Origin of the sequence: Candidatus Hinthialibacter antarcticus (assembly GCA_030765645.1) — a bacterium.
In the GTDB taxonomy this organism is placed as follows: domain Bacteria; phylum Hinthialibacterota; class Hinthialibacteria; order Hinthialibacterales; family Hinthialibacteraceae; genus Hinthialibacter; species Hinthialibacter antarcticus.
In genome coordinates this window covers 1-50,123 of the sequence record JAVCCE010000055.1, presented here as the reverse complement: position 1 = coordinate 50,123, position 50,123 = coordinate 1, and the positions used below count along the sequence as shown (strand labels likewise).

Here is a 50,123-nt window from a genome sequence, read left to right as displayed (position 1 = left end):
TTTCGCGGCTCGGCGGGAGCCTCGCCCTCCCCAAAACATCAATTCGCCTGAGTGCCGAACCAAGGCTGCGAACTCGCCGAAGCGATCAGCCCTTGAAGGCTGTAATTATACGCGCCCCCGTAGGGTCGGATGAATGGAATGAATCCCACCGTTGTATTTCGCTGTGTTTTTATTGGTGGGTATCGCTGCGCTCAACGCCACCCTACTTGAAATGCATCATTCATCCGCAGTAGGGGGGGGGGCTCGCGGTGGCCTGCCTGCGGCAGGCAGGCCACCGCGAAAAATTGATTCCTTTGCTTGGCGGGCTAAACTGCTTTGCCGTTTGAGCGCACCCTACCGTGCTTGCCGCACATATTTTCGACAAACGCTCTAACTATGCCGATATATGTTTTTGAAATCAAAAATCAGTATTCGTTATTCTGTATCCGTATGTGTGCGTTTATAGGGCGCGTTGTGATAGTGGTCCCACACCTGCAACGCCGGGCGCGGGACGCCGCGTTCGTCTTCCATGCCGGTGTCGCGCCACACCTTAAACGCTTCCGGCGCAAACGACTGGATCGAGTTCCATAGCGCGTCGTAGTCGCGGGTTAAAAACTGCACGACGAAGAGATAGTCGTCATTCTGCGCCGCATCTAAAAGCGTCTCGATATACGCCAACTGCTTCGCCTGCGAACCGGGAATTTTCAGATTATACGAATCAAGCGTCAGCGTCTCAGCCAGATAACCTGTTTCTGAAATCGCAATCGGCTTGTCAGTAAATTCACGCAGCCACTGTAATTGTTCGACCGGGCGCTCGTTATATCCAGCCATGAAGGGATAAAAACTGATGCCCAGAATGTCGATAGATTCCAGCAGTTCTTTAATTTCTTTCTGTTGAAATTCGAGGTCTTTCCAGCCTTTGTTCGTCAAATTATGCAGCGAGACCGTCGCCATCAACGGCAAATCGGGATACGCGGCTTTGAGTTCCTGATAAATAAATAAGTACAACTCTTTGTACGCAGGCCATTGGTCAGGCGCATTGTGAATCAGTTCGTTGACTTCGATACCGATGGCGAAATAATCGGGCTTGAAGGTCTCAATGGCGCGTCGGCAAAAATTCAGATACGCGGTTTTCACATCGGGGTCATTGAGCGCCTTGCCGACAAACGCCTCCGGCAGCGGCATGTTGTCTTTTTCGCCGCGATACATTGCCAGTCCATTGCGGCCGTCGTTGAGCGCATTGAGCGACAGAAATATCTTTTTCCCTTTGGAATACTCAACCCGGCTATTCCACTCATTGATTAATTTTTCATGGTAGGGCTGATTGCTGAGCGCTTCCGTCCAGGGCACGCCCTGCTCGAGATGGTGAGAGATCAAGTCGCCGTGTTGAACGGCAAACTGCTGCGCGGCGACAACGGCGTCAATCGTGATATCAGACGGAAACGGCGTGAAGCCCATATAGAATGAGCGGGATTCGATCGGCTGCAGCGGCCCGACCTCGACCGATTTCTCAGAAGAACACCCCATCCAAACGATGAGGCAAGGCAGGCAAGCCAAAAGAAGCCGTTGCGATTTCATCACGATCTCCCCAGTTCACGTTTCATCTAAGCCATCGTTAGCATTTCAGCGGAACAAAATCAAACCGCAACAAGTCCGTCTGCGGGTCCCATTCCATCATGCAGACGGATGATTGCATCTTTAAACGCGGACGCGACGCCGAGCCGGGATTGACGAGGAAAATATTATTGCTGAATTCCAAATGCTGTTGATGGCTGTGTCCAGTGAGGATCACGCGCACGTCGTCGCCTTTGAATTCCGTTAGCATCTGGCGGTAACGCTGTATTTTGTCGGCTGAATACAGGTGCCCGTGCGCAATGCCAATTCGTCCAAAGGGAGCGTCTACTACGCGCGATAGGGGAAGCCCATCGCCGAGCGAATCGCAGTTGCCCGCAACCGCGAAGGTAGGCGCAATGGCATTGAGCGCATCCAAGACTTGAGCGCCGACCACGTCGCCGCCATGATAAATCGCTTGTACGCCCGCGAACAATTCGGTGAGAGCCGGATGGACTTCGCCGTGGGTGTCGCTGATGAATCCAAACCGTTGAATCGGCATATCAGATCATTTCATTTGATTCAAATTTTGTCTATTCAAAACACATTTCATATCGTATTTTGGCGATAGGCCGCGAACCAATCAAGCAGATGGAGCATTCTTTTCGATATGAGTAAAAGAAAATGGATATTCATCGGCTGCGGCGTCAGCGGCGTTGTTCGTCGATATGTGGACCAACCAGTTTTGAGTGAGCACGGAATCAAGACGCGCCCATCAACGCTTCGTAGCGGTCTTTCACGTCTTTGAATTTAATGTCATACGTGTAAATCTGGCCGTAAGCTTCGCGTGCGCCTTTTTTGTCGCCCAACTGGTCGAGCGAGACGCCCAGATAATAGTAGACCTCTTTGAGTTCCTGGGTGGGGACGTGAGAGTAGCCCCGGTTTTTGAAAAACTCCAACGACTTTTCATATTGCTGCACCGCCAGCGGCAGGTCTTTTTGAGCGCGGAAGCATTGCCCCAACAAAAAGAACCCCTTGCCCGCCCACGAGGGTTCATGGATCAATCGTTGCAGGTTAGTGATGGCGTCTTGCGTCCGTCCAAACTTCAATAAGAGTTCGCTCAACTCGGCGCGTTCGGGATGCCGCTCGGGGTGATCCAGCAGAATGGCTTCCAGCAGTTTAATCCGCACTTTTTGGCGCTCGAGTTTCAACATCTCGATGCGGTTAAAATCCTCTTTGCTCCATTGCGGCGCATTGCGGCGCGACTCCATGTGGGCGATTTGCGCATCCAGGCGCTCGTCCGCCAGCGCCAGGTCATCCGGGTGGAGTTGGAACAGGTCATCATACAACCCCACGCAAATATCCAACTCGCCGGTGCGGCGCCATACGCGGGCTTGTTCGCGCTTGGCGGGTTCGAATTCTGAATTTTTATCTAGGATCAACGCCAATACTTTTGACGCCTGCTTGAGGTGGTTTCCGCTGAGATAATGCGCGGCGACTTCGACGCCGATGTGGTGATTGTCGGGGCTGGCCTTGTAAGCCTCCATTAACTTGTTGAGTTTTCCCATAAACTCATCGGTGTCGAGCGCGTCGAGTTTTTCTTTTTCCATCTCGCGGCGCCGCGCTTTGAGGTCTTCGGGGATGCCGACCTTGGTGTAGTCCATCGCCGAGACGTCGCGCATCCGGTGGGCGAGTTTATCGTCGTTGGGGCGCAGCGTGGTCAATTTTTGCAGCAACTTTGACGCCTCGCCGTGGCGCCCTAACACCACCAAGACTTCCGCCGCTTCACGCAGCGCGGCCTGATGGTTGGAGTCTTGTTTGAGCACAACGCGATAGGCGCTGTACGCCTCTTCGTGTTTATCGAGCGCTGCGGCGCATCGCGCCAACCCCAACGCGGCCTTGGCGTCAGTGGGTTTGACCTGGTGTTGGAATTTTAATTTATCGTAGGCTTTTTCGGTCTTACCCAGGGCTTTCATCACAAGGCCGCCCGCCAACCCTGCATACCAACTGATGGGATTTTTATGTCGCCGCGCCCGCTCAACGCTGATCGAATCAAGCCCGGTCTGCGCCTCAGCGTTTTCAGGAAACTGTTCGAGAACCTGGCTGAAGTAACGCTCGGCCAATTCAAACTCGCCGTCTTTCACTGCCTGACTACCACGCCGTAAATACCCTGACACATCTATCGTCGCCACAACCGTTCCCCTTCGATCACACGCTCTATACAGAAGAAATAGTGTGTCAGCCCCGGCGCGTCAACGCGCGGCCCCAATATTCGCCGAATTTCTTGCTTCCCGCCCGGGAATGCGCAACGATAGATTCTTCAACCAAGGCGATTGAAAATCTTGCGTCAGCGTAGAGAAACGGGCGCGATACTGAATGTAATCGCCCTTGCCGCTGAGCGTGAGTTTTCCTTTACTGGCCTCGGTGCGTTTCGCCCAAGGCAAATATTGTAGCGAGCCGTCTTGGTTTTGATTGACCCATCGCGCCCAGATTGTGATTGACGAACCTTCGGGTTCGCCGGCCTCCCAAGCGAGAGTCGCCGGGCGTCCGGTGGCGCCGTCGGACGGGAACAAGGGAGAAATATAATCCGTGCTAACCGGTTCGCCGTTCTGAACGCGCTCGAAACGCACATCGGAGACATTGGATGAGAACAAGCCCGGCATGGTTTTGAAATCAATCAAAAACGAGTTATCGATAATCGTTTTTTCACCCAGCAACACGTAGCCGTCATCCGCGCCATAGGCGCCATATTCAATGGTGACATAATCGGTTTCGCCGCCGGTTTTGATTTGCATACCTGGCGGCGGGCTGCCGCTGATCGCGGCGTCGTTCGCGTCCCGCTTTTCATACTCCGGGCAGGCCAATTTAACAAACACGCGAAACGTCCCCATCGCGGAAGGCAGGCGCACAGGCAGAATCCTGGCTTCTTGTAATGCGCTGACGAACACATTGAAACGCGAGAACCATAACCAATCTTTACTCGCGTTGCGATAGTTAAAGGCCGATTCGTCCATCACAAACGAAGGCGCGACCCGAAACGTAAATTCGTTGACCGCCGGGATCATTTCCAGGCGCTGTTCTAATTCATTGAAACTAAAAAATTCCATCCAGCCTGCGGTGAACTGGTCTTCGCTGGTCACTGAATAAACGCGCTCTCCACTGGTCAACGCAGCAAGCGGCATTTGCAGATCAAAATCGTAGCGTTTTTCCAGAGACGCATTATTGTCGTCTGCGGTTTCTTCGCCTTTTTCGCCAATCAAATCATATTGGTCGGCCACAATCCGCAAGGTGTTTTTGCTCGAAACCAAAGGGACCTCAAATCGGGTTTCGGCTATACCTTTCTTCGCGATTGTATCAAAGAAACGGGTCAGTTCCTTGCCGCTGTGATGAATTGACAACCGCACGTATTCAGCGCTCGAGTCGCCAATGTTACGAATACGGGCTTGGATCTCGAGCGGTTCTCCCCAAATGGGGATTTTCGTGTTTTTCTTACGCTTCAACTCATGATCGGACCAAGATTCAATTTTCAAATCAGGCAAATCGGCCAATGTGACAACCGTTCCCGCCTGGTTGTTTGATTCATCCAGTTCTTGAATGCGGTCGTTGGGGTCTGCCACGATGAACACTTTATTCGACCCGGCGCCTTCATAGCCTTTCGGGTCCCACCGCAGTTCAATCGACGCGAGTTCGCCCGGCTCGATCCGGTCGATGGTGGTGCGCTGCGCCCGGTTGAAAGGCAGCAGGCGTTGCTTCTCGGCGGGGTCGCCTAAGTAGGCTTCGATTCTGACATCATTGGCGGGGCCGTCTCCGACGTTATAAACCGTGGTCTTGAAGAAGACGGTTTTGCCGACGATTGGCTGTTTGGGTTCGAAGGTCAGCCCGCCTTCGGCCATCGCCAGATCGGGCTTGCCAAAGATTTCCAGCGACAGAGGGAATTCATTGGAATAGGCGCCGTCCGACACGTACAGTATATAATCCGCCGTTCCGGCCTCGGGCAAATCAACGCGAAAGTCCACCGTGCGGTCACGGCCCGCGTCGAGGGTGACGCCGATAATATTTGCGTCAGCGCCGGGGCCGACGAGTTTGGCGTTGAGCGCTTCACGCGTGGCGCCAGCGATATTCTCAAAGGGAATGCGGAGGCGCACCGAATCGCCGCTAATGAGATCAGGCGCGCTGGTTCGCATCTCGCTCAAGATCGGCGCGATGGGATGCTCAAGTTCAACGGGCAAATCAAGCAGCAGTTCGCCGCCGCCCTGCTTCGCGGTGATGTTCAGATAGGGGTCTTCGACCAGTTTCACATTGGCCCGCACCGCGCCTTGCGGCAACGCGCCCCGCCAGGATGCGGTAATGGCGCTATGCGGCTCGATTGGCTCTAACGAAATCCGTTCAGGCGTCGCGCCAAAATACAACTGGTATTCGGCGCCGTCCACCAGAAACGGCGATGTGTTTTCGACCGAAAATTCTACGACGGCTTCGTCGTTCTCCATCGTGACCGAGCCGTTCGACAACGACAGCGTCGATTCATATTTAGAGACTTCAGTCCCGCCCCAGGCGTCGAGGTTACGTTCTTTGTTCCAGGCGTACACCCGCACCGCCGCCGTGGCGAAATCTGCGTCAACCGCCGCCGTGAATGCATGTTGAATGGTCGAGTTGGAAAACGAAAACGGCTTGCTTTCATAAATCGATTCACGCCCGGCGGACATGGAAACAATGGCGACCCCCGAATCAAACCCTGCCGTTTGCGCCGTCACTTGATAGCCCATGTCTTCGCCCTGGTAATAAAAATCATTACCCGCCGCAACGTCGAGTTGTTCGCCAGGAGTATTTAATTCAATCGCGGGATCGCCAAATAATATGTATTGGTCAATCAGGTCTGAATTGGTGTAGGTGTGCATGAATTCCGTCTTTGTGAAAGAGGTTGCCTCGCCCAATCGCGTCAGTCCGTTTTCATACAGCAGCCGCATGATTAAGTGAGACATGACCATGTGCTGGTCGGTGGTGCCGCCGCCGCTCGGCCCCCAGACGGCGATGCCGCCGCGGTCGGGGTAGCGGATAAATTCTTCGGACAAACAAATGTGAAACGGCGGGCGGTTGTAATTGAGATAGCCCGTCAAACACGACCAACTCATAATAAACGGAAAACGCTGGTTCGGCTGTAATTCAATGATATTGCTGGTGGGGCGCGCGGTGCCGTAAAAAATACGCTCATGCGACCACAGTTGGTTGCCGCCGTGGCCAATATATTGAAACACCGAGGTGCCTTGATTGAGGTTATCTAAAATCGCCAAGGTGGTTTCCGGGCTGTATTTTTTATTGAGATACTCTTGTGCGCTGGCGCTTTCGTCACCGTAAAAACGGTGATACAGATACGGGTTCGTCACATGAGGATAATCAATCTGGTCAATAAAAACAGACTTTAAAAACGGCGGCGCGCTGGTTTCTGACTGCCGCGCCGCATAGCGCTCGAAGGTGTCGTCCGACACCCAGACATTGCGCGCTTTCCAGGGGCCGACCGGGGCCTTGTCTTCGTAGGTTTCAACTTTTGTGACGTAGTTACTTACCTCTTGCGGCGTACGCAATGAAATCCGTCCGGGCAGTACGTCCAGGTAGTAATCACTCTCGCCGCCCCAGAGATAGGCGTAATGTTCATCCGACGCAAAACGCTGCGGGTTGTTGAGCGGCGCGTAGGTTGGAACCTGGTCGATCATTCCCGAGCCTTCGTTGTCGCGGTGGTCCCACGACGAGTCGCCCACCAGCAGCACGAACTCCGGCGAGGCGCCAGTCCAAACCGACTGCCCATACCGCAAAAAGCGCTTGACCGCTTCGATGTCGGGGTAGCCAAAATTGAACTCGTCATAAATGTCTTGAATATCAACCAGCAGAACCTTGAAGCCGCCTTTCGTACGGCGCTCCGCCAGAGGCAGGACGCTGTCCATTAATGTGTTGTACGAAATGATGATGTAGTCATAGCCCTGATCGGCGTTGTGTAAGGTCGAGGCGTAATCAAGCGCGATTTCTTGCGGCGGCGGTAGGCGCTTGTCTTGTTCAATGACGAGAAATTGCCAATCGCTTTGCGGCGTTTCAAAGGCGGGGCTGTCGCCCATCGCAGAGAAATCATAATGTCCGGTGAGTTTGCCTTCGTTGACGGACCATAACCCCCAGGCCGCGCTGGCGTCATAGGACGCCGAAGCCAATTGTACCGCCGCCGGGACCGAATCGGTTTTCTCCATCGCGATGGGCGCATCGTTCAAATCAATTGTTCGTGAATACAAAACACGGATAGAGTCGATAAACAGGTATTGCAGTTCGTTAATTTTGTCGCTCAGCCCCGCAGGCCCGGCGTTGATCGACGGCTTTTTATCGAGAGTGATCGCGAATGTCGGGTTTTCGATGATTCCAGAGGCGGAAACGACAAAGACCGCTGCGGTGGCTTCGTCAGGCCGGGTGCGAAAATGTTTCTGCGCATCGCCAAGCGAAAGTGAGAAGCCCGGCAAATCGCGCATGTTGTTATAATAATCGACTTCAATCATGATCTCGCCCTGCGGCGCCAAACCTCGAAGCGGCAGGACCATTTCCTCTTCGAGATGGTCCATTTGAAGATAGTACCAATCAAAAGTACGAAGGCCTTTTTTGACCAACACTTTCTCTTGGTTAAAAAGAACTTCCGCCGTTAAGACCGAACCGCCGTCCTCTTTCGGCGTTAAGTTTTTCGACTCGATCCGCATCGGCGCGGAATCGAACTCTGACCACGTAATGAAATAATGGCCGAGTTTTGTGTAGTCGGAATCTGACGCGCGTCCATAAAAACAGATCGCGTCTTCGCCGCGAAAGGCGCCGTCGTCATCGAGAATGGCGGCGGGTTGCTCTTCGCCGCGATGCCACACGCGCACCTGGTCTAACGCGACCGCGTTCAGATCAACGCCCAGTTTACGCAGTTGCCCGGGGCGAACGGCATACACAGCGTCGCTCTCGACTTGAACGCGGATACCGTCTTTTCGCGGTTGAAGTTGCCCCACCGCCGCATTGGTCACGGGCGCCCCGGTCGCGTATCCAATGGAGACAGGGTGAAACCCCTGGTTGATTTCGTCTTCAACCGGCGGGCGTTTGCGTCGCATCGCCTCGGCCTGATCGTGATTAATAAAGAGCGTACGGAACATGCGCCGATAGCCCGCATCCAGTTCGCTGTCGCGCTTAGGGATTTGAGCGGCGCCGCCCGACCATTGCACCTTGACGTCCAAATGGTCTAAGTGAACTTTATCGCGTTTATACGCCGCCATGGTGGCGGACAACGGAGAATCAGAGGTCGGCGAAAAAGTCAGTTCGATGACATCGAGTTCCTGATACATTCGGCGTTTCGCGGTAAATGCGTTGCCTAGCATCGCAACCGGGTCCGATGCGGAACGGGTCAAATCCGCCAGAGAACCTTCAATCGGCTCTTCGAATTTCCGCTCATGTTCCAAACGGAAATTCCAGGCGATTGGCTCGACGGTAAACTCCGCCCCCGGCGGGACTGCGATAAAAGTTTCGGTTTTCAGTTGCGACGTCGCGCTGTCATCGGGGCGCGTATAGCGCACCACCAAAGACTCGGCGCCCAATTCAAGCAGAGTGAATTCCGGCGAAGACGCGGGCGGATCATTCGGCCGGTTTCGGTTCGCAAAAGAGAATGAAGCGAACGAGGCAATCAGTAGAATGGCTACAGCGGCGCGGCATCGAAAAGAATTCATAATTTTCCCCAACGAGAAATCCCCGTTTTAATGTGAAACCGTTAAAGCAGAAGAAGGCAGCAAACCAGTCGCTTCCGGCAGGCCCATGCGCAAGTTCATGTTTTGCACGGCCTGGCCTGCGGCCCCTTTGGTCAGATTGTCTTCGGCGGACACGATGATGATCTCGCCCGTGGTTGCGTCTTCTTGCAACGAAAGGTCTAAGAAATTTGTTTCGCGCACCGCATGTAACGTCGGCGCTTCGCCGAGAGGATACAAACGGATGAACGGCTCATCGCGATACGCTTGATCGTAAACCGCCCACAGGTCTTGCAACGAGACGGCATTGGTTTTCTGGCAAAAAATGGTGGACAGAATACCGCGCTGCAACGGCAGCAGGTGCGGCACGAAAGAAAGCGAAACCGGCTTGCCGGTCGAACGGTTCAACACGCCGATAATTTCCGGCGCGTGTTGATGTTTGCCGATTCGGTACGCCAGAAAATTCTGGTCGAGTTCGGGGTGGTGGAGATGCGGCTTGGGCTTTTTACCGGCGCCAGTCACGCCCGAGGCCGCGCTGACATGGATGCCCGTCGGCGACAACAGGCCGGATTGAATGCCTGGATGCAGCGCGAGAATCGACCCGGTCGGGTAACAGCCCGGGTTCGCAATCAACTGGGCGCCGCGAATCTCCTCGCGGAACAGTTCCGGCATCCCATAGACTGCCGTTGCGCACAATTCGGGGGCGGTGTGTTCGCCCTCATACCAGCCTGCGCGATCAGCCGGGTCCTTAAATCGAAAATCGGCGGACAAGTCAATCACGACGTTGCCGTTTTCAATATATGCCGGGACAATCGCCATCGCGGCGCCGTGCGGCGTACAGACAAACACCAGGTCCACGTCAGTCGCGTCGCCAGGAACTTCTTTAATCACAGGAACTTGGAGCATTCCGCGCAATGCAGGCCAGAAGGCGTGAATCGGCTCAGGGCCGGTTACGCTCGAGGCGGTAATCGCCGCAATCTCAACCTGGGGGTGGTTGAGCAATAGGCGAATTAATTCCCCGCCTGAATATCCAGTGGCTCCAACAATTTTAACGCGTATCATTTTCGTTGACATAGTTTGACCTTTACCACGCATAGAAGTAACGGTCAGTATATCGAGGCTGCTCTAGCCTGTCAAAATTCAGGCGCTTAGCGAATTTTCCCGCCAAACGCAACCTCTTGTAAAATTATCTATAAGAGCACGAGGTCTCCTTTCGCTTACGCCGATGGATCATGGAGCCGAATGGCCCACCGGAGACGTGTATAGAACAACGACTAAATCACTCTCGACTAAAGGTTAGCGGATAAATCCGCCTTAAAATTCACAGGTTCTCCCCCCGAAGTTCGGGGGGAGTTAGAGGGGGGGTGGTTGATTTTTGAATTGCTGCCGGCTACGCCGCCAGTCAACCCCCACCTAACCGCCCCCAATCTTTGGGGGCGGAACTTTAACCGATCATCACCCTTTACCGCATCAGCGTCATTGCGAGAAAGCATATACGACCGAAGCAATCTCATGGATCAAAAAGCGAGACCAGCCTGCCGCAGGCTGGTCGTTTCGCTACGCTCGCGATGACACAACATAGATTCTCAAACTAAAGTCATCGCCTAAAGGCGAGGGGGTTTCTCCCAGAAACTGACACTAAGAATATATCATAAAAAAAATTCATGCGGCGATAGAAATCCGCCTCGCCTATTGACCAACCTTATACACATTCTCTATGCTCATGGCGAGCCATCACCGCAACTTTCAATCGTTAGGAGAATAAAACTATGTATCGCACACTGTTTAGCCTGTTGATTGCCGCTCTTTTGATCGCCCCTGCGTTTAGCGCCGAGGATGAATTCACCAGCAAAGTCATTCAAATTGGTATGATCGTCAGCGATCTCGACGCGTCTGTGAAGTTTTATACCGAAGTCGTTGGCCTTACCGAGCAAGCCGGTTTTGAAGTTGACGCCGACTTTGGCAAGCGCTCCGGCCTCACCGACTCGCTGCCCGTCAAAGTGCGCGTATTGAAAGTGGGCGCAGGAGAAGACGCCACTCAACTCAAGCTCATGACCTTCGGCAACAAAGCCAAAAAGCAAACCAACGAATTTATTCACACCAACACCGGCATCCAATACATCACCATCAACGTCAAAGAACTGGCGCCAATTGTTGAGCGTATCAAAAAGCACAAAGTGAAATTTCTGGGCGAAACGCCCATCCCCCTGGGAAAACGCCATTTTGTTATGGTCAAAGACCCAGACGGCACCTTCGTCGAACTCATCGGCCCGATGACTCAACAAAAACGCTTCGATTCGGTGTTTGAATAAAATATCGAGAGTTTGTGATTACAGAATGTTTATCCGAGGGGTGCAGTTTGCTGCACCCCTCCTTGTTTAGAATGCTATTAATTGCATCCTGTTTTTTTTCTAAAAAAATGGTTCTTGCGTAAAATTGGATACTTTTTTATTTCGCTGCATGTGGCATGGGCGCAACTCTGCTCGCTTCAGTGCGGGCTTTCAGGCCCTTATGCACAGGCGCTCACAGAGTTGCGCCCATGCCGGAATACGTTTTCGGAATCAAAATCATACTCATCTAATAATGTAGGGATTCACTTACCGGATGAACCTGAAAAATGTATTTACATTGTAAAGACGCGTAGGTATACTGATGATAGAAAATCAGCATAGAGGATGAATTGCCATGCCTAATATGGAGCCATCCAGAGAATCCGCCAAGACGGCTTTTCTGAATATACGGATAAACGAACAGCAAAAAGACCTGATCGGTCAAGCAGCCGCCTTGAGCAAGCGCAGCCTGAGCGAGTTTGTGGTTGAGAACGCCTATGACGCGGCATCCCAGGTTTTGGCTGACAAAACCCACTTCACATTGTCACCAGATAAGTGGGAAGAGTTTTGCGACGCCCTCGACGCCCCGCCAAAATCAGTGCCCGCGTTGAAAGAGTTGTTCAGCAAACCGAGCCCATTTCATGAGCGATAGCCGTAAGCCCAACCCGCCTGTTCCGATCGAAAAATTTCATGTATTGGATGATTTCGACTGCGGCGTTCCCGCCTTAAATAAATACCTAAAGTCTTATGCGTTCCAAAACCATCGCGCGGGTGGAGCGCGAACCTATGTAACGACGCGAGATCATCAGGTGGTTGGGTTTTATTCCTTGGCCTATGGTTCAACCAAAGTCGATGATTCGCCGCCGCGCATACGCGAAGGCCTGGGCCGCTATCCAATCCCGGTTATTGTTTTAACCCGCCTGGCTGTTGATCTCAATGAAAAAGGGAAAGGGTTGGGCGCTGGTTTGTTGCGTGATGCGCTCATCCGAACGCTGCAAGCAGCCGATATCGCCGGTTTGCGAGCAGTCTTGGTACATGCCAAAGATGAACAAGCCAAGGCATTCTATCAGCGGTTCGGCTTTGTCTCTTCGCCAGTAAATGAATTTCATTTGTTTATGATGGTGAAAGATATTCGAAAAACAATGATAGACCAGACCTGATAGCAAACAATAACACTGAAATACACACAGACGCAGCAACAACACCCCGACAGCATTCAAACTAAAATTGATACTATACAGACGTTCGCACCGATTCGACGGTGATGCGGTGTTTGGTTGAAACGTTGATGATGCGCATGAAACCCACCACGCGGTTGTTTGACGTATAGAGAATGCGGTCCGCCAATAAGACGTGCTCGCCTTCATCGCGCTTGAGCAGTTCCGACTCGCGCTCATCCAAAGTCGTTACTTCATACGAATCCGCCGCGCGTACAATGGGGATGCCGTATTTTTGGGTGATGATATCCAACAGCGACTGCCCGCGCAGGTCTTCCAACGGCAGGCCGGGGCATAAATCGTGCGACACATACGCCAGTTCCAGCGCAACCGGCTCGCTTTCAATCGAACGCAGACGCAATACCTTAAACACCTGATGCCCGGTCTCTTGGGCGAACAAGTCGGTCAGGTCTGACGGCGAAATGGTCAGCATTTTCTGCACGACTTCGGTATCCCACTGGGCGCCGAAATCGAGCATGTTTTCGGTGATGGCGGTCGAAAGCCAGACGCCTTTTTGGCTGGGCGGCGTTTCGACGAAAGTCCCCTTGCCGGGAATCTTACGAACGTAGCCTTTACGGGCCAGTTCTTGCATCGCCGAACGCACCACGGCTTTGCTCACGCCTTGTTGAGTACAAAGTTGGTCTTCAGTCGGTAGCTGCGAACCAACGCTGAGTTCTCCGCTTTCCATCCCGGATAACAAAACGTCAACCAACTGAAGATATAATTTACGTGGACTCTGTCGATCTATGATTTTCATAACATTATGATATTTGCCCCAAGTATAGATTTTTGTAAAGGCGCCGAACGAGAATTAACCAAGATTTCACAAAAAATCTTCGCGCAATTCTTCTATCCGAGCCGGAATTTCTCCTGTAGTATGGATAAAACTTTTGCCGATTTTTCACACAATCATTAGGAGGAATATCTCATGTCACAAGCAATTAACCGGCGCGACGCCGTAACCGCAATCGCCGCTGGAGCCGCAGTGGTCAGTACGCTGGGCGCGTCCGCCAAAGAAGGGGAAGCCATGAAAGGAAATATCAAACAATCCGTATCCCGCTGGTGTTTTGGCAACACCGTGCCCGACCTCAAAGAGTTTTGCAAAATCTGCGCCGATATGGGCCTGCACGGCATTGACCTGGTCGGTGAAAATGACGCCAAGGTGATGAAAGATTTCGGTCTGGTTCCGACGATGTATTCTCCCGGCTCCGGCTCGATTCGCGATGGGCTGAACAACCCTAAATTGCACGCCGAACAGATGAAGACGTTTGAAACAAACATCCCCCTCGCCGCCAAATACAAAGCGCGCAACCTCATCACTTTTTCGGGTGAGCGCCACGGCATGAACGACTATGACGGTATGCGCAACTGCGCGGACATTTTAGAGAAAGCCTGCAAGATCGCCGCCAACGAAGGCGTCATCATTTGTATGGAGTTGCTTAACAGCAAGGTCGATCACAAAGACTATATGTGCGACCACACCGACTGGGGCGTGACCCTGGTAAAGATGGTCAATCATCCCAATTTTAAATTACTCAACGACCTCTATCACATGCAGATCATGGAAGGCGACCTGATGCGCAACATCCGCGACCATAACCATGCGTTTGGTCACTACCACACGGGCGGCAACCCGGGCCGCAACGATCTCGACGAGACCCAGGAAGTCTACTGGCCCGCCGTCATGAAAGCGATTGTCGATACGGGATACGACGGATACGTCGCTCATGAGTTTGTCCCGCGCGCGAAGGACAAAGACGGCGCCGTCAAAGCCCTGCAACACGCCGTCGGCGTCTGCGACGTGTAAAGATAATTCACTCCGCCCTCCCCCCTCTCCCACTGGGAGAGGGCTGGGGTGAGGGTTGAGTAATCCACAGGAAATACCCTGTTGATTTAGGCCATCAAACTGAGGATAAGTAAGATGATTACCAAAGACGACGTCGCGGCGAAAATGTCCGCCTTTCTCAGACATGAGATTACAGAGGCGAAAGTCGTTGATTGGGCGGAAACGGCGATGCGCAACGCCGAATTTCATCAGGACAAACATGATGCGATTCGAGACGCGGTTGCGCGAATCGGCGCGATTGACGTGCGCCAATTCGGTCTTACTGTCGCCGATTGCGAAGCAATTTTGGATACACTTGGTTACCAGTTAAACCTGGAAATCACCGCTCGCTAATCAATTTCCAAATCCCAAAAAAGAAAAAGCCCCGGACGCTCTCGCCCGGGGCTTCATTGTTCATACGAGGTTTTGCGACAGTTCAGTTTATTGCAACGCCCAGTCAGGAACGGACGAGCCGCCAACCAATACCAATGCAGACAGGCTTTCGCTGCTGTTCCAGTTGCCAGCGACTCCTGTTGTATTGGTCTGGTGTTCACGGGTCGGAGCGTCCGACCAAATATCAGCGTCATTCATTTGCGAAGAGAACCCGACTACAGAATTAACTTCGAGGTCTTTCACAATGTGAAACTCATCTGCGAAGAAACTTTCCCAACCTGCGGCGACGTTATCTGGATTATCAATTTCATAATCGAGATCAGCGGCCGGCCACAACTCATCAAAGACAACCACTTTGATTTCGTAGTTATATTCAACCGGGGCTTCAATCCACTCAGAGGCGCCTGGGTCTGTAACGCGAATCATCGCAGCAGACTCCAGGTATGAATCATTCACATTCCATGGCGCGTGGGCATTGGTCACATCCAGAGCGCCTTCAATGCGCTCAAATATTGGAATGCTGACGAAACTTGACGAAACAGGAATTCCGCCGTCCGCCGTGTTGAACAACCCGATTTCCTGGTCGAAGAACACGCCGTTTTCGATGTCGTTGTCTGAGGCCCAGGGGTCCCAGGTGTTTGGCATATCGAATACATACTGATGGTGGAACGGCGTTGTGTTTGCAGAAGCCGCATCGCCAGTATTCAAGCCGTCGAGAATGATTTCCAAGCGCTCATTCGCCCAACCGCCGTCGCCAGCCGATGAGCCGCGGCCTCGTGTTGAAACCAACGCATCATCAATGACGTTGATGTGAAAATACAGCGCGTTGGTTTCATCATCCCAAGCTACTTTGAGAGTGATGTCCAAATCGCCCGTTCCCGCTTCCGCCGCATCATTGTCGCCGTTTTGATCCATCGGAATGACTGGGACGTTGTCCCACGCGGCATCCGACAGATCGCCGTCGATCACTGGAACCGTCGCGAGTTCAGGAATCTGAAACTCGTTCACGTTCACCGATGTGTCTTGGGCGAATGCTGCACAGACAAAAACAGGCGCACACAACAATACCGCACTTCTTTGAATCCATTTTTTCATAAAACTGACCTCCCCAAAAAGTGATTGAATCATCATTCCGACAATCCTAGCACAGTCATTCATATAATCGAATTAATTTTTTATTTAATATTAATTTACCTCTCATTCGAAAATAGAATCCATCCACTCCCTCAAAAGCGCTGAACTTCGACTTGAAACCAGCATATTTTGTTGCTATTATCGCACCAAGCACAATATATTGGGTTTCATCAAAGGATTTACTATGAATGATTTGCCAATTCACCAGCCGCACGAAGGCTCGGAACTCTCTGCCGCATTGAGCGAAAACCGCCCCTCGTGGGACGAATACTTCATGCTGCTGGCGAAGTTGGCGGCGACGCGCTCGACCTGTTTTTCGCGTCCAGTAGGCGCGGTCATCGCCCGCGACAAGCGTATGCTCGCGACCGGTTACAACGGAGCGCCTCCCGGCACATGGCACTGCATCGACAAAAAACAGTGCTACTGGCGCCAACCCGAAAATCACGTCGAGGGCATCGAACCCCGCGAACTCTCCCGCGCCGTCCACGCCGAAATGAACGCCATCGCACACGCCGCCCGCGCGGGCATCTCCATCGAAGGCAGCACCATTTACTGCACCATGTCGCCCTGCGTGAATTGCTTTAAGGTGCTGCTCAGCGCGGGAATCAAGCGGGTTTTCTTTGAGCATATTTATGATTTCAACAACAAAGGCGGCGACTCGTTTTTACTCGACTACTACAAACAATACGAAGAAATAGTTGAAGTGAGCCAGCTGAAAGTTTCCGCGTCGGCGGTGAACATCGCCAATGAATTCACCAACGAAATCACCTCTCAACGCCGCCACGAACACTATTGATTTGATATTTAGCGACGTTTTCTTATTCATACCTTTTCTGAATCTATCGCTGAGCCGTTCCGGCGCGCTGACACTCTGCTTATCAATTCTCTAGGCTGTACGAATTCTTATCTATCGCTGAGCCGTTCCGGCGCGCTGATACTCTGCTCGTCAACTTTCCAGGTTGTACGAATTCGTATTTACCGCTGAGCCCTGCGGACGCACTGATACACTGCTTATCAATTCTCTAGGCTGTACGAATTCGTATTTACCGCTGGTATTCAACGAAGCCTGCAACCTGCCCCTTCTCCCTCTGGGAGAAGGTTGGGATGAGGGAGGGCGGCCTCGCCGCCTTTTGTATTGATTGAGTCATTTTCAAACGGCAAATCCCCCCGGCGCTTTCAGCGCCACCCCCCCTTATAAAAGGGGGCAGAAAAACAGCATTTTTTCATTTGAACCTTTTCTTCTTCTCCTGCGTCTTGTCAAATGAAGGCGGAGACCAAAATGACACGCACCCGGCGCGATATCGAAAACGAACTGCTTTGGCTGCATCTACGAAACGGGGCGCCCAACGCCGCGCGACGTATGGTCAGTCAGTGGGAACAACCGCTGTTCTATTACCTGCGGCGCTTGTTGGATAGCGAAGCCGACTGTTGGGACGTTCTGCAGGACGTCTGGATGAAAGCGCTGGGCGGCGCTGGCCAGTTGCGCGATCCGAAAGCGTTGCCCGCCTGGCTCTACCAAATTGCCCGCAACGCCGCTGTCAGCCACTGGCGAAAACAAAAGCGCTATGTACCGCTTGATGATGAAAACGAGGCCGAAGTCGACGCGGCGCTCGAAAATGATTCAGGCTTTTCCGCCGATGACGCCATTGATCTTCATCACGCCTTACAGCAGTTGACGTTGCCGCACCGCGAAGTGATTACGTTGCATGTATTAGAAAATTTTTCGCTGGAAGAAATCGCCGTCATTGTCGGAGCGCCGACCGGCACGGTGAAATCACGCCTTCACTACGCCAAACGAGAACTACGAAAGCTGCTCAACGAAAGGGGCCAGACCCATGAATGATTCCAATCTTCGCGAACGGCTCCTGGCAGCGGAAACCGTCACCCCGTCACTCAAAGAACGCTACGAAAAGGAACTCAAAACCATGACTGAACAACCGCTGAGCAACAAGAACCGCATCTGGCATTATGTCGTGTCCGTCGTCGGGGCCGTCATTTGTATCCACTTTGTTGTTATCTTCTTTATTGCCCCGGATGAACTCCCGCTATTGGCGCGCTTGTTGTTTCTGGTCGGCGCCGCTGGTTCCGCCGTTTGGGCGGTGATCTGCTTCCGTATGGCGCGGCGCGGGTCAATGAATCTCAAGCGCGACCCCGATATCATGATCGGGTCTATCTGGGGCATGGTGGTGTTTTCCACCGTTGTCAGTTTGATGTTGGGAATGCAAATGGAGCCCGCAGCCGGCGGGCGCATGATCGCGTACGCGACCGTGTTTCTCATCATGGGGGCGCTGTTTATGATTCAACGCATGATCGAACGCACTGAACTTAAACTGCGAGAGAAATTGCTCGAACTTGAATTGCAGATCAGCGAGATGAAAGAGAAAATATGATGTATCAGCCTGCCTAGCCTACGGTTAGCAGGCTGCCGCAGGATGGCTGCTGGTGGGCCGCGATAAAATAAAAACGCATTGATACTGCGCGGCTCGGCGGGAGCCTCGCCCTCCCCATTTCTTACTTTTCGTTGAGATCAATTGAAACCTTTTATGGATCAACAATAAAAAATCGGCTGGCAGGTTTCCCCGTCAGATACTGCGCGGCTCGGCGGGAGCCTCGCTCTCCCCATTTCTTGCTTTTCGTTGAGATCAATTGAAACCTTTTATGGATCAACAATAAAAAATCGGCTGGCAGGTTTCCCCGTCAGCCGATTCGATTATATCTCAATGTTGCATGTAGTGTGGGTTCTTTATACTTACCCCACCAGCCGATTACAGCTCTTTAATCATGATGTTCTTATACGAAACGGCCTTTTTGTAGTCGTTGCGTTGAATCGCGATGTGGCCTTTGTCGTTCAGTTTCAGGTTGTCGAACTGAGTCATGTCGAGATCGGTATGAACCGCTTCGCCGTTGATGGTCAGCGAAAGTTTTTTGCCTTGATATTTGATCTCAACGCTGTTCCATTCGCCAAGCGCTTTGGTCGGGTTCTTTTCGGCGGTTTTGAATTCACCTTTGCTGGTAAAAAGTGAACCGGTGCATTTTTTGCCCACTTCGCCCGCGTCTGCATCCAATTGGATTTCAAACGATTGCTTTTTGAATACGTCTTTTTTGGGGACGTGAACGCAAATGCCGCTGTTGCCTTTTTTGTCGAACATACAGTCAAACTTCAAAATGAAGTCGCCGTATTCTTTTTCAGAAATCACGGCCCAATAATCCCAGCCGCCGACAACCATGGCGCCGTCTTTCACTTTTGGAACGGCTTTTTCGAGTCCTTGCACGGTCCAGCCCGTCAGGTCTTTGCCATTAAAAATTGAGACAAAGCCGTCATCCGCCGCAGTTGCCGTCAGCGCAAAACTGAACGCCATTGCAGCGGAAAATAAAATCATTGATCGTTTGCCAATACCTTTGAACATAACATCCTCCGATGGTGGTTTGTGAGCAACTATTGTCACCGTGGAACGCCTTTTGGTAAAGGGTTCGCATCGACGAAATACGTTCTCTTATTTGACGTAACCTAAATCGCGTAGATTTTCCATCTCCTGGCGACTCAGGTTGATTCCCTGCCCGTCTCCGCCTGGCGTCGAAAATCGTTCAGCCAACTGATGTTGGATGTTGTTGACGCGCATCAGGCTTTCTTGCATAGATGATATCGCACCCGAAGCCGATTTGGCTAAGTCATTCGCCTCTTGGGGGTCTTGATCGAGCTGATAGTGCTCCCAGGCGTTGGTTTGCGTCCACCAGACCCACTTTTCGCCGTCGTGTAAAATCGCTTGCTTATCAGACGGATGCGCATCGGCTTTTGTTCCACCGCCATGATGTAAAAAGACAGGCCGCTGAATAAAATCGGCGAGGACGGCTGTTTTCTGCGATTGTAAAAACGGCTTCAGGCTCAACCCGGCGGAAAGAAACCCAGCCGACTGTTGATAAAAATCTTGCAGCGTAGGCAACACATCAGCGTGCATGACCGGCGTTTCGATTGTCTGACCGGGCGGCGTGTATGGCGGGCTGTTCACAATCGAAACGGTACGCACTGATTCTTCGTAGAGATTGGCGCCGTGTCCGTTCCAACCGTGTTCCCAAAATTCTTCGCCGTGGTCAGACAGCGTCCAGATGAGGGTGCGGTCGAGCAGGCCTTGCCGCGCCAATTCAGACAGAATACGCCCGACGCGGCGGTCATCCTGGGTCACTTCCGCCAAATAGGCGTCCATTTCGGGGTATGGCGTCCGGCCTTCGTACAAGCCGTTGTAGAGCCCGGCAGGTTCATACGGCTGATGGGGCGCGATGTAATGGAGATAGAGAAAAAACGGCTCGCTGAGGCGCTGCAATTCCTTCATGCCCATTTCGGTCACTTCATGGTCGCGAATGGGGCAGTGATAGCGTTGGAACCCGCGCTCGAAGCCATACGCAGACGTTATCTGCGCGTTACTGACGGCGCCTGCGGTTTCAAAGCCCATGCTCGACATATATTCCGCGATCACCGGGAACCCCGGGCGCAACCGGGCGCCAGTCAGCGCATGGCGTTCTGCGCCGTGCGCGATGGGGTGCAAGCCGCTGAAAAAGGTCCCAATGCTGGGCCGCGTTGACGACGAAGCCGCGTACGCGTTCGTAAATGTGGTTCCCATTGACGCCAACAGGTCGAGATGGGGCGCAATCACGAAGGGGTGCCCATAAGGCGGGGTGCAATCGTCCCGCAAGGTATCAATCATCAAGAGGACCAGGTTTTGCGGCCCTTCGCTGCCCTCGCGCCGTTTCGGGGCCGCCCGCCCCCAGGACGGGCTGGGCGCTTTGGGTTTGTAGGTGATTCCACTCGTCGGCAAGAACAACACAACCGGCTTACAAGCGTGCAACTGCGCCGCGCTCAATGAAACCTCGCCCGTATATTCGATGACGCACTGGATGCGAGACGTCAAATCGGTTGAATTTTCAATTTCGCGGGTGGACGTAACCGTCCAATTGTTGAATTGGATCAATTCTGGATAAAAACCGCCCTCATCTGGTGCAACAGTGGAAGTGAGTTCCGGCGACTCATACAGCAACTCGCCGTTCTCCGAATTCACGGGAAACAAGGGAACCACGGCGTCGGGCGAATTCGCGTAGAGCAAACCCGGCGCGATCAAAACGAAAAATAGAAATACGGTTTTCATCAATGAACAACTCACTTTTTCTTCGATCATTCTTATTATAGTAAGTCGCTGCCAAACTTCGACCGGCTAGGCCGATAAACAGTGGGAACCGTGCAACGATTTATTCAACTTTCAAGGCTCCTCTCTCAAGCCATTTATGAGAGAGGAGCCTTTTTTTATGGTTCTTCCGGTATTTGGATACTTTTTCACAAAGTGAGAAGATTCCTTGAAGCCATTTCATAGGCATGGGTACAACTCTGCTTGCTTCAGTGCGGGCTTTCAGGCCCTTTTGCACAGGCGCTCCCAGAGTTGCACCCATGCCTGATTGGTTCGTCAATTTTCAATATGCCCGAATACGTTTTCTTAAACAAAATTCTGGCCATCCATCAATGTAAGTACTCACTGACGGGATCAACCTTTTTTAAACTTTCTACTTTACATTCCCACCCAAGTGTGTTATTTTTCCTAATTAAGAACAATTCTTATTAAGCGCGTATTGCGACCACGGAATACCGGGTTACGCATCCACTCGTTTTATGAGAGCAAACTGTAAAATACTGTTGCATCACAAATGAGTCCGACAACGATAGGTAGATTGGAAAAAAGAAATGAACGACAAGAAAAAACTCACAACGATGGCGGGAGCGCCTGTTCCTGACAATCAGAACGCAATGACCGCAGGGCCGCGTGGGCCGATGCTTTTGCAGGATGTATGGTTTCTGGAAAAACTCGCCCATTTTGACCGGGAAGTGATTCCAGAACGGCGGATGCATGCGAAAGGGTCTGGCGCGTATGGCGCGTTTACGGTAACGCATGACATAAGCAAGTACACAAAAGCAAACATATTTTCTGAGATCGGAAAAAAAACCGATTTATTCGTACGCTTTTCAACCGTCGCAGGCGAACGCGGCGCCGCTGACGCAGAGCGTGATATTCGCGGATTCGCCATTAAATTTTATACCGAAGAAGGAAACTGGGACCTGGTTGGAAACAACACGCCGGTCTTTTTTCTACGCGATCCGCTTAAATTTCCTGATTTGAATCACGCCGTGAAGCGCGACCCAAAAACCAATTTAAGAAGCGCCCGCAACAATTGGGACTTTTGGACATCGCTGCCCGAAGCGTTGCATCAGGTAACCATCACCATGAGCGAACGGGGCATTCCCTCCTCATACCGCCACATGAACGGCTATGGGAGCCATACATTTAGTATGATTAACGCCAACGGGGAGCGCAATTGGGTGAAGTTTCATTTGAAAACCCAGCAAGGAATTCAAACCCTCACTGACGCCGAAGCCCAAACCTTGATTGGTCAATGCCGAGAAAGCCACCAACGCGACTTGTTTGACAACATCGAAAAAGGCGAGTATCCAAAATGGAACATGAAGATTCAGATCATGTCAGAGAGCGATGCGGCGAAATGCCCATTTAATCCATTTGACCTGACCAAAGTATGGTCGCATAAAGACTTCCCCCTGATTGACGTTGGCGTGTTGGAATTAAATAAAAACCCGGAAAATTATTTCGCTGAGGTTGAACAATCGGCTTTCAATCCCGCCAACATCGTTCCCGGGATCGGGTTTTCTCCCGATAAAATGCTTCAAGGAAGATTATTTTCTTATGGAGACGCGCAACGCTACCGCCTTGGAGTCAATCATCAATTGATTCCGGTTAATAAGGCGCGTTGTCCATTTCATAGTTACCACCGCGACGGCTCCATGCGCGTAGACGATAACTACGGCGGCACGTTGGGCTATGAGCCGAACAGTTATGGTGAGTGGCAGGAACAACCAGAATCAAAGGAACCGCCTCTCAACCTCGAAGGCGCGGCGGACCATTGGAGCCATCGTGAAGATGACGACGATTACTTCTCGCAACCTGGCGCATTGTTCCGTATGTTTAAACCGGAGCAGCAAAAAGCGCTATTCGAGAATACGGCGCGCGCAATGGGTGATGCTCCGAAAGAGATTAAGGTTCGCCATATTGGAAACTGCCTGAAAGCAGACCCCGCCTATGGTGAAGGGGTCGCAAACGCCTTAGGGATTCCACTGAGCGAAGTCTCATAAAGACGCACCGTAGCCGTATTCGTGCAACGATTTATTCAACTTTTAAGGCTCCTCTCTCAAGCCATTTTTGAGGGAGGAGTTTTTTTTATAGTTCTTCCGTTATTTGGATACTTTTTCACAAAGTGAGAAGATTCCTTGAAGCCATTTCATAGGCATGGGTACAACTCTGCTCGCTTCAGTGCGGGCTTTCAGGCCCTTATGCACAGGCGCTCCCAGAGTTGCACCCATGCCTGATTGGTTCGTCAATTTTCAATATGCCCGAATACTGTGCGGGTTGAGTTTACGTAACGGTATCTATCGCTGATCCCCTGCCTGCGGCAGGCAGGCTACGGGCGCGCTTTACGCACATATTTATGACAAACGCTCTAAATAAAAAAGCGGACGCATTGTACGCCCGCTTTGAGTTTTCATTCACTTGTCTCGCGTTTAGCGACCGTCAGAACGCACTGTCCCGCCGCCGGATTTCATCATAATATCGCCAATGCTATGAGTGCCGTTCGACACGTCATAAGGGATGCCGAAGCGGATGCCGTTTGTCGCATACACCTCCGCCGACGCCGGCCCAAACGCCATCAAAATGTAATCGCCTTTTTTGAAGGGCGGGTTATATTGAGTTCCGCCGTAGCCGCCGCTATCAGATTGCATATCAAAATCAGCGTAGTAATACACATCATTGCCTGAGATTCCAAAGCGTTCAGAGTGTCCGCCGGATGCGCTTTCAAGAGAGTTGGGCGCGAATGGATCTTGCGGGACGGAACTCATATACGAAATCGGACTGGTGAGCGGCGCCAACACATGAACCTGACGGCGATTTGCTTCTCCCACGTCGCCCACGCCGCCAAAATCTTCAGCCATTCGCTTTTTGCCCCAGTCGGTGTCGTCGTCCCAGAAGTCAACGAGCATCAAGCCGCGCTCGAGGCGCATCTGTTCAACGGCGGTCAGCGTTGACCGCATATCGGCCTGAGACCGGGCGACCTTGGCGCGGATTTGGGCGTTTAAAAAGTTGGGGACGGCAATCGCAGCCAAAATTCCAATAATGGCGACGACAATGAGTAATTCAATCAATGTAAAACCCGATTTACGCATTTGATTCGACCTCCCAATTGTGTAAAGCAATCTAAAAAATGAGTCATCCGATTGATTGTCTCACAAATAATCGTACAAGTAAATCGAAAATTTAGAAAAATGTTTTGTAACAAGTCGTAAAAAAGCGCTAGTCGATTTGTTCTGAGTAGGGAGTGACGACGTTGTAGGTGTCGCTGATGGACTGGATTTCTTGCAAAATTTGCGGCGTTTCGCCTTCTTCGACCATGCGCCCGATCAGGTCATAAATTTTATGCAGCGCCCATTGGCGGGCGACTTCAAAGGTGGCGTTGTCGATCTCTGGCACCGGCAGGCGCAGGATGGTTTCTTTCTGTTCGTCAAACGCTTCGCCGGTGATGCGAACGGTGATGTAATCCTGCTGCTGCAAGCGCCCCCAGATTCGCAACTCGCCTTTGAGAAATAAGTCCGGCAGCCGTTTGGGGAACACTTCGCTTTTATCGAGGAAGCCAAAGTCCGCCTCGACCCGCAACAAGACAGGGTCTTCCACATATCCATAAACCGATTGAATGACTTGCGGCAGGCCCTCGCGCTCGGGTTCAAACGCGACCAGGCCGCGGTTGCGAAACGCTAGCATGTCGAGCAGGTAGCGGTTGATCTGCATCCCGCTGCCTACGCAAAATATCGACGTACTCGGCCCGCGATATTGAGTCAGGTTGTTGATGATCTTGCGGCTATTGACCACGCCCACCGACGGGCGGCCGTCGCTGAACAATAATAGAATCAACGGGCGGGCGCGCTCGACGCCGAGTTTGACCAGCGGCTCCATCGAGCGATAAATATCGGTGTGGCCTGACGAGTCGAGATCAATGAGAAACTCTTTTGCTTGCTGAATCGAATCGGGGCTGACCGGCGCCAGGGTTTCGGTAAACAAATCGACCCGGCCTTTGAAACCGACCACGTTAAAGCGGTCGCCCTCGCGCATCCGCCCCAGCATGTCGTTCACTTCACCCTTGATCGTACGCAAGCGGCGGCTGCCCATACTGCGTGAGGCGTCGAGCACAAACACCACGTCTTTGGGCAAGACGCGCAAGCGGTCGTCGGCGCCTTTGGGACGCAACCGCAGCATGAAATACCCGTCGCCGCCGATGTGATGATAGGTTTTCAACTCCACGTCGAGCAGGTCGTCTAATTTCACAAAGCGTTCTTCGATCGCCTGTTTGGCGGCTTCTTCAGACGGCAGCGTTGACTTGAAGTCGCTGGGTTTTATGAGATCAGGCGATGGCAGCAGTTCCGTCACCGGCGGCAGGATGATGGGCGGGTCTTCGGCTTCCACATCGGGGACGGGCGGCGCGGTTTGCGCCAGGATGTCGTTTTCCATCGAGCGCTGCACGGCAGGCTGGTCGTCCAACACGGGCGGCGGCAGGTTCGCCAGCAGGCTGCGTCCTGAACCGGTGCCGCGTCCCAACAGCGCCATCTTCGGGATGGGCGCGACGTTGTCCATGATCGAGTTAACGCCTGCGTCATCTTCAAAATCCATTACCGAGGCTTTGCCCAGCTCGGAGGTGACCAGGTTTTGCGCCGAGCGGTCGTCAATAAATAAATCAGACGATGATCCCTGGCTGGAGGGCACGTCGCCGTCAAATGGAACCCCCATCTGTGAGATGGCGCCTTCAACGGCCCGTTGCCGCGCTTCGGCCCGTTCAATCACTTCTTGCTCTAATACGCGCTCGCGTTCTTCGATCAATTGACGTTGGTTGGGCCGCGAAACGAAGTTACTCGACGTCAGCTGGTCGAGGTTCACTTTGAACAAGGTTTCGAGGTCGTCTTGCGCCTGTTGGGCGACATTGACGATTTTGAAATACGACCACAATACAAACCCGCCATGCAGCGCCAACGATGCAACCAACGCAACAACCAAAAAACGGTCAGCGGTTGAGCGTCGCGATGCGGCGGCGTTCCATGTGGGCGAATAAGCGGCTTGAGACATCAGTCTTCCGTTTTAGGGCGCCGGTTGCGCCAGCGATTGAAATTCTTCGCGCGCGCGGCGGCCCCATTGCGAGTCAGGATATTTTTCGACCAGTTCATCCATCAACGTCGCGGCTTCACTGGTCTGTTCGTCAGCGAGGTGGCAGCGAATGGCGCGGTACATCGCTTCCGGCGTCAGGCGGGGATGGTCAAACAAGATGGCGACGCGCAGAAAAGCGTCCAGCGCTTCTTTGCGTTTGTTTTGCGAGTCCAACACTCGGCCCATATCGACGTAAATCTTGGCTTCAAAATCGGGGTCGGGATTGGCCATCGCCTGCAACTGCAACAGGCTTTCTTCAAAATATTGGGCGGCCTTATCGCTCTCGCCGAGGCCTTCAAGCGCCTTGGCCAGCACCCAGTGAATTTCCGGCTTGAATAAACTATCGGGAAATGTCTTCAAGAATGCTTCGGCGCTTAGTTTCGCTTGCGCCCATTTTTGCAGGGCGATCAGTTGATTGCCTTGGGCGATTCGGGCGCGTTCTTGCACGTCATCTTTCTGGTGGATTTTCAACAGCGCCTCCGCCACTTGCAGCGCGTCTTCATGGCGTTCGGCTTCGTCGGCGTAAACGATCATCCAGAAGCCGATCTCGACGGGGACGTCTTTCTGTTTGGGACTATCGAGCAACAAGCGAAAGCCGTCGTAGGCTTCGTCGAATTTTTCGTCCTGATAGTCGCAGAACGCCTTGCGCAACCGCACCTCGTCGTTATTGCCGAATTGCGGGTAGCGCTCCAACAACTCGCCGTAGACGCTGGACGCCCGCGTCAGGTTTTGTTTCATCTCATAGATGTACGCCTGCCAGTAGAGCGCTTCGGGCTTACGTTCTTCGCTGCGGTCGGATTGCGACAGCATGAGCAGCGTATCGAGCGCGTCGTCTAATTGTTTGAGATGGTATTGCGCCAGCGCTTTGCGATAGAGCAAATCGTGCAGCGACGGGATATCAGGATAGGTGCGCATTAATTGCTCGGCGAGATCAATCGCGTTCGCATAATCTTTGGCGGCGAAGGCGGCGTTGGTCGCCCAAACCAAAGACTGCCGGGTGCGTTCTGAATCCGGGTATTTCTTGTAATACCGCGCAAACTCATGGCTGGCGCGGCTGTATTGCTCTGCGCGGTAGAGCAAGTCCGCCAACAGATAGAGCGCGTCTTCGCAGAAGTCGCTGGCCGGGTCGAGCAACTCGACCTTCATCAATTCCTCGGCGGCGGTTTCGTATTTTTCTTGCTGCGCGTACGCCTGTCCTAAAAGAAAATGCAACTTGGCGGCGACATCCGGCGTGGAGCCAATGCGCAGTAGGTTGCGGCACTCGACTTCCGTCTGCGAATAATCGCCCGCCAGATAATACGACCACGCCAGTTGATACCAGGCGCGGTCGCGGTATTCGCCCGCGTCGGGGTTGGCAATCGTCTCGCGAAAATAGCTGATGGCGTCCTGGTAGGTTTTTTTCTGATACGAACAGGCGCCCTGCAAAAACAAGATGCCGGGCACCATATCGGCGGGCAGAAACTGGCGCTTCAATTGCGCGGCGATGGTCAGCGCGGCGGGGTAGTTTTGTTGTTGATATTCGGCCCAGGCGGCGCCGTATTGCGCCCGCGCTTTTTGGGAGCCGTCCGGGCTGGATTCAGCGAAGGCGCGGTAGGCGTTTGCGGCTTCGGTATAGCGGTCTTGTTTGTACAGCAATTGCGCCGCGAGCAATTGCGCGTCGCCAATGAGGCCGGAGCCTTCGGGAATTTGATAGTCGTTTTGATTTTGCCAGAGGTGATTGAGTACGGGGACGGCTTCGTCTAAGCGGTCTTGTTTTGACAGCAATTCACCCAGCAGAAACGAAGCGAACGCTCCAAATGCGCCTTTGCGGTATTGCTCGCGAATGCGTTTGTAATTGGTTTCCGCTTTGGGATTTTGCCCCAGGCGGTCATAGCAACGCGCCGCATAAAACAGCGCCGACTCGATCACCGTCGGTTCCTTCGCTTCTTTAACGACGTATTCCAAGTGCGGCAGGCCGCCTTCGGCGTCGCCGATCTTGTAGCCGATCTCGCCCAGCCTCATGCGGGCGTCGAAGCGTTTGGCGCCGTTTGGGAACTCTTCAATCAGCGCCTGCAAGATGCTGCGGGCGTCAATATAAAACAGGTTGCCGTTGAGCGGGTCGCCGTCGAGAATTTTGGTCGCATGTTGATAGAGCGACTCGGCCTGGCGAAACATAGCCAGTTCACGGTTGCTCGATTGTGAGTGCTTGTCGATGAACTCCTCATAATGACGCGCCGCGCTCTCGAACATACCGCGTTGATATAAGCCGTCGGCGAAATCGAGGTCTTGCTGCTCGATCCGCGCTTGTTGCGACGCCGACAGTACCGCCTCGCCTGCGGCGTTTTGCGCAGAGGCAACCGCACACATCGCCAGCGCCGCCAACAGCGCCGCGCAGCAATGAAGAGCCATTCGATGAATATGCCTTGGAGTTGATTTCATAACGTCGATCCAGCAACCGGGGCGAATGTTCAGCCGCCGACGGCTTCACCTTCTTCGGGCGGCAGCGCCGCAAACGATACGTTCCATACGCCGGATTTCGCGCACACGTCTAAGATTGATACCGCGTCTTCAAACCGGGTTCCCCGGTCGCCGCGAATGATGACTGACTGGTCGGGAAACTGTTTGGCGATGCGCGAAACCAGCAAACCGAGTTGGTCGATGGTAATTTGTTTTTGATTAACGATGATCGAGCCGTCGTCTTTGACGTTGACGATCAATTCGCCCAGGTCGCGCTTGGGCGGGACCGATGATTCCGCCGTCGGCACGGTAATCGACAATTCATTTTCGAGCCGGGCGAAAATCGAAGTCGTGATAAAAAAGATCAGCAGCAAAAAGATGATGTCGATCATCGGCGCCATCGGGATGACCGGCTCTTCGCTGGCTTCTTTCGGTAATAGGTTCATGCCTGCGTTTTCCCTTTAGGCCGTGGTTTTCTTGGCGCGCGCGGTGGTGGTTTTTCGCACCGTCTTGCGCGCAGTGGATTGCGGTGGATGGGCGATCTGGTCAGCGGTTTCGGACGCGATTTCCTCCACCCGCCCGATGATGCCTTCCAGGCGGCTGCGGAAAAAGAAGTAGAAGCCCATGCTGGGAATCGCCACAATCAACCCGGCGGCGGTCGTTACCAGCGCCTGCGCGACCGCGCTAGCCAACGCGACCGGCTTCACCGCGCTGATATCGAACGCAATGAAATTAAACGCCTGAATCATCCCGAGCACTGTCCCCAGCAGCCCCAACATTGGCGCCACAGTGGCGACGTCAGACAAATAGCGCACCTTGCGCATCAGCCCCTGCGCCTCACGCTTGCCGACCGCTTCCATCGCCGCGCTGACGGCGGTGGGGTCGTTGGGCGCCCTATTCACGCCCGCCAATACGACTTTTGCGAGCATACCCCGCGAACGGCGGCACAGACGCGAAATTTCTTCGAGTTTCTGGTCGCGGGCGAAGTTGCGCAATTGCGTGACAAAATCACCCGGCAACAAGCGCCCTTCGGTTAGGATCGTGAAGTAATAAATCACCAGCGTCAGCGTCAAAATCGACAGCGCCGCCAACACTGCCATCACCCACCCGCCAGTCTGCAACAGGTTGAACAGGGTCATGCCTTGTTCGCCTTCATCCCCCGTCAACGCCCCACTTACGGCCTGGGTGGCGCTGTCGGGCTGGGCGAAGCCCACAGTGTGGATTCCAATGGCGAATACGATTACAAGTGCGGCTGCGGTGAGGATTCGGTTATTCATTCGTCCCTTTTCCTTACGGGCGGCGTTTCGACAACGAGTATGCGCCATCCAGCGGCGATTGAGATGGGTTTGGCTCCCCAAAAATGCATTATGATGTCTTTGGCTCTGAAAACATAACTCTAAACGATTTCAACGGTCTAAACAACACTCAGTAACGGAGCGATCTTCACGCCGCCGCTCTTTCTCTTGCACTTGTTAGTGATTTACGCTGGTTGGCATCAAAGTGTTTCAATTCCTCTAATTTTCAGAACCGAAGTCACAATACCCCAATCCCAGCCTCTGCTGATTTTTATTCCCGATGTTGAACAATTCCCTAAAATTTCAAGACATAAATACAACCCCATCATCTTGAATGAATAGACAGAATGAAGCACAATCCGGGTTCATTTTTTAATCCGACAAAGGCATTGCATGAGATTTTTTTTCCCCACGTCAATCAACGTCGTCATCGCTTCGTTCATCATACAGTCATGTTTGGGGGGCATTTACGCCTGGAGCGTTTACACGCCGCCCTTGATCGAAGGCTACCACCTGACCGCCGCGCAACTGGGGCTGATCTTCGGGCTGACCATTACATCTTTCACCATCTCGATGGTCGGCGGCGGGCGCTTGCTCACCGTGTGGAGCCCGCGGGCGTGTTCGTTGGCCTGCGCGGGATTGTTCGGCGGCGGCTATTGGCTCGCCTCGTTTTCGGCGGGCAATTTCTGGCTATTGCTGTTGGGCGCCGGCGTCATGGTGGGCGCGGGCATCGGCCTGGGCTACCTCAGCGCGATCACCGTGTGCATCCAGTGGCACCCCGCCTATAAAGGCCTCATCACCGGCGTCGCAGTGGCGGGCTTCGGCGGCGGCTCGATCATCGTCGCCTTCGTTGCGCAGCGCCTCATCGACGGCGGCATGGAGGTACTGAACGTCTTGCTCGCCATCGGCGCCGCTTCGGCGCTGTTGACTGCGCTGGCGGCCTGTGCGCTTCGCCTTCCCAAAATAAAAAAGCAAACCGAAGCCCAATCGCTCAACCAGGCGCCGCTGCGTCAATTGGTCGCGTCACCCACCTTCATCGCCATGTCGCTGGGCATGTTCGCCGGCACGTTCGGCGGCTTGTTAATCATCGCCAACCTCAAACCGCTGGGGCTGTATGAGGGCTATACCTCAGCCCAATCGGCATTCGCCATCAGCATCTTCGCGGTGGGCAACATCAGCGGGCGGGTGTTATGGGGCGCGATTTATGACCGCATCGGTTGGACGGCGATTCCATTGTCGCTGTTGTTATTGGGCGCATCCTCGCTCGCGCTGCAACTCATGTTTTCCTACGGCGCCTACCTGGTTTGCATCGCCCTGATCGGCTTTTCATTTGGCGCCTGTTTTGTGTTATACGCCGCCCACATCGCCGCCCAATATGGAAGCGGGCGCGTCAATGATTTGTATCCGATTGTATTTTTGGTGTATGGCGCATCCGGCGTCGCAGGCCCGTGGATCGGCGGACGCATTTATGATCTGACGGGATCATACGCAAACGCAATCTGGCTATGCCTCGCCGTCGCCTTGCCCTGCGCCCTCGCCTCCGCAGCGCTGCTGCGAAGAGAAAAACACCATCATTCGGACTGTAATTAAAAACGCATTGCAAAAAGGTCTGACTGTTTATGATGCGAGAGGCTTCGACAAACTTTGACAAGCGCCTCAAAACAGCCAATTCTTCGTGCAGCAGCAGGAATATCAATAATACTTAGAATATCTCTAGTGATCGGACGCTTAGAGTCCCAAAAAATGTGCGCAATCAAAATATCTTGAACAACTTTTGATGCAAAAATACTCCCGATAACATTCGCCTCTTCTTCTGATTCACAAGATAAAAAATAACAAGTATCGTCAACGACAACAGGCTTTCCTTCATAGGGGCCAATGATGCTGAATTGTAATTTTTTATACAGACCGGAAATTGCGACTTTCCACGGTTTAAATGAATAATCTCCTACGCCAAAAATGGAAAACGGAGGTCGATTTTTATAGATACTGCTTCTCCGATTATTTAATTTTTCGGCGTGTTCATTTAGATAATGCCACATTTTTGGATACAAATATTGAATACTTTTTGTATCGCTGCCTACGCTCTGCTGAGTAATAAGCATACGTCTGTGGATTTCGCGAGTTCGACCATTCGCCAAATCAGAACTTTTCAACATCGGATACAGCAATGCGTCCTCTATATCAACATAATCCTTAAAGCCGTTCTTGAGTCGCCCATCTGATTGAACAAACAATTCCATGACTTTAGAACAATCGTGCTTAACCCCTGAACGCCATGTAAAGTCTGTTGCATTCAGCGCGAGGACGTCTTGAAATCGATCAACGGTCTCAACATCTGTAACGAGCCGGCCATTGCGCATTCCAAGAACATCGGAGGGAATGTTCGATTTGAGAGACAAATAAATTCGACAATCTGAATGCTGACACTGCTGTTTCGGCAGAAAACGAACAACAAACAAACAAGCATCAACGGCAACGCGAAAAAATTTTTGCGCGTCTATTTTTCGGATTTCCACCTCTGAAAAATCAAACGCTTTTTTCAACATGAATAAAATAACTTTTCTTGCAACTGCTGTCTTGCAAAGCATTGCGAGGAGAGCATCTTTCCCTTGCAATGCTTCAACCTCCTGAATCAGCATCCATTCCGAAATATCAAAATTACTTTTTCCTGTAATGGCATCAATTCCACTCACACCATTAAAGTTTGTTTTGTTGGGGAGATTCTCGCTACGGATTCGCGTCAGTTCAGAATTGGTAACCCAAGGAGGATTGCCTATCACAAGCAACGGTTCAGGTAACTTTTGAATGATGTTTTCTAAAGAACAAGAAAAAAAATCGTCATGGATTACCGTTAACATACCTGATTCTATCGAACGGACTTCATCAACATATTTTTTGTTGATTTCCAAACCAACAAATTCAACGGCTTCAGTGCAAGACTCCATTGCAGCATGAAGGAACGCGCCTTTTCCGCAATTTGGCTCAAAAACAGACCGGGGTTGAACTTTTTGAGTGATCAAAGCACATATTTCTTTTGCAAGAGGCAACGGGGTTTGCCAATCACCAAATTCTGTTTTTTCTATTGTTTTATATGGCAATACGTTCACCACAATCAAAAAACCCGTATAACGCCTTCAACGTCTCCTGCGATGTCGATGACTCGCCGATATTGTAACCGCCATTGCAACGCATTCGATATCGTAAGATATCCTACGGCTGGCGGGGTGTTGAGTATCTCGTCAACAATGCGTTCTGCCTCAATACTGTCAGCGGGGAGCATCCTTTCTTCAAGGAAAGCCAACAGATCATCTTTGTTTCCATCATTTTCAAGAATTCTAAGAATTCCAGTGGTAGTCTGAAAGTCTGCTGTATTTTCGGCGCTTACAAATATTGTGTGACGAATATCAAGCCGTCCGGTTCGAGTTTCGTCATTGTCTGATTTTTCATAAATGAAGATTAATAACGCATAACCCAGTCCAAAAATCTTTTGACGCGCCGATTTATATGGACACGAGGATTGGGGTTGCTTAATACTTGTTACCTTTATGTCAATACCAAGTTTGGGGAAATCAATTCCTTTGGCAGAATTACCAACTGAATAATCAAAACGAGCGCTTAAATAATCATTAAATTTATGCTCTAAGTATGTTCCAATAGCCTTACCATCCGTAACGCCATACAGTTTGGGTTCATCGTGACTCGACTCAATTACGCTAAATTCTTGCGCAGCCTTTCTCAACCGTCCACGAGTTAGTTTGAGTTTCATCCGAATGTTTTACCTTGCAATCACAAAAAAACAAAAAAATGGTTCTTCCGGTATTTGGGTACTTTATCACAAATTGAATTGCGTTTTTTGACGCTTTTCCGTGAATTCTTGATCTTTCGCTGTATCAGGCATGGGTGCAACTCTGCTCGCTTCAGTGCAGGCTTTCAAGCCCTTATGCACAGGCGCTCCCAGAGTTGCACCCATGCTTGATTGGTTTGTCAATTTGTGAAATGCCGGAGCCCGTTTCTGAATCAAAGAAATGACCATCCATCAAGGTAGGTAGTCACTTACTGGATGAACCAAAAAAATCAAACTTCTATTGAAAAAACATCCTAATTTGATTATGACATGAAACTCATATTAAACGTAGAGTTAAAAAAAATGATGAGCACTAAAATCATGTACTCATTCCACATAGCCGAGGCTGCGCAGGCGTTCCATCACGTCGGCGGGCGTGTCGGGGACAATCGTCTCGCCGTCGCTTAACGGTGCATAGGCCTCGACCTCAATCGGCGCATTCGCGCGCAAATATTCCTCATCAAACGCCGCCTCGATCACCTCGCCTTCCAACTCGCGGCTAAGCGGCAACCCCATCCAATACAGCGCCGTGGGCGCAACATCCAACAGGCTGGCGCGTTCGACCCAGGCGTTGGATTGAACGCCGGGGCCTTTCATCAAAAACACACCCTTCGGGTCATGCGCTCCCGAAAAATACCGCGCAAAAAAGAAATCGTCCGTCTGGCGCGTCTTGCCGTAAATCACAATCTGCGGGTTCAATCGCAGCGGCGAGTCGGGGTGCGCAGTTAAAGAGAATTGCGTACGGACCGTTAGAGCGCCTCCCTCTTGAACGACATCAAATACCGCGTCGCCGTTTTGGAAGCGAATCTCCGACAAGGCGTCCGCCAGTAGAGGCAGCGGTTGTTCTCCGCCGGGCTTGGCGTCAATCAGCCAGCGGCGTTCGATGAACTGATGGGTCACGTCGGAAGAGAAACCCAACAATCGCAGCAGTTTCTCCGCCTGGATAAAATATTGCCCGGGCAAAGCGGCGTCGGCTTTCATGCCGTGGTCGGAAACCAAAATGGCCCGGCAATCGCGCGGCAAGCGTTCGAGGATGCGCCCAAACGCCCGGTCGGCGGCGATATAATACTCTTCAATAACATGAGCAAAGCGGGCGTCTTCTTTCAGATCATGCCCTGCGAACGCTTGCGGTTGGTGATACTGCCAGAAGCGGTGCCCCAATTGGTCGCTGCCGTACAATACAAATGCTGAGAGATCGGGCTGATGGCGCTCTAACATAGCGAGGTACAGGTCTGTTTGCAGCCGGACATCGTTCAAAGCGCGGTCAGCAAGCGAGGCGAGTTCGTCTTGCCCCGCCGCCTCGCGCAGCGTCACTCCGATCATTTGATCGACGGCCCGTAACCCGGCGCCGCGCCGCGCACACTCCAGCAAAGCGCTCAATTGGCTGAACGCATCCGGCGGCGAATGCAACAAGACGCTTTGCAGGCATTCATAGTCGCTGGGCCAGGCGTCGTTCGAGCGGGCGATCCATGATGGGACCACAAAGGCGTATTCATCTAGAATCGGCCACATCGCCAACCAGCGAAACAGCCCTACGCGAAAGCCGTTGCGCTGCGCGATGTCCCACAAGCGCGGTTGGCGAACGTCCGCCCGGGTTGAAAAGAAGCCTGTAACGCCGTGCGCTTCGGGCGGGCGTCCGGTGGCGATGCTGGTCCATAATGCGGGCGAGCGCATGGGACCAAGGCTATAGAGGTTGCCGGATGCGCCGTCACGCTTCAGCCCCGCGATGGTTGGCAACCGGCCGGCGTCTATGAGCGGGTCGATGACCTCCCAGGTCGCGGCGTCCAGCCCGAGGATGATTAACTTCGGTGACGCGAGAGACGCTTTGGGCGCAGAAAAAAGAAAGAAGCAACCGCCGATTACGAAGGGCGCCAAAGCAAAGACAGAGAGAAATCGCTTTGACCGGAATTTCTTATATAGTGTTTGAGAAAATTGCGGTTGCAAATAGCGCGCGACAATCAGCGCCCCTAATCGCTCGAGCAAGATGCCGACAATCAACGCAAGTCCAATAGATACAGAGAATAAATAAACAGGAAGCTCACCCAAACTCCATCCATCTGCACGCGAAAACACCACGCTCAGCCCAATCGGCAGCCAGAATCCTACAGAAATGAAGGAAAACAATCCAATACGTTTCATAGAACAATATTCTCTATCTCAAATTAAATAAACAATTTAGTTTGGATTATACTACACACTTCCCTTTCTGCCCAGTTCACTTAAAAGCTCGTTGAGGGTTGGTGAATTTTTATTTATGGGCGATAAATAAAGATGGGTTTCTCTGAAAATTCACTCGATTCTCTGTATTCTTGAAGAAAATTCGGTCTGCGCCAAAACGGCGGCCTTTGGGGTTCCGTCTCTATAAGGCGCTACAAATCAGCCAGTTAAACAGGCCACAAGAACATGCTTGCAGGTTGAGTGTAAAAAAATAAAGCAAAAGCCTTAACTTGGATATTGCGCTGGCAAAGTAAAATCGAATATAATTTATAAAGCGCATGGCAAAGCGCAGTTCCATCGCTAGGGTACATCGTGTCAGTTACACAGTGAGTTATACACCCGGGTAAACGCAACCAACCTGAGCGAGCGGCGCAAACAGTAAGGAAGAACCATGGCGGCCGCAAAGTCTACCACGTCTAAGAAAAAGCAGACAACGTCCTCTAAGGCGGCGGCAAAAGATCAACGTGCAAAAACAAAAAAAACCGCAACCAAATCGCCCCAAAAATCAACCATAAAATCCCCGTCAAAAAAAGCGGCCGTGAAATCGAAAACGGCAACCAAATCGGTCGTAAAAAAAACCGCTGCGAAGCTCACGAAAACAAAAGCGGCCATCAAGAAAAAAATCACCGCCAAAAAAGCGGTCGTGAAAAAAACTACCGTAAAGAAAATCGCAAAATCAAAAACGTCTAAGCCATCCAATCGCAAAACAGCAACAAAAAAAACGGCGGCAAAAAAAATCATAAAAAAAACAGTTCCACCCCAAAAAGCCTCAAGCAAAAAAAGTTCATCTCCCAAATCTGTCAGCAAAAAACTGGTTGCGGCAAAAAAACCCGCGCCGAGGCGCAGGCCGACCGTTCATAAATCCAACACGCCTCAGTTTCCCCCCACGTCTTGGGGCAGCGGCGCGGAAATTCACTTTGAAGCGACCGAACATCAGCCTCCGCGTGAACTGACTTGCGTGGCGGGCGGGTTTGTCTTTTATCAAGACAAACTGGTGCTGGCGAACATCCCGGGACGCGGCTGGGAAATCATCGGCGGGCGCATTGATATCGGTGAAGCGCCGGAAGAAACCTTTCGCCGCGAAGCCCAACAACAAATCGGCATTACGTTCTCCAAAGTCAAAATGTTAGGCGTCATCCGCATCCAACATACCGGGCCGGAGCCGCCCAACTGCCCCTATCCCTATCCAATCGGTTATGGGATCCAATACATCGCCATCGCCGACGAACTGGTCCCGTTCCACGGCGGCGAAGAGTCGCTCGGGCGTTCGCTGATTTCAGCCGAGGGCCTCAAAGAACATTACTTCGATTGGAACGAACACAACGAAGCGGTATTTAAATATGCGTTTAGCGTGTATCACAAATGGCGCAAAAAACTCGACCGCGAATGATCGCCGACCCGGCATAATGTTTTCTCAAAGAAAACCATAAAAAAAATCAATAAATCGTGTTACAATGGCGATAATATGGACGCTGGACGAGTGAGCGGTTGAGGAACCGTCTATGAGTGATTTGCTCTCTCAAGAAGAAATTGATATGCTGCTAAACGCTGGATTGGGCGATGACTCGTCCGATGATTTCAGCGAACCTGCGCCTGCCGCCCCCGCCCCAACGCCGTCTCCGTCTCAAAATTTTTCTAGTTTCGACCAGATGCAGTATGGAGCGGAAAGCGGACAAGACGCGCCTTCAAAAACCCGGCCCTCGGCCAAACTCGATAAATCAAAAAGCGTCAACATCCAAAAAGCGGTCTTCATGCCCTTCGACGAAGAAGAACCGGCGATGGAGACCACCAATCTGGATGTCATTCTGAATCTGGATTTAGATATCCGGGTCGAGTTGGGCAAGACGCACAGTTCGGTTCAAGATATTCTCGAAATGGGTTCCGGCTCGGTGTTGGAACTCAACAAACTCAACGGTGAGCCGTGCGACCTGATGGTCAATTCTAAATCATTCGCCAAAGGCGAAATGATCGTCATCGGCGAAAACTTCGGCGTCCGTGTGACTGACATCCTCACCGTGACCGAAATCATCGAAGCTCTTTAGCCGTTATTTTTTGCGCCGTTCTCTCATCGTCTTGACGGTTTTGTGTCCTAAACCGACTCCGCCGAATAATCCTCCCAACCATTGCAATGTCTCAATGAGTTTCAACATCCATTCCGGCGAAACCGTTCCAGCCCAGATATCCGTCGCTTGTTGCAATACCATGGCCGCCAACATCAATACCGCGCCAATTGACGTCTTCTTGTTGTTAAACAAACTCCAAAGTTTCAGCAAGTTCCACATCGTCTGCGCTCCTCAATCAAAAATGGCGTACAGTGAGTTGAATTTCTGTACACTTATTGAATGGAAGTCGCAGAAAAACCTCGAAAATCCAGTGTTTCAAATGTGGAGAACCGCGCGTTTGCTTCTATAATGGCCTGATTGACCACTCACCCCTTGGAGAACGAAACGATAATGACGGCAAAAACAATTTTGATGATCGTCGGCGATTTTGTGGAAGACTATGAAGTCATGGTCCCGTTTCAGGCGTTGCAAATGGTGGGGCATACCGTCCACGCCGTTTGTCCCGACAAAAAAGCGGGAGAGACGGTTCGCACTGCCATTCATGATTTTGAAGGCGACCAAACCTATAGCGAAAAACCCGGGCACAATTTCGCTTTGAATGCGGATTTCGCTTCCATCAACCCCGAAGACTATGACGCGCTCTGCCTGCCCGGCGGCCGCGCGCCAGAGTACATTCGCCTCAACCCGCGCGTGATTGAGTTGGTGCAGCATTTTTCGACGGCGAACAAACCCATCGCCGCAATTTGTCACGCCGCGCAGTTATTGGCCGCGGCGGGCGCCCTGAATGGAAAATCCTGCTCGGCCTATCCGGCGGTTGCGCCTGAGGTCAAACTCGGCGGCGGGACCTACATTGACCTCGCCATGACCGACGCCCATGTAGACGGCAACCTGGTCACCGCGCCCGCCTGGCCGGCGCATCCAAACTGGTTAAAGCAATTTCTTGACGTGTTGGGAACAAAAATCGAATTGTAAGGGGAAGATTTTATGAGCGAACCACTGATCCGCTCGCGCGCCCCGGTGCGCATTGACTTTGGCGGCGGTTGGACGGACGTTGCCGATTTTTGCCGCGATACGCCGGGCTACGTCGTGAACGCGGCCATTAATGTCTATTCATTCGTCACCATCAGCGAGAAGATTGATTTCGACCCGAAGACGCAATCGTTTCTCAAACCGCGCGGAAAAATGCACAGCGGCGTTACGCTTTATTCCAGCGACTTCGACCAATACGTCCACGCGGAAAATATTCGCGAGTTGGAATACGACGGCAACATCGACCTCGTTAAAGCCGCCGTCCGCAAACTGGGCGTCGATAAAGATTTCACGTTGATTACCCAATCCATCGCGCCTCCCGGCAGCGGTCTCGGCACCTCCGCCTCGATGGGCGTCGCCTTGTTGTCGGCGCTCAACCGCTACGCCGGATCGCACATGCTCGACTATGAACTCGCCGAAGAAGCCAGCCGCATCGAACGCGAAGAGTTGGGTATTCTCGGCGGCAAGCAAGACCACTACGCCGCCGCGATGGGATCGGTGTCGTTCATGGAATTTCGCGGGGAAGACGTGCGCGCCACCCGGCTGCAATTGTCCCGCGCCGCTGCGTTGGAATTAGAAAAAAACCTGGTGCTGTGTTACGACGGACAATCGCGGCTGTCGGGCGACGTTCACGGTCGCGTCAAAGAGCGCTTTGAAAGCGGCGACCCCAACACCGTCGGCGCCATCGAAGAGATGAAAGAAATCGCGCTGGAAATGAAAGACGCGCTGTTGTCGGAACAGATGGACGAATTCGCCGGGCTGCTGTTGCGCAACGGGTCATGCCAGAAGCGCCTGCACCCGTCAGTAACCAACGGCGCCATGGAGAAAATTTTTGAGGCCGCGCAAGAGAACGGCGCACTCGGCGGCAAGGCCTGCGGCGCGGGCGGCGGCGGCTGCATCCTGTTCTATTGCCGCCCGGAACGCGAACACCAGGTGCGTAAAGCCATCCAGGCGGAGGGCGCCAAAATTATTGATTTCAACATGGATTTCTTCGGCGCCGAAAGTTGGAAAGCCAACATGGAAGCCTGAATAAATCACCCTCGAAGTTCGGGGAGAGTTAGAGGGCAATGTCATTGATTTAAGGGGTGGCAAGGGCAAGGCCGCGAAGCAGGCAGCCCTTGATGCAACAAAACATAAGCATATCAGCCCTGTAGGGGCGCAACGTGTTGCGCCCGAATCCCCCCTGGCGCTTTCAGCGCCGTCCCCCCTTAAAAAAGGGGGCTAAAAGTCTTAAGTCAGTGACATTGAGTTAGAGGGGGGTTGGTTGATTTTTTGAATTGCTGCCAGCTACGCCGCTAGTCAACCCTCGCCTAACCGCCCCCAATCTTTGGGGGCGGAACTTTAACGGATCATCACCCTTTACCGCATCCGCGTCATTGCGAGAAAGCGATCGCGACCGAAGCAACCGGTGATTATCAAACGAAAATCCTAGAAACTGACAATAATAGAGAGGCGTTAGTTCGATGAAACGGCGTGATTTTCTTTCTCAATGTACAGCAGCGACGGCGGGCGCAACTTTGGCGGGATGTTCGCATCGTGCCGCGCGCTCTTCGTCTACGTCTAAGCGTCCGCCGAATATCGTTTTCTTTTTCATTGATGATATGGGATGGCGAGACCTGGGCTGCATGGGCAGCGAATTTTATTCGACCCCCAACATCGACCGCTTGTCGCGCCAAGGCATGACATTCACCAACGCTTATGCAAACGCGCCCAATTGCGCCCCCACCCGCGCCTGTCTATTGTCAGGGCAATATACCCCGCGCCACGGCGTCTACACCGTCGGCAGTTCTGCGAGAAAACCTGACAACAAACGCAAACTGGTCCCTGTCACCAACAACCAAACCCTCGCGACTGACAACCTGACCTTCATGGAAGCGCTCAAGCCTGCGGGTTATGCCAGCGTCAGCATCGGCAAATGGCACCTGGGCGCGACGCCCGAAACCCTGCCAACCGGGCAAGGGTTTGACCAAAACATCGGCGGGACCCATTCCGGCTCGCCCAACGGCGGCTATTTTCCACCCTATAAAAACAAGAACCTGTCCGACGGCCCTGAAGGCGAATATCTCACCAACCGCCTGACTGATGACGCGGTTGCGTTTATTGAAACCAACAAAGACCGTCCGTTTTTCTTGTATCTATCTCATTACGCCGTCCATACGCCGATTCAGGCGAAGCCGGAAATCGCCCAAAAATATGAACGCAAACCACCACGCCACGGACAAGAGAACGCCGACTACGCCGCCATGATCGAAAGCGTAGACGACAGCGTGGGCCGCGTTCTCGAGACGCTCGACCAACTCGGCCTGTCTGGCGACACGGTGGTGGTGTTCACATCCGACAACGGCGGGCACGGCTGCATCACATCCAACCAGCCGTTGCACGGCGCGAAAGGGATGCTATACGAAGGCGGAATTCGCGTACCGGCGATGGTGCGCTGGCCGGGCAAGACGCAACCGGGCAGCGTGTGTGATACGCCCATTATTTCAATTGATTTTTATCCGACGTTTCTCGAACTGGCGGGGCTGTCGGCGCCGGAGGGTAAAATCCTCGACGGGCAGAGCATCACGCCGCTGCTAGCCCAAACGGGGACGCTCAAGCGCGGGTCGCTCTTTTGGCATTTCCCCGCCTATCTTGAACAATATAGTTGTAACGACGGCCCCTGGCGCACCACGCCTGTGAGCGTGATCCGCAAAGGCGACTGGAAGTTGTTGGAATTTTTTGAACCCGAGGGAACCCCGAACCGGCTTGAGTTGTATGACCTGAAAAACGACCTCAGCGAAACCACCGACTTAGCGAAACACGAGCCAGACAAAACCCGCGAGTTGTTAGACGATCTGCGCGCCTGGCGCGACTCGGTTAACGCGCCCGTCCCCACACAGGCCGATCCGAATTATGAACCCGACGGCTTCAACATGCGCTTGTGAATATAGCGACCGGTATCGGAAGGGACTCCCGCCTCAATCAAACCCGGTGCGTTTAAATAATTTTCGCAGGTCGCCGTCGCCGACGTAGAGAATGGAAGGGCGCCCGTGCGGGCAGACGTTGCGGCGCGGGATCGACTCCAAACCGCGAATGATTCCCGTCATGTCGTCAGGGGTGAGGCGGTCGCCGAACTTCACCGCCGCGCGGCACGCCATGGTGTGCAATGCGCGGTCCTGCCGTTCAGCAGTGCTGCCCTCGCGCTGCATCTCGCCCAGCAGGTCTTTCAAAAACGCTTCCGCCTGTTCGGCGTTAATGTGCGACGGCAGGGTGCGCAAAATAATCGTCTGCGGGCCAAAGGGTTCAATCTCAAAGCCCAAATGATCGAGCATGTCGGTCTGGTCTTCGATCCACACGACTTCCGGCGTGGAGAGGTCAATCGTCAATGGAAACAGCAGCGCCTGCTTGGCGATGCTGGCGTTTTGCGACTGCACCAGAAATTTTTCAAACATCAAACGCTCGTGCGCAGCGTGTTGGTCGATGAGATAAAAGCCCTCTTTCGACTCGGCGAGAATATAACTATTGAGCAGTTGTCCGATGACTTGCAGCGGCTCCACGCCTTCTAACGACACCGCTTCGAACACATCGTCGAGGCGCTTTTCTGCTTTGCCTAAATCATGAAACGCGGCGTCGCGAGATGACGGCGGCGATGCGTCGCCGACCGGGCGCCGGTTCAGTTCCATGATCGGGTCTGGCGCGGCGGGGGCTTGCGATTCAGGCGTCGGCCCGGGCGCAGTCGAACCCGGCGCCGCGTTGTCGGTTGTCTCAGACGAGGACGAGGCGTCATTCTCTTGTGCCTGTATTGGCTGCGGCGCTTGCGGTTCTACGCGAGGCGGCGGCGTTGTCTGTTGAGGCGGGCTAGCCGGCGCGGCCTGCGTCGAAGCAGGCGGCGACCAAGACTCTCTCGGCGGCATCTCGATCTTCTTCGGCCTTGTAGGCGCGTCGTCGTCGAGTTCCTCAAAGATGTGTTGCACTTCCTGCTTGGCTTCGTCGCGCTTGTCCCACGATTGGCGGATCGAACCATACACCGCTGAGAAGACCGCGTCCTCACGCGAGAATTTGATTTCCTGTTTAGTGGGATGCACGTTGACGTCGATCTCGCCGGGGTCGAGTTGCAGATGTAAAAACACCACCGGGTAGCGCCCGGTAGGCAGCAGGTTGCGATAGCCGTTCATCACGGCGCGATGCAGCAGGCGGTCTTTGATGTAGCGGTCGTTGACGAAGAAGAACAGATGCTGAGCGCCGTTGCGGGTCAGGGTGGGACGCGAGACGAACCCGCTGATCGAAAGGATCGGCGATTCAAAATCCACCGGGATCATTTCGCTCAGAATCGTACCGCCGAAAATCTGCTTGATGCGTTCGGGGCGGTTGGCCACGGCGGGCAGATCAAGCGAACGGTTTTGATTGTTGGTGAACGTGAAATGGATCGACTCATGCGCCAGCGCGTGGGTATTGATCGCCGCCAGCACATGCCCTAACTCGGTGGCGGGTTTCTTCAAAAATTTGCGGCGCGCGGGCGTGTTATAAAATAAATCGCTAACTGAAATGGTGGTGCCGACTGGCGCCCCGGTTTGTTCCGGCTCGCGTTCGATGCTGGCTTCGACCAATAAGCGGGTGGCCCATTCAGCGCCTTGCTGACGGGTTTTGACCTCAAACTTCGAGACAGACGCAATCGCCGCCAATGCTTCGCCGCGAAAGCCCTTGGTTGTGATCGAGTCGAGGTCGTCTCCCGTTTGAATTTTGCTGGTGGCGTGGCGTTTTACGCACAGGGTCGCGTCTTCCGGCGCCATGCCCACGCCATCGTCGGTTACGCGGATCAGCCCCAAGCCGCCGTCGCGCACTTCGACGTCAATGCGCCGGGCGCCCGCATCAATGGCGTTGTCGATTAATTCGCGCACCACCGACGCGGGGCGTTCGACCACTTCGCCAGCGGCGATGCGATTGGCAATTTCAGGAGGAAGAATATGAATCATAGATGGTAGGATTATGGCGCCGGGCGCCGCCCTGTCTACCCAGCGATTCATTTCCACCAGCGAAAATAAGGTTCTTCCGAAAACTGGGTATTTTTTTATAAATTGAATTGAGATTTCGCTGCGTTTGGCATGGGTGCAACTCTGCTCGCTTCAGTGCCAATGTCATTGACTTAAGGGGTGGCAAGGGCAAGGCGTCGCGAAGCGACGGCAGCCCTTGAGATATTGCTTGAATGTATCGCTTTGTTTGTGCTGTTTTGGGATACCCCCGGCGCTTTCAGCGCCACCCCCCTTAAAAAGAGGGGCGAAAAGCCTGGGCTCCGAGTCTTAAGTCAATGACATTGGCTTCAGTGCGGGCTTTCAGGCCCTTATGCACAGGCGCTCCCAGAGTTACGTCCATGCCTGAATTGGTTTGTCAATTATTGATACGCCGGGATACGTTTTCGTAATCAAAATCATTGCATCCATCAATATAGGTACTCAATTACCAGATGAACCGAAAATTATCTGCGTGGCTTTTCGGTTTCTGGTTCGTTTTATATTCAAATCGATCTTAACAAAAACAGAGTAAATTGAATGTTAAAAGCCAATTAACTCGCTTGATTTTTTGACGTATTTCAAAAAAAAAGTCAAAAAAAACAGTTTTCCGCCGAACATTTTTAGAGTATGATCGACTTAGTAGTGTAGTAAGTTGTAAAAGCAGATTCGTAGTCAATGGGCTTTTTTGTGAAAAAGAACTTGCGATTCTGAAAAAACGTAATATAATTTAGGCCTATTGCAAATTTATTTTATAGTTTTATAAGAGAGCAAGCCAAAACGGCTAACTCGAGAGTATCGGGCGTCTCTTGGGAATATGGAGTTATCGTCGTAGCAATGCGTTGGGGGTGTTGCGACGAATATAAGGAGAAAAGAGATGCAAAACCGCGCCCTGTTCGCGTTTTTACCTATAGCCTTATCACTCGCCGTCACATCGGTCTACGCACAAGGTGCGTTTATTGACGCCGACTCTCTCGATATTGACCGCATTCGTAAAGAAGAACAACTTGCTGAATCCAACAAACTGGTTCGCATTTATTTCTTTGTTGCGGTTAAAAAAGACGGCGCGTACAAAGCCTTCGCCGCCAGCGGCGCGGTTGATGTTGATGACGACGGCAAATCGGTTTTAAAAGAACCCAACGATATCAAAGAATATGAAGAAGTCGGTTCGTTTGAGCGCGACTTGAAAATCGATCAAGATAGTTACACCTGTTACATCTCATCGCTTCCCTTCTTTGACGATTTGTTTCCTGAAGAATCTGACCCCATCGAACAAGAAGGCGCGTGGTTGGAAATCGACACCGAAAAGAAAGACGACATCACCGAGAAACAACGCCATCTGGTCGGCGCCAAGACATTGCCGATGATTGACCTGATGGGCGAACAGACCGGCATCGAACATTTCATCGCGTTTTATAACGCTGACAAAGAATCAAACGACGTTGAATCCTACGGTTTCATCAGCCTGCAATTCAAAGACGAATAAGCATTTCGTATTATCGAAAATCTTGTAGAGGCGCTGATTTCAGCGCCTTTTTTATTTTACAAACAGACAATCGTAGAGTGGGTTCATTTTCGACTCATCGGTAAGCCCTCAACCTTATTCGTCTCTCCCCCGACAACAATCTATTTCAAATTTCACTTGCGTGGTAGCATGGCGTTCTATTCAACCGGAGGAACGCCATGTTTCGATTCATCCCCTTTTTACTCTTCACACTGTTCACCATGACCGCCCACGCGCAAGCGCCGGACGCGATGCGCGCTTTGTCTCAATCGCCGGATTTCCAAACCCATCGCATCTCCAGCTACGACCCCAGCGGCGGCAACGACGACCGCATCTCGATCCCCCCCGGGCAGGAAGTCACCATCGCCGAGATCGAAGGGCCGGGGGCGATTACCCATATCTGGAACACCATTTCCGCCGAAAAATATTACCCGCGCATGGTGGTGCTGCGCATCTATTGGGACGGACAGGAAACGCCGTCGGTCGAAGCGCCGCTGGGCGATTTCTTCGGCGTGGGGCATGGACTGGAACGCCCGTTTCAAAGCCTTCCGGTGGCGGTTTCCGCTGATGGACGCGCCCGCAATTGTTACTGGTACATGCCGTTTCAAAAATCCGCCCGGGTGACGATCCTGCACGAGGGCTTCGATCCGGTGCGCGCGTTTTATTACTACATCGACTACCAAACCTATGGCTCGCTGCCTGACGATACGCTGTACTTCCACGCCCGCTACCAGCAGGCGGTCCCCAATGCGGAGGCCGACCTCAAGGGCGTCAACCTCGACGGCAAGTCGAACTATGTGCTGCTCGAAACCCGGGGCAAGGGCAAGTACGTCGGCAGCGTGTTGAATGTTCAGACCAACCAGGACGGCTGGTTCGGCGAAGGCGACGACATGTTCTTCATCGACGGCGCAGAACAGCCGCGCTTGAGCGGGACCGGGACGGAAGACTACTTCAGCGACGCTTGGGGCTTTCGCGAATTCGCTTATCCATTTTACGGCGTCACCGTTTGGGAGGGCATGAAATCGGGCGACCGGGGGACAGCCTACCGATGGCATATCAACGACCCGATTGCGTTTGAGTCGTCGCTGAAAGCCACGATTGAACACGGCCACGCCAACGACCGCGAGGATGATTTCACCAGCACGGCTTTCTGGTATCAGACGCTGCCCAGCCCCAAATTCGAGCCGCTGCCGCTGGTGATGGAGCGCCTGCCGAAAGAAGGCAAAAGCTATGCGCAGTTGCAGTTTTTACATAAACAGGTCGCGCTTCACCGCCAACAAAACCGCCTCGAAGAAGCGCTGAACGCCGTCAGTCAATTTGGAGAAGAACACCCCATCGCGGATGAATTTGGCTATCTCTCCATGCGGCGCGGATTGCTGCTGCAAGAACAGGGGAAACGCGACGAAGCGCTTGAGCAATTTCAAACCGCGCTGCGCAAGAGCCAGGCGAACGACCCCGCCAATGAGCGCGACGCCTTCTGGATTCGCCAGGTTTCTGAGCGCGAAATCAAGACGCTGGATGAGGGCCGCAGCGGCTGGGCCTACATCACTGGCTGTAACGAATTTGAACTGTATTGGAACGGCGAAAAAGTCGGCGGCGGCAATGGCTGGGTGAACATTCATTCCATCGAGATTGATAAGGCCCGGGGCAAAGCGGTCATCGCAGCGCGTTGCCGCATGGACGCGGCGCATCCCGGTTGGATGTTGCACCTAGGCCATCGCGCAGGCGTCGCCGTCACCGATGAAACCTGGAACTATTCACTGAAAGAAACCGAAGGCTGGAACCAGCCCCGGTTTGATGACTCGGGTTGGGGGCATGCAGCCGTCAAAGGCGAATTAAACGCTGATCCCTGGCGCTCGATCCGCTCGCCGTTTGCGTTTTACGCGCCGCTGTTTGCTGGCAGACTGATCGGACCGGAAGCAGACATCAGTGGAGAGAAATGGGTCTATTTTCGCAAAGAAATTCAAATAAAGTGAAAAAGAATGACTTTTCACATGCGCCAGATCATTTGGACTATTATTTTCTAATGAGCGTAAAGTTAATGAAATGTGCAATTTCTGTTGACTTATGACAAGAAAAATTGTACTTTAATTTACGTGATTAACGCTTTTTTAAAATTTATTGTTGGAGGTGCAAACTGCACAGTATGTATTTTTGTTGAACAATTTCTTTTTTTTCGGCAACAAAGGATGCAGAACCCAAAACCCGAAATAACCTGTGGGAGGTACATAAGTTTATGAAATTTAAGACTATTCTAACGTTATCACTCTGTCTGGTTGCGCCGTTGGCATTTGCGCAAGTAGGCGACTTCACTGGCGAAACTTCATTAGGCGACGACGGATTTTTTAGGCGCTGCCAGTTTTAGCGGCGGCGTTTATACCATCGAAGCAGGCGGTTCAGACATTTGGGGAACCGCTGACAATATGTACTGGATTTATAAGCCAATTTCCGGCTCATTTTCAGCGAAAGTGACCTTGGCTTGGGACGACGATAACGCCATCCGCACCAATGCCGTTAATGATTGGCGCAAAGCGGGCATTATGGTACGCGTTGACCCGGAAGCAGGCGGTTCGCCACAAGTTTTTGCGTTGCTTCGCAGCGATTTTGGCGCTGACTTGGCCAATCGTCCGACAGCCGACGCCGAAAGCGTCAGCGTTGGCCTGCAAGGTAAAGGCGCAGGCGAAACGGATACCATCATCTTACAACGCGTGTTGAACACCTTCAGCATGTTGCGCGTTCAATCCGATGGTTCATTTCGCACCGTTGGTTCGTATGAACTCGATTTGCCCGCCGACTTGAGCATTGGTCTGGCAGTTACATCACACGATGTTAACAACATTGAAATCGGAAAATTCAGCGCATTTCAAATTGATGAAATCCCAGTTGGCGTTGTTGGATCGCGTACGCTTCCGTCTGAAAACTTCGCCGCAGGTTCACCTGTGAGTGGAGTCAAAATTGATGTCACAGTTGAATCAGGTAAAACCGCTGATTTGGTCGTGAAAGAAACGGTTCCAGAAGGATGGACGCTACCTCTTCAAGCCCAACGGGAACTCAAAGCGGTAATGTGATTACCTGGAACCTGGCCGGCGCGTCAGGCGATACTCAAATCACCTACAGCCTCAGCACCACCGCTGACACGTCTGAAGGCGTCACATTCTCTGGCGTTATCGAAGCGGGCGACCAAACCTTTGGCGTCGGCGGCACCGTCGGCATGGACATCGAAGGCGCTAACGCAGCAGTCGCACCGTTGATTACAACCAATAATGTTGTCTTAGACGGTGAATTAAACGCTGGCGAATATGACGGCGCTTATGTCTTTACCTTCGACCGCGCCAATGCGGTTGCCCCCGGCGTTTTAATTGGCGGCGATTCGTATCCGCCATCAGAGTCAAACATGACCGTTCACATCTTCCATGATGAACGCTATATCTTTGTTGGCTGTGACATGCTTGATCCATCCGTCAATTTTGAAGCCAGCGCATCAGATGCGTGGCGTAACGACTCAGTCGAACTTTACATGGACGGAGACGATAGCCAGCAATCCGGCGCTAAAGATGACAACGAATTTGGATTCCAAGCGACGGTCATGGGCAACGGCGCCATCTGGGGCGGAAGCGGCGCTCCCGCTGCAACAGACGCCGTCGACCTAGCCAATGGCGGCCGCGCAGTTGATATCGACGGTCGTTTTTGGAACGCTGGCGCCCGAGCCAAAGATGACGGCACGGGTTACATCGTTGAGTATAAAGTCGATAAAGAGTTGATTCTTGATCCACTCGACATTTCAGAAATTGGCTTCGACATCGGTCTAAACGATGTCAGTGTTGGCGACACAGACCGCACAGGCAAGTGGGCGTGGTGGCACTTTGACAACGCCACTGGCGGTCGAGTCGATGCGTGGAACGACGAAAGCGGATGGGGCCGTTTGACCCTGTTGCCGACGTCTGAAATTCCCGGCGTTTCTGACTGGGGCCTGTATTAAACAACACGATGGGCTTTGCCCGTCACTGATGGGAACCATCTCATCAAAAGCAGTCTGAGCATACCTCGAATTGCCGAATTGATTGGGGAGAGCGTTTTGCGCTCTCCCTTTTTTATGGTTCATCCGGTATTTGGATGCTTTGATCCTTCGCTGTATCAGGCATGGGTGCAACTCTGCTCGCTTCAGTGCCAATGTCATTGACTTAAGGGGTGGCAAGGGCAAGGCGTCGCGAAGCGACGGCAGCCCTTGAGATATTGCTTAAATGTATCGCTTTGTTTGTGCTGTTCTGAGATCCCCCCTGGCGCTTT

Annotated in this window: 39 protein-coding genes; 20 read left to right on the top strand and 19 right to left on the bottom strand. The window is 52.6% G+C overall.

The features are described from left to right. Window positions 1-414: 414 nt before the first annotated feature. The 5 genes from P9L94_12680 to argC form a co-directional block, all read right to left on the bottom strand. Window positions 415-1,557, bottom strand: a complete 1,143-nt coding sequence (locus tag P9L94_12680; GenBank protein ID MDP8244934.1) for a glycosyl hydrolase 53 family protein — start codon at window positions 1,555-1,557, stop codon at window positions 415-417. A 37-nt stretch (window positions 1,558-1,594) separates the two neighbouring features. Next, complete coding sequence (locus P9L94_12675) at window positions 1,595-2,092, bottom strand: metallophosphoesterase family protein (protein ID MDP8244933.1); 498 nt, start codon at window positions 2,090-2,092, stop codon at window positions 1,595-1,597. Window positions 2,093-2,291: 199 nt separating this feature from the next. Then, the gene (locus tag P9L94_12670; GenBank protein ID MDP8244932.1) at window positions 2,292-3,722 is read right to left on the bottom strand and encodes a tetratricopeptide repeat protein; all 1,431 of its coding nucleotides are present in this window, start codon (window positions 3,720-3,722) and stop codon (window positions 2,292-2,294) included. Between the two features lie 60 nt (window positions 3,723-3,782). Then, on the bottom strand, window positions 3,783-9,254 hold the full coding sequence (locus P9L94_12665) for a C25 family cysteine peptidase (GenBank protein ID MDP8244931.1): 5,472 nt from the start codon (window positions 9,252-9,254) through the stop codon (window positions 3,783-3,785). A gap of 27 nt (window positions 9,255-9,281) precedes the next feature. Next, entirely contained in the window at window positions 9,282-10,343 is a 1,062-nt protein-coding gene (gene argC, locus P9L94_12660) for an N-acetyl-gamma-glutamyl-phosphate reductase (protein MDP8244930.1), read from the bottom strand. Between the two features lie 695 nt (window positions 10,344-11,038). Between argC and P9L94_12655 the strand changes: the two genes are divergently transcribed. The 3 genes from P9L94_12655 (at window position 11,039) to P9L94_12645 (ending at window position 12,759) form a co-directional block, all read left to right on the top strand. Further along, window positions 11,039-11,581, top strand: a complete 543-nt coding sequence (locus P9L94_12655; GenBank protein ID MDP8244929.1) for a VOC family protein — start codon at window positions 11,039-11,041, stop codon at window positions 11,579-11,581. 373 nt (window positions 11,582-11,954) lie between these two features. Next, window positions 11,955-12,251, top strand: coding sequence for a DUF1778 domain-containing protein (locus P9L94_12650; protein MDP8244928.1), 297 nt, complete (start codon window positions 11,955-11,957; stop codon window positions 12,249-12,251). Next, complete coding sequence (locus P9L94_12645; protein ID MDP8244927.1) at window positions 12,241-12,759, top strand: GNAT family N-acetyltransferase; 519 nt, start codon at window positions 12,241-12,243, stop codon at window positions 12,757-12,759. The genes P9L94_12650 and P9L94_12645 overlap by 11 nt, the downstream gene beginning before the upstream one ends. Window positions 12,760-12,832: 73 nt before the next feature. Here P9L94_12645 and P9L94_12640 read toward each other — a convergent pair whose 3' ends face one another. Further along, window positions 12,833-13,573: a GntR family transcriptional regulator gene (locus P9L94_12640; protein ID MDP8244926.1), complete on the bottom strand. Its 741-nt coding sequence runs from the start codon at window positions 13,571-13,573 to the stop codon at window positions 12,833-12,835. Between the two features lie 171 nt (window positions 13,574-13,744). Here P9L94_12640 and P9L94_12635 point away from each other — a divergent pair, with 171 nt between their 5' ends. Then, entirely contained in the window at window positions 13,745-14,623 is an 879-nt protein-coding gene (locus tag P9L94_12635) for a TIM barrel protein (protein ID MDP8244925.1), read from the top strand. Window positions 14,624-14,737: 114 nt separating this feature from the next. Then, complete coding sequence (locus P9L94_12630) at window positions 14,738-14,995, top strand: hypothetical protein (GenBank protein MDP8244924.1); 258 nt, start codon at window positions 14,738-14,740, stop codon at window positions 14,993-14,995. Between the two features lie 87 nt (window positions 14,996-15,082). Here the strand turns inward: P9L94_12630 and P9L94_12625 are convergent, their stop codons facing one another. Then, window positions 15,083-16,129 (bottom strand): hypothetical protein, encoded by a 1,047-nt coding sequence (locus tag P9L94_12625; protein MDP8244923.1) that lies wholly within the window; start codon window positions 16,127-16,129, stop codon window positions 15,083-15,085. A gap of 223 nt (window positions 16,130-16,352) precedes the next feature. Here P9L94_12625 and P9L94_12620 point away from each other — a divergent pair, with 223 nt between their 5' ends. The 3 genes from P9L94_12620 to P9L94_12610 all read left to right on the top strand — a co-directional run bounded on the left by P9L94_12620 (window position 16,353) and on the right by P9L94_12610 (window position 18,558). After that, the gene (locus tag P9L94_12620) at window positions 16,353-16,964 is read left to right on the top strand and encodes a dCMP deaminase family protein (protein ID MDP8244922.1); all 612 of its coding nucleotides are present in this window, start codon (window positions 16,353-16,355) and stop codon (window positions 16,962-16,964) included. A gap of 483 nt (window positions 16,965-17,447) precedes the next feature. Then, window positions 17,448-18,011: an RNA polymerase sigma factor gene (locus P9L94_12615; GenBank protein ID MDP8244921.1), complete on the top strand. Its 564-nt coding sequence runs from the start codon at window positions 17,448-17,450 to the stop codon at window positions 18,009-18,011. Beyond that, window positions 18,004-18,558 carry a hypothetical protein gene (locus P9L94_12610; GenBank protein ID MDP8244920.1) on the top strand — a complete coding sequence of 185 codons (555 nt, stop codon included), beginning with the start codon at window positions 18,004-18,006 and terminating at the stop codon, window positions 18,556-18,558. Before P9L94_12615 ends, P9L94_12610 begins: the two co-directional genes overlap by 8 nt. Before the next feature lie 375 nt (window positions 18,559-18,933). Here the strand turns inward: P9L94_12610 and P9L94_12605 are convergent, their stop codons facing one another. Then, window positions 18,934-19,575, bottom strand: coding sequence for a DUF1080 domain-containing protein (locus P9L94_12605; GenBank protein MDP8244919.1), 642 nt, complete (start codon window positions 19,573-19,575; stop codon window positions 18,934-18,936). Between the two features lie 87 nt (window positions 19,576-19,662). Then, window positions 19,663-21,306 carry a sulfatase gene (locus tag P9L94_12600; GenBank protein MDP8244918.1) on the bottom strand — a complete coding sequence of 548 codons (1,644 nt, stop codon included), beginning with the start codon at window positions 21,304-21,306 and terminating at the stop codon, window positions 19,663-19,665. A 587-nt stretch (window positions 21,307-21,893) separates the two neighbouring features. Here P9L94_12600 and P9L94_12595 point away from each other — a divergent pair. Then, window positions 21,894-23,351 (top strand): catalase, encoded by a 1,458-nt coding sequence (locus P9L94_12595; protein MDP8244917.1) that lies wholly within the window; start codon window positions 21,894-21,896, stop codon window positions 23,349-23,351. A gap of 426 nt (window positions 23,352-23,777) precedes the next feature. Here P9L94_12595 and P9L94_12590 read toward each other — a convergent pair whose 3' ends face one another. From P9L94_12590 to P9L94_12570, 5 genes are all read right to left on the bottom strand, one after another. Next, the gene (locus tag P9L94_12590) at window positions 23,778-24,437 is read right to left on the bottom strand and encodes a prepilin-type N-terminal cleavage/methylation domain-containing protein (GenBank protein ID MDP8244916.1); all 660 of its coding nucleotides are present in this window, start codon (window positions 24,435-24,437) and stop codon (window positions 23,778-23,780) included. A 127-nt stretch (window positions 24,438-24,564) separates the two neighbouring features. Next, window positions 24,565-26,382 (bottom strand): VWA domain-containing protein, encoded by a 1,818-nt coding sequence (locus P9L94_12585; protein ID MDP8244915.1) that lies wholly within the window; start codon window positions 26,380-26,382, stop codon window positions 24,565-24,567. A 12-nt stretch (window positions 26,383-26,394) separates the two neighbouring features. After that, complete coding sequence (locus tag P9L94_12580) at window positions 26,395-28,848, bottom strand: tetratricopeptide repeat protein (GenBank protein MDP8244914.1); 2,454 nt, start codon at window positions 28,846-28,848, stop codon at window positions 26,395-26,397. 59 nt (window positions 28,849-28,907) lie between these two features. Beyond that, complete coding sequence (locus P9L94_12575; GenBank protein MDP8244913.1) at window positions 28,908-29,342, bottom strand: biopolymer transporter ExbD; 435 nt, start codon at window positions 29,340-29,342, stop codon at window positions 28,908-28,910. 15 nt (window positions 29,343-29,357) lie between these two features. After that, window positions 29,358-30,173, bottom strand: coding sequence for a MotA/TolQ/ExbB proton channel family protein (locus P9L94_12570; GenBank protein MDP8244912.1), 816 nt, complete (start codon window positions 30,171-30,173; stop codon window positions 29,358-29,360). A 411-nt stretch (window positions 30,174-30,584) separates the two neighbouring features. Between P9L94_12570 and P9L94_12565 the strand changes: the two genes are divergently transcribed. After that, window positions 30,585-31,781 carry an MFS transporter gene (locus P9L94_12565; GenBank protein ID MDP8244911.1) on the top strand — a complete coding sequence of 399 codons (1,197 nt, stop codon included), beginning with the start codon at window positions 30,585-30,587 and terminating at the stop codon, window positions 31,779-31,781. Here P9L94_12565 and P9L94_12560 read toward each other — a convergent pair. The 3 genes from P9L94_12560 to P9L94_12550 all read right to left on the bottom strand — a co-directional run bounded on the left by P9L94_12560 (window position 31,778) and on the right by P9L94_12550 (window position 36,177). After that, the gene (locus P9L94_12560; protein ID MDP8244910.1) at window positions 31,778-33,292 is read right to left on the bottom strand and encodes a hypothetical protein; all 1,515 of its coding nucleotides are present in this window, start codon (window positions 33,290-33,292) and stop codon (window positions 31,778-31,780) included. The two genes, P9L94_12565 and P9L94_12560, sit on opposite strands and share 4 nt — an antisense overlap. A gap of 14 nt (window positions 33,293-33,306) precedes the next feature. After that, window positions 33,307-33,960: a hypothetical protein gene (locus P9L94_12555; GenBank protein ID MDP8244909.1), complete on the bottom strand. Its 654-nt coding sequence runs from the start codon at window positions 33,958-33,960 to the stop codon at window positions 33,307-33,309. Window positions 33,961-34,365: 405 nt separating this feature from the next. Continuing rightward, window positions 34,366-36,177, bottom strand: coding sequence for an alkaline phosphatase family protein (locus P9L94_12550; GenBank protein ID MDP8244908.1), 1,812 nt, complete (start codon window positions 36,175-36,177; stop codon window positions 34,366-34,368). Between the two features lie 616 nt (window positions 36,178-36,793). Here P9L94_12550 and P9L94_12545 point away from each other — a divergent pair. Further along, window positions 36,794-37,645 (top strand): NUDIX domain-containing protein, encoded by an 852-nt coding sequence (locus tag P9L94_12545; protein ID MDP8244907.1) that lies wholly within the window; start codon window positions 36,794-36,796, stop codon window positions 37,643-37,645. 112 nt (window positions 37,646-37,757) lie between these two features. Then, on the top strand, window positions 37,758-38,297 hold the full coding sequence (locus P9L94_12540; GenBank protein MDP8244906.1) for a FliM/FliN family flagellar motor switch protein: 540 nt from the start codon (window positions 37,758-37,760) through the stop codon (window positions 38,295-38,297). A 3-nt stretch (window positions 38,298-38,300) separates the two neighbouring features. Here the strand turns inward: P9L94_12540 and P9L94_12535 are convergent, their stop codons facing one another. Beyond that, window positions 38,301-38,537, bottom strand: coding sequence for a hypothetical protein (locus P9L94_12535; GenBank protein ID MDP8244905.1), 237 nt, complete (start codon window positions 38,535-38,537; stop codon window positions 38,301-38,303). A gap of 171 nt (window positions 38,538-38,708) precedes the next feature. On the opposite strand from P9L94_12535, the gene P9L94_12530 reads away from it, so the two are divergent. The 3 genes from P9L94_12530 (at window position 38,709) to P9L94_12520 (ending at window position 42,271) form a co-directional block, all read left to right on the top strand. Further along, window positions 38,709-39,290, top strand: a complete 582-nt coding sequence (locus P9L94_12530) for a DJ-1/PfpI family protein (protein ID MDP8244904.1) — start codon at window positions 38,709-38,711, stop codon at window positions 39,288-39,290. A 12-nt stretch (window positions 39,291-39,302) separates the two neighbouring features. Then, a complete protein-coding gene (locus P9L94_12525; protein MDP8244903.1) occupies window positions 39,303-40,376 on the top strand; it encodes a hypothetical protein in 1,074 nt (357 codons plus the stop codon). 434 nt (window positions 40,377-40,810) lie between these two features. After that, window positions 40,811-42,271 carry a sulfatase gene (locus P9L94_12520; protein ID MDP8244902.1) on the top strand — a complete coding sequence of 487 codons (1,461 nt, stop codon included), beginning with the start codon at window positions 40,811-40,813 and terminating at the stop codon, window positions 42,269-42,271. A gap of 33 nt (window positions 42,272-42,304) precedes the next feature. On the opposite strand, the gene mutL is transcribed toward P9L94_12520, so the two are convergent. Next, the gene (gene mutL, locus P9L94_12515; protein MDP8244901.1) at window positions 42,305-44,350 is read right to left on the bottom strand and encodes a DNA mismatch repair endonuclease MutL; all 2,046 of its coding nucleotides are present in this window, start codon (window positions 44,348-44,350) and stop codon (window positions 42,305-42,307) included. 859 nt (window positions 44,351-45,209) lie between these two features. Here mutL and P9L94_12510 point away from each other — a divergent pair. From P9L94_12510 to P9L94_12490, 5 genes are all read left to right on the top strand, one after another. Beyond that, on the top strand, window positions 45,210-45,818 hold the full coding sequence (locus P9L94_12510; protein ID MDP8244900.1) for a hypothetical protein: 609 nt from the start codon (window positions 45,210-45,212) through the stop codon (window positions 45,816-45,818). Window positions 45,819-46,015: 197 nt separating this feature from the next. Then, complete coding sequence (locus P9L94_12505) at window positions 46,016-47,812, top strand: DUF2961 domain-containing protein (GenBank protein ID MDP8244899.1); 1,797 nt, start codon at window positions 46,016-46,018, stop codon at window positions 47,810-47,812. Between the two features lie 260 nt (window positions 47,813-48,072). After that, complete coding sequence (locus tag P9L94_12500; GenBank protein MDP8244898.1) at window positions 48,073-48,201, top strand: hypothetical protein; 129 nt, start codon at window positions 48,073-48,075, stop codon at window positions 48,199-48,201. A 58-nt stretch (window positions 48,202-48,259) separates the two neighbouring features. Then, a complete protein-coding gene (locus P9L94_12495) occupies window positions 48,260-48,904 on the top strand; it encodes a hypothetical protein (protein ID MDP8244897.1) in 645 nt (214 codons plus the stop codon). Then, on the top strand, window positions 48,856-49,815 hold the full coding sequence (locus P9L94_12490; GenBank protein ID MDP8244896.1) for a sugar-binding protein: 960 nt from the start codon (window positions 48,856-48,858) through the stop codon (window positions 49,813-49,815). Before P9L94_12495 ends, P9L94_12490 begins: the two co-directional genes overlap by 49 nt. Window positions 49,816-50,123 lie beyond the last annotated feature (308 nt).

Coding starts and splice junctions, on each gene's coding strand:
- P9L94_12555 (MDP8244909.1), bottom strand. CDS start 33,960: ATGAAACTCAAACTAACTCGTGGACGGTTGAGAAAGGCTGCGCAAGAA.
- P9L94_12585 (MDP8244915.1), bottom strand. CDS start 26,382: ATGTCTCAAGCCGCTTATTCGCCCACATGGAACGCCGCCGCATCGCGA.
- P9L94_12590 (MDP8244916.1), bottom strand. CDS start 24,437: ATGCGTAAATCGGGTTTTACATTGATTGAATTACTCATTGTCGTCGCC.
- P9L94_12635 (MDP8244925.1), top strand. CDS start 13,745: ATGTCACAAGCAATTAACCGGCGCGACGCCGTAACCGCAATCGCCGCT.
- P9L94_12640 (MDP8244926.1), bottom strand. CDS start 13,573: ATGAAAATCATAGATCGACAGAGTCCACGTAAATTATATCTTCAGTTG.
- P9L94_12535 (MDP8244905.1), bottom strand. CDS start 38,537: ATGTGGAACTTGCTGAAACTTTGGAGTTTGTTTAACAACAAGAAGACG.
- P9L94_12675 (MDP8244933.1), bottom strand. CDS start 2,092: ATGCCGATTCAACGGTTTGGATTCATCAGCGACACCCACGGCGAAGTC.
- P9L94_12580 (MDP8244914.1), bottom strand. CDS start 28,848: ATGGCTCTTCATTGCTGCGCGGCGCTGTTGGCGGCGCTGGCGATGTGT.
- P9L94_12570 (MDP8244912.1), bottom strand. CDS start 30,173: ATGAATAACCGAATCCTCACCGCAGCCGCACTTGTAATCGTATTCGCC.
- P9L94_12645 (MDP8244927.1), top strand. CDS start 12,241: ATGAGCGATAGCCGTAAGCCCAACCCGCCTGTTCCGATCGAAAAATTT.
- argC (MDP8244930.1), bottom strand. CDS start 10,343: ATGTCAACGAAAATGATACGCGTTAAAATTGTTGGAGCCACTGGATAT.
- P9L94_12615 (MDP8244921.1), top strand. CDS start 17,448: ATGACACGCACCCGGCGCGATATCGAAAACGAACTGCTTTGGCTGCAT.
- P9L94_12490 (MDP8244896.1), top strand. CDS start 48,856: ATGGACGCTACCTCTTCAAGCCCAACGGGAACTCAAAGCGGTAATGTG.
- P9L94_12520 (MDP8244902.1), top strand. CDS start 40,811: ATGAAACGGCGTGATTTTCTTTCTCAATGTACAGCAGCGACGGCGGGC.
- P9L94_12650 (MDP8244928.1), top strand. CDS start 11,955: ATGCCTAATATGGAGCCATCCAGAGAATCCGCCAAGACGGCTTTTCTG.
- P9L94_12505 (MDP8244899.1), top strand. CDS start 46,016: ATGTTTCGATTCATCCCCTTTTTACTCTTCACACTGTTCACCATGACC.
- mutL (MDP8244901.1), bottom strand. CDS start 44,350: ATGAATCGCTGGGTAGACAGGGCGGCGCCCGGCGCCATAATCCTACCA.
- P9L94_12510 (MDP8244900.1), top strand. CDS start 45,210: ATGCAAAACCGCGCCCTGTTCGCGTTTTTACCTATAGCCTTATCACTC.
- P9L94_12620 (MDP8244922.1), top strand. CDS start 16,353: ATGAATGATTTGCCAATTCACCAGCCGCACGAAGGCTCGGAACTCTCT.
- P9L94_12575 (MDP8244913.1), bottom strand. CDS start 29,342: ATGAACCTATTACCGAAAGAAGCCAGCGAAGAGCCGGTCATCCCGATG.
- P9L94_12610 (MDP8244920.1), top strand. CDS start 18,004: ATGAATGATTCCAATCTTCGCGAACGGCTCCTGGCAGCGGAAACCGTC.
- P9L94_12655 (MDP8244929.1), top strand. CDS start 11,039: ATGTATCGCACACTGTTTAGCCTGTTGATTGCCGCTCTTTTGATCGCC.
- P9L94_12595 (MDP8244917.1), top strand. CDS start 21,894: ATGAACGACAAGAAAAAACTCACAACGATGGCGGGAGCGCCTGTTCCT.
- P9L94_12500 (MDP8244898.1), top strand. CDS start 48,073: ATGAAATTTAAGACTATTCTAACGTTATCACTCTGTCTGGTTGCGCCG.
- P9L94_12530 (MDP8244904.1), top strand. CDS start 38,709: ATGACGGCAAAAACAATTTTGATGATCGTCGGCGATTTTGTGGAAGAC.
- P9L94_12550 (MDP8244908.1), bottom strand. CDS start 36,177: ATGAAACGTATTGGATTGTTTTCCTTCATTTCTGTAGGATTCTGGCTG.
- P9L94_12630 (MDP8244924.1), top strand. CDS start 14,738: ATGATTACCAAAGACGACGTCGCGGCGAAAATGTCCGCCTTTCTCAGA.
- P9L94_12680 (MDP8244934.1), bottom strand. CDS start 1,557: ATGAAATCGCAACGGCTTCTTTTGGCTTGCCTGCCTTGCCTCATCGTT.
- P9L94_12625 (MDP8244923.1), bottom strand. CDS start 16,129: ATGAAAAAATGGATTCAAAGAAGTGCGGTATTGTTGTGTGCGCCTGTT.
- P9L94_12605 (MDP8244919.1), bottom strand. CDS start 19,575: ATGTTCAAAGGTATTGGCAAACGATCAATGATTTTATTTTCCGCTGCA.
- P9L94_12600 (MDP8244918.1), bottom strand. CDS start 21,306: ATGAAAACCGTATTTCTATTTTTCGTTTTGATCGCGCCGGGTTTGCTC.
- P9L94_12665 (MDP8244931.1), bottom strand. CDS start 9,254: ATGAATTCTTTTCGATGCCGCGCCGCTGTAGCCATTCTACTGATTGCC.
- P9L94_12540 (MDP8244906.1), top strand. CDS start 37,758: ATGAGTGATTTGCTCTCTCAAGAAGAAATTGATATGCTGCTAAACGCT.
- P9L94_12495 (MDP8244897.1), top strand. CDS start 48,260: ATGTACTGGATTTATAAGCCAATTTCCGGCTCATTTTCAGCGAAAGTG.
- P9L94_12525 (MDP8244903.1), top strand. CDS start 39,303: ATGAGCGAACCACTGATCCGCTCGCGCGCCCCGGTGCGCATTGACTTT.
- P9L94_12565 (MDP8244911.1), top strand. CDS start 30,585: ATGAGATTTTTTTTCCCCACGTCAATCAACGTCGTCATCGCTTCGTTC.